General features: G+C 71.0%; 54 protein-coding genes (1 of these 54 running past the window's edge). 37 read left to right on the top strand and 17 right to left on the bottom strand.

Going from position 1 to position 56720, the window contains the following annotated elements; genetic code table 11:
• On the top strand, positions 1–2103 hold the 3' portion of the coding sequence (locus tag AC1DV7_RS02630) for a hypothetical protein (RefSeq protein WP_477594304.1). The gene continues 843 nt to the left of window position 1, outside the view; 2103 of the gene's 2946 nt are visible here — the last part of the coding sequence; its start codon lies beyond the left edge, outside the window; it ends in the stop codon at positions 2101–2103.
• Positions 2104–2146: 43 nt separating this feature from the next.
• On the opposite strand, the gene corA is transcribed toward AC1DV7_RS02630, so the two are convergent.
• Positions 2147–3127 (bottom strand): magnesium/cobalt transporter CorA, encoded by a 981-nt coding sequence (corA, locus tag AC1DV7_RS02625; RefSeq protein ID WP_477594303.1) that lies wholly within the window; start codon positions 3125–3127, stop codon positions 2147–2149.
• Positions 3128–3185: 58 nt separating this feature from the next.
• Between corA and AC1DV7_RS02620 the strand changes: the two genes are divergently transcribed.
• The 4 genes from AC1DV7_RS02620 to mshC are packed head-to-tail and all read left to right on the top strand — an operon-like array spanning position 3186 to position 6618.
• Positions 3186–3950 (top strand): MSMEG_4193 family putative phosphomutase, encoded by a 765-nt coding sequence (locus AC1DV7_RS02620; RefSeq protein ID WP_477594301.1) that lies wholly within the window; start codon positions 3186–3188, stop codon positions 3948–3950.
• A gap of 10 nt (positions 3951–3960) precedes the next feature.
• Positions 3961–4503 carry a DUF3090 domain-containing protein gene (locus AC1DV7_RS02615; protein WP_477594299.1) on the top strand — a complete coding sequence of 181 codons (543 nt, stop codon included), beginning with the start codon at positions 3961–3963 and terminating at the stop codon, positions 4501–4503.
• A gap of 53 nt (positions 4504–4556) precedes the next feature.
• Positions 4557–5345: an SCO1664 family protein gene (locus AC1DV7_RS02610; protein ID WP_477594297.1), complete on the top strand. Its 789-nt coding sequence runs from the start codon at positions 4557–4559 to the stop codon at positions 5343–5345.
• 22 nt (positions 5346–5367) lie between these two features.
• Positions 5368–6618 carry a cysteine--1-D-myo-inosityl 2-amino-2-deoxy-alpha-D-glucopyranoside ligase gene (gene mshC, locus AC1DV7_RS02605; RefSeq protein WP_477594295.1) on the top strand — a complete coding sequence of 417 codons (1251 nt, stop codon included), beginning with the start codon at positions 5368–5370 and terminating at the stop codon, positions 6616–6618.
• Positions 6619–6826: 208 nt separating this feature from the next.
• On the opposite strand, the gene AC1DV7_RS02600 is transcribed toward mshC, so the two are convergent.
• A complete protein-coding gene (locus tag AC1DV7_RS02600; protein WP_477594293.1) occupies positions 6827–7678 on the bottom strand; it encodes a PAC2 family protein in 852 nt (283 codons plus the stop codon).
• Between the two features lie 150 nt (positions 7679–7828).
• Here AC1DV7_RS02600 and AC1DV7_RS02595 point away from each other — a divergent pair, with 150 nt between their 5' ends.
• The gene (locus AC1DV7_RS02595) at positions 7829–8539 is read left to right on the top strand and encodes an HAD family hydrolase (RefSeq protein ID WP_477594291.1); all 711 of its coding nucleotides are present in this window, start codon (positions 7829–7831) and stop codon (positions 8537–8539) included.
• Here the strand turns inward: AC1DV7_RS02595 and AC1DV7_RS02590 are convergent.
• On the bottom strand, positions 8515–9360 hold the full coding sequence (locus tag AC1DV7_RS02590; protein ID WP_477594289.1) for a RecB family exonuclease: 846 nt from the start codon (positions 9358–9360) through the stop codon (positions 8515–8517). The genes AC1DV7_RS02595 and AC1DV7_RS02590 overlap by 25 nt on opposite strands.
• A gap of 74 nt (positions 9361–9434) precedes the next feature.
• The gene (gene metH / locus AC1DV7_RS02585; protein ID WP_477594287.1) at positions 9435–13232 is read right to left on the bottom strand and encodes a methionine synthase; all 3798 of its coding nucleotides are present in this window, start codon (positions 13230–13232) and stop codon (positions 9435–9437) included.
• Positions 13233–13292: 60 nt separating this feature from the next.
• Between metH and AC1DV7_RS02580 the strand changes: the two genes are divergently transcribed.
• The 4 genes from AC1DV7_RS02580 (at position 13293) to AC1DV7_RS02565 (ending at position 18178) form a co-directional block, all read left to right on the top strand.
• Positions 13293–14399 (top strand): site-2 protease family protein, encoded by a 1107-nt coding sequence (locus tag AC1DV7_RS02580; RefSeq protein WP_477594285.1) that lies wholly within the window; start codon positions 13293–13295, stop codon positions 14397–14399.
• 11 nt (positions 14400–14410) lie between these two features.
• Positions 14411–15451, top strand: a complete 1041-nt coding sequence (locus tag AC1DV7_RS02575) for a tRNA (adenine-N1)-methyltransferase (protein ID WP_477594283.1) — start codon at positions 14411–14413, stop codon at positions 15449–15451.
• A gap of 78 nt (positions 15452–15529) precedes the next feature.
• A complete protein-coding gene (arc, locus tag AC1DV7_RS02570) occupies positions 15530–17278 on the top strand; it encodes a proteasome ATPase (protein ID WP_477594281.1) in 1749 nt (582 codons plus the stop codon).
• A gap of 54 nt (positions 17279–17332) precedes the next feature.
• Positions 17333–18178 carry a sterol desaturase family protein gene (locus AC1DV7_RS02565; RefSeq protein ID WP_477594279.1) on the top strand — a complete coding sequence of 282 codons (846 nt, stop codon included), beginning with the start codon at positions 17333–17335 and terminating at the stop codon, positions 18176–18178.
• Here AC1DV7_RS02565 and AC1DV7_RS02560 read toward each other — a convergent pair.
• The 3 genes from AC1DV7_RS02560 to AC1DV7_RS02550 all read right to left on the bottom strand — a co-directional run bounded on the left by AC1DV7_RS02560 (position 18105) and on the right by AC1DV7_RS02550 (position 22201).
• Positions 18105–20729: an AMP-binding protein gene (locus tag AC1DV7_RS02560; RefSeq protein ID WP_477594277.1), complete on the bottom strand. Its 2625-nt coding sequence runs from the start codon at positions 20727–20729 to the stop codon at positions 18105–18107. The genes AC1DV7_RS02565 and AC1DV7_RS02560 overlap by 74 nt on opposite strands.
• Positions 20730–20801: 72 nt before the next feature.
• Positions 20802–21215 carry a DUF3054 domain-containing protein gene (locus AC1DV7_RS02555; protein ID WP_477594275.1) on the bottom strand — a complete coding sequence of 138 codons (414 nt, stop codon included), beginning with the start codon at positions 21213–21215 and terminating at the stop codon, positions 20802–20804.
• Positions 21215–22201, bottom strand: a complete 987-nt coding sequence (locus tag AC1DV7_RS02550; protein WP_477594273.1) for a ribose-phosphate diphosphokinase — start codon at positions 22199–22201, stop codon at positions 21215–21217. Before AC1DV7_RS02550 ends, AC1DV7_RS02555 begins: the two co-directional genes overlap by 1 nt.
• Positions 22202–22297: 96 nt before the next feature.
• On the opposite strand from AC1DV7_RS02550, the gene dop reads away from it, so the two are divergent.
• From dop to prcA, 4 genes are read left to right on the top strand one after another with little or no spacing between them, the layout of a single operon-like run.
• Positions 22298–23815, top strand: a complete 1518-nt coding sequence (gene dop / locus AC1DV7_RS02545) for a depupylase/deamidase Dop (RefSeq protein WP_477594271.1) — start codon at positions 22298–22300, stop codon at positions 23813–23815.
• Positions 23816–23874: 59 nt separating this feature from the next.
• Positions 23875–24081 (top strand): ubiquitin-like protein Pup, encoded by a 207-nt coding sequence (locus AC1DV7_RS02540; protein ID WP_477594269.1) that lies wholly within the window; start codon positions 23875–23877, stop codon positions 24079–24081.
• On the top strand, positions 24078–24905 hold the full coding sequence (prcB, locus tag AC1DV7_RS02535; RefSeq protein ID WP_477594267.1) for a proteasome subunit beta: 828 nt from the start codon (positions 24078–24080) through the stop codon (positions 24903–24905). The genes AC1DV7_RS02540 and prcB overlap by 4 nt, the downstream gene beginning before the upstream one ends.
• Entirely contained in the window at positions 24902–25747 is an 846-nt protein-coding gene (gene prcA, locus AC1DV7_RS02530) for a proteasome subunit alpha (protein ID WP_477594265.1), read from the top strand. The genes prcB and prcA overlap by 4 nt, the downstream gene beginning before the upstream one ends.
• On the opposite strand, the gene AC1DV7_RS02525 is transcribed toward prcA, so the two are convergent.
• Complete coding sequence (locus AC1DV7_RS02525; RefSeq protein ID WP_477594263.1) at positions 25729–26268, bottom strand: DUF6328 family protein; 540 nt, start codon at positions 26266–26268, stop codon at positions 25729–25731. The genes prcA and AC1DV7_RS02525 overlap by 19 nt on opposite strands.
• A 290-nt stretch (positions 26269–26558) precedes the next feature.
• Here AC1DV7_RS02525 and AC1DV7_RS02520 point away from each other — a divergent pair, with 290 nt between their 5' ends.
• The gene (locus AC1DV7_RS02520) at positions 26559–27422 is read left to right on the top strand and encodes a sigma-70 family RNA polymerase sigma factor (protein WP_477594261.1); all 864 of its coding nucleotides are present in this window, start codon (positions 26559–26561) and stop codon (positions 27420–27422) included.
• Positions 27419–28372, top strand: coding sequence for a TIGR03557 family F420-dependent LLM class oxidoreductase (locus AC1DV7_RS02515; RefSeq protein WP_477594259.1), 954 nt, complete (start codon positions 27419–27421; stop codon positions 28370–28372). Before AC1DV7_RS02520 ends, AC1DV7_RS02515 begins: the two co-directional genes overlap by 4 nt.
• On the opposite strand, the gene AC1DV7_RS02510 is transcribed toward AC1DV7_RS02515, so the two are convergent.
• Positions 28339–29079: an HAD family hydrolase gene (locus AC1DV7_RS02510; protein WP_477594257.1), complete on the bottom strand. Its 741-nt coding sequence runs from the start codon at positions 29077–29079 to the stop codon at positions 28339–28341. The two genes, AC1DV7_RS02515 and AC1DV7_RS02510, sit on opposite strands and share 34 nt — an antisense overlap.
• A 142-nt stretch (positions 29080–29221) precedes the next feature.
• Here AC1DV7_RS02510 and AC1DV7_RS02505 point away from each other — a divergent pair, with 142 nt between their 5' ends.
• From AC1DV7_RS02505 to AC1DV7_RS02475, 7 genes are all read left to right on the top strand, one after another.
• On the top strand, positions 29222–29491 hold the full coding sequence (locus AC1DV7_RS02505; protein WP_477594255.1) for a DUF7218 family protein: 270 nt from the start codon (positions 29222–29224) through the stop codon (positions 29489–29491).
• An 81-nt stretch (positions 29492–29572) separates the two neighbouring features.
• Complete coding sequence (locus AC1DV7_RS02500; protein ID WP_477594253.1) at positions 29573–29731, top strand: hypothetical protein; 159 nt, start codon at positions 29573–29575, stop codon at positions 29729–29731.
• Between the two features lie 144 nt (positions 29732–29875).
• Positions 29876–30331, top strand: coding sequence for a hypothetical protein (locus AC1DV7_RS02495; RefSeq protein ID WP_477594251.1), 456 nt, complete (start codon positions 29876–29878; stop codon positions 30329–30331).
• Complete coding sequence (locus AC1DV7_RS02490) at positions 30328–31557, top strand: NRAMP family divalent metal transporter (protein WP_477594249.1); 1230 nt, start codon at positions 30328–30330, stop codon at positions 31555–31557. Before AC1DV7_RS02495 ends, AC1DV7_RS02490 begins: the two co-directional genes overlap by 4 nt.
• Before the next feature lies 1 nt (position 31558).
• Positions 31559–32371 carry a PRC-barrel domain-containing protein gene (locus tag AC1DV7_RS02485; RefSeq protein WP_477594247.1) on the top strand — a complete coding sequence of 271 codons (813 nt, stop codon included), beginning with the start codon at positions 31559–31561 and terminating at the stop codon, positions 32369–32371.
• A 119-nt stretch (positions 32372–32490) separates the two neighbouring features.
• On the top strand, positions 32491–32688 hold the full coding sequence (locus AC1DV7_RS02480) for a hypothetical protein (RefSeq protein ID WP_477594245.1): 198 nt from the start codon (positions 32491–32493) through the stop codon (positions 32686–32688).
• A gap of 44 nt (positions 32689–32732) precedes the next feature.
• On the top strand, positions 32733–34913 hold the full coding sequence (locus tag AC1DV7_RS02475; protein WP_477594243.1) for a catalase: 2181 nt from the start codon (positions 32733–32735) through the stop codon (positions 34911–34913).
• Positions 34914–34954: 41 nt separating this feature from the next.
• On the opposite strand, the gene AC1DV7_RS02470 is transcribed toward AC1DV7_RS02475, so the two are convergent.
• The gene (locus AC1DV7_RS02470) at positions 34955–35395 is read right to left on the bottom strand and encodes a hypothetical protein (protein WP_477594241.1); all 441 of its coding nucleotides are present in this window, start codon (positions 35393–35395) and stop codon (positions 34955–34957) included.
• Between the two features lie 176 nt (positions 35396–35571).
• On the opposite strand from AC1DV7_RS02470, the gene AC1DV7_RS02465 reads away from it, so the two are divergent.
• From AC1DV7_RS02465 to AC1DV7_RS02455, 3 genes are read left to right on the top strand one after another with little or no spacing between them, the layout of a single operon-like run.
• Positions 35572–36126 (top strand): hypothetical protein, encoded by a 555-nt coding sequence (locus AC1DV7_RS02465; RefSeq protein WP_477594240.1) that lies wholly within the window; start codon positions 35572–35574, stop codon positions 36124–36126.
• On the top strand, positions 36123–37187 hold the full coding sequence (locus AC1DV7_RS02460) for an NAD-dependent epimerase/dehydratase family protein (protein WP_477594238.1): 1065 nt from the start codon (positions 36123–36125) through the stop codon (positions 37185–37187). The genes AC1DV7_RS02465 and AC1DV7_RS02460 overlap by 4 nt, the downstream gene beginning before the upstream one ends.
• A gap of 36 nt (positions 37188–37223) precedes the next feature.
• Positions 37224–38408 (top strand): zinc-dependent alcohol dehydrogenase, encoded by a 1185-nt coding sequence (locus AC1DV7_RS02455; protein WP_477594236.1) that lies wholly within the window; start codon positions 37224–37226, stop codon positions 38406–38408.
• Positions 38409–38430: 22 nt separating this feature from the next.
• Here AC1DV7_RS02455 and AC1DV7_RS02450 read toward each other — a convergent pair whose 3' ends face one another.
• From AC1DV7_RS02450 to AC1DV7_RS02425, 6 genes are all read right to left on the bottom strand, one after another.
• Positions 38431–39153: a dienelactone hydrolase family protein gene (locus AC1DV7_RS02450; RefSeq protein WP_477594235.1), complete on the bottom strand. Its 723-nt coding sequence runs from the start codon at positions 39151–39153 to the stop codon at positions 38431–38433.
• 63 nt (positions 39154–39216) lie between these two features.
• Entirely contained in the window at positions 39217–39861 is a 645-nt protein-coding gene (locus tag AC1DV7_RS02445; RefSeq protein ID WP_477594233.1) for a peroxiredoxin, read from the bottom strand.
• 51 nt (positions 39862–39912) lie between these two features.
• Positions 39913–40848, bottom strand: a complete 936-nt coding sequence (locus AC1DV7_RS02440) for an alpha/beta hydrolase (RefSeq protein WP_477594231.1) — start codon at positions 40846–40848, stop codon at positions 39913–39915.
• Positions 40849–40980: 132 nt separating this feature from the next.
• On the bottom strand, positions 40981–41988 hold the full coding sequence (locus AC1DV7_RS02435) for a Rossmann-fold NAD(P)-binding domain-containing protein (RefSeq protein WP_477594229.1): 1008 nt from the start codon (positions 41986–41988) through the stop codon (positions 40981–40983).
• A gap of 60 nt (positions 41989–42048) precedes the next feature.
• Positions 42049–43248, bottom strand: coding sequence for a hypothetical protein (locus AC1DV7_RS02430; RefSeq protein ID WP_477594227.1), 1200 nt, complete (start codon positions 43246–43248; stop codon positions 42049–42051).
• Positions 43241–44740 carry a coiled-coil domain-containing protein gene (locus AC1DV7_RS02425; protein WP_477594225.1) on the bottom strand — a complete coding sequence of 500 codons (1500 nt, stop codon included), beginning with the start codon at positions 44738–44740 and terminating at the stop codon, positions 43241–43243. The genes AC1DV7_RS02430 and AC1DV7_RS02425 overlap by 8 nt, the downstream gene beginning before the upstream one ends.
• Positions 44741–44804: 64 nt before the next feature.
• On the opposite strand from AC1DV7_RS02425, the gene pafA reads away from it, so the two are divergent.
• From pafA to AC1DV7_RS02410, 3 genes are all read left to right on the top strand, one after another.
• The gene (gene pafA / locus AC1DV7_RS02420; RefSeq protein WP_477594223.1) at positions 44805–46172 is read left to right on the top strand and encodes a Pup--protein ligase; all 1368 of its coding nucleotides are present in this window, start codon (positions 44805–44807) and stop codon (positions 46170–46172) included.
• Between the two features lie 75 nt (positions 46173–46247).
• Entirely contained in the window at positions 46248–47195 is a 948-nt protein-coding gene (locus AC1DV7_RS02415) for an FKBP-type peptidyl-prolyl cis-trans isomerase (RefSeq protein WP_477594221.1), read from the top strand.
• Positions 47196–47264: 69 nt separating this feature from the next.
• Complete coding sequence (locus AC1DV7_RS02410; protein WP_477594219.1) at positions 47265–47651, top strand: FKBP-type peptidyl-prolyl cis-trans isomerase; 387 nt, start codon at positions 47265–47267, stop codon at positions 47649–47651.
• Between the two features lie 2 nt (positions 47652–47653).
• Here the strand turns inward: AC1DV7_RS02410 and AC1DV7_RS02405 are convergent, their stop codons facing one another.
• Positions 47654–48775 carry a DUF3866 family protein gene (locus AC1DV7_RS02405; RefSeq protein WP_477594217.1) on the bottom strand — a complete coding sequence of 374 codons (1122 nt, stop codon included), beginning with the start codon at positions 48773–48775 and terminating at the stop codon, positions 47654–47656.
• A 52-nt stretch (positions 48776–48827) separates the two neighbouring features.
• Between AC1DV7_RS02405 and AC1DV7_RS02400 the strand changes: the two genes are divergently transcribed.
• The 8 genes from AC1DV7_RS02400 to AC1DV7_RS02365 all read left to right on the top strand — a co-directional run.
• On the top strand, positions 48828–49811 hold the full coding sequence (locus tag AC1DV7_RS02400) for a helix-turn-helix transcriptional regulator (protein WP_477594215.1): 984 nt from the start codon (positions 48828–48830) through the stop codon (positions 49809–49811).
• Complete coding sequence (locus AC1DV7_RS02395; RefSeq protein WP_477594213.1) at positions 49808–50824, top strand: helix-turn-helix transcriptional regulator; 1017 nt, start codon at positions 49808–49810, stop codon at positions 50822–50824. The genes AC1DV7_RS02400 and AC1DV7_RS02395 overlap by 4 nt, the downstream gene beginning before the upstream one ends.
• 10 nt (positions 50825–50834) lie before the next feature.
• Positions 50835–51149 (top strand): hypothetical protein, encoded by a 315-nt coding sequence (locus AC1DV7_RS02390; protein WP_477594211.1) that lies wholly within the window; start codon positions 50835–50837, stop codon positions 51147–51149.
• A 63-nt stretch (positions 51150–51212) separates the two neighbouring features.
• On the top strand, positions 51213–51500 hold the full coding sequence (tatA, locus tag AC1DV7_RS02385) for a Sec-independent protein translocase subunit TatA (RefSeq protein ID WP_477594209.1): 288 nt from the start codon (positions 51213–51215) through the stop codon (positions 51498–51500).
• Between the two features lie 30 nt (positions 51501–51530).
• Positions 51531–52346: a twin-arginine translocase subunit TatC gene (tatC, locus tag AC1DV7_RS02380; RefSeq protein WP_477594208.1), complete on the top strand. Its 816-nt coding sequence runs from the start codon at positions 51531–51533 to the stop codon at positions 52344–52346.
• Positions 52347–52355: 9 nt separating this feature from the next.
• Positions 52356–53273, top strand: a complete 918-nt coding sequence (locus tag AC1DV7_RS02375) for a diacylglycerol/lipid kinase family protein (protein WP_477594206.1) — start codon at positions 52356–52358, stop codon at positions 53271–53273.
• A gap of 10 nt (positions 53274–53283) precedes the next feature.
• Positions 53284–56097, top strand: a complete 2814-nt coding sequence (locus AC1DV7_RS02370; protein ID WP_477594204.1) for a DEAD/DEAH box helicase — start codon at positions 53284–53286, stop codon at positions 56095–56097.
• A gap of 35 nt (positions 56098–56132) precedes the next feature.
• Positions 56133–56720 (top strand): 13E12 repeat family protein (locus tag AC1DV7_RS02365; protein WP_477594202.1); only part of this gene is annotated, 588 nt, incomplete at its 3' end.

Here is a 56720-nt window from a genome sequence, read left to right as displayed (position 1 = left end):
CTGGGGGGCAGGTCGTGCCTGATTGCCTACCGTGCGACTCCCAGGGTTCGCGCCGTGAGCGTTTCCAGCCTCGTCAGGGCGGCAGGCGCAGCAGTCGTCGTCGGGGTGATCTCGTTCAGCTTCCTTCGGTGGAGTGAGGCCGTGACGTGGTCGCTCATCATTCCCGCGGGCGCCGTGGGTTTGTGGGCGCTGCTGTCAGGGCCCAGGGCGGTTCGGGACTGCGTGCGACGGGCCTCGGATGAAGTCGGGGTCGGGGTCGGCGCGCTGCGCATGCTGGCGGTCCTGACGACCCTTCCCGCAGTCGCCCTCTACATCGCAGTGGTTCGCGCCGCGACGTCTCAGGGGACGAGTGGGTCGATCCAGCTGATCATGATCGGGTGGTCCGTCGCGGCCTTGGTCTTCGCGTGGCGTCTTGCGTTGTGGACGATGAAGTGGGCCGGGACCAGCTCGCGTGCGCTGCAGGGACCCAAACCGACGGTAGCGCTGGCAGCCTTCGTCCTCGTTGTGAGCTTCCTCCTGACCGTCATCGCCGGGCTGCAGTCGTCAGAGGAGATGTGGCTGTGGGCTGGGACGCCAGCCGTGGTGTTCCTCTGTGCAACCCTGCTCGCACTGGGTGTCGCAGCGCTCGTCGTCCTTTCTGACAGCGTCGCTCCGCGGGGCGCCCTCGCACTCGTGGGCTTCCGACGCACCCCATTCCTCACACTGGTCGCCATCTGGGGTCTGCTCGCGAGCGTTGTCGACACTCAGGGGTTGTACTACGACGCCCGCACCACGCACGAGACAGCCGCGATGGAGTCACCGCAGGTCGCGTTTGAACGATGGGCAACCCGGATGGCAAGCAGGGATGCGACGAAACCTGAACCTGCCGACGGACCCCCACAGGTGCCGTTGGTCTTCGTGGCGTCGGCCGGCGGTGGCATCCGTTCCGCCTACTGGACCGCACGCACGTGGGAGTGCGCGGTCGGCGTCGCGTGCGGGAGCACTGAGGACCACACGTCGCGCGTGTTCTTCGCCTCCGGTGTGTCAGGTGGTGCGGTGGGGCTGGCCCAGGTTCGCGCGCGTCAGATGGACCCAGGTGCGAGCTCCGGTAGTGAGTGGGTCGACACCGCGATGAGCGCTGACTTCTTGGCGCCCTCGGTCGCAGCCTTCCTCTTCCGCGACCTTCCGAACTCGGTGGCCCGCCTACCCCTTCCCAGCGGGGATCGGGCGGCATCGCTCGAGCGCGCGTTCGAGGCCAGCCAGTCCGGCCTCGAGGCTGACTTCTTCGGCCAGGGGTCGACGTTCCCGATCCTGTCGTTCAGCGCCACCAGCGTCGAGGATGGGTGTCGGCTGGCGGTCTCCACCGTGCAGCAGGCAGCTGACACCGGCGAGACCAACTGCTCTGGCCCCGCGACGGCCCTTCCTGACGCGAACGGACCAGGAAGCTTCCCGGTGCGCGATGCGGGCGACTACCTGTGTGACGGCAATGGCCGGAGCTCCTCCATCCGGCTCTCGACCGCCGCCTTCCTCTCGGCGCGTTTCCCCTACGTCGCACCGAGCGGTGGGCTGCGGCAGTGCGGCGACGACGGAGCCGTCACCTCGGCGTTGGACGGTGGCGTCTTCGACAACTCGGCTGGAGCAGCTGTGACCCGCTCCTGGCAAGCCGTCGCGCAGCACGTTCGCAAGCACAACAGGAGCAGAGGCAAGGCGCCTTGCATCGTTCCTCGTCTGCTTGTCATCGACAGCCACTACACCTCTGGGGTCGCGCACAAGAGCAGCAAACGCACCCTGCAGGGCCTTGGTCCCGCGGTGGCCCTGGGCAACGTCTACGAAGAGCGGAGCAGCCGCGCGCTCGCCCAAGCCACCCGGGTCATCCGCGATGCAGCTATCAAGGAGGGCAAGGTGTGTCGCCTAGCCATCGACGGCTCCAGCGCGGTTGCCCAGGTCTATCCCGACACGACGTCCGGGCCGCAAGGCCCCCTGGGATGGACCCTGTCGCAGTCATCGAGAACAGACCTCACGGCCCAGGTGCTCGATGCCTGCGATGTCCACGACCGGCACAACTGTGTAGCGGTCCGTAGGGTGCAAGCCTGGTTCGCCGCCTTCGAACCCCCGAAGGGGTAAGCCGGTCTCGCGTCGTTGAGTCGGTGCCGCGACGATCGTGCCCTCAGAGCCAGCCGGACTTGCGGAAAGCGCGGTACAGCCCCATGCAGGCGAGCGCCATGATGCCGACCACGATGAAGTAGCCGTAGTGCCAGCGCAGCTCTGGCATGTTGTCGAAGTTCATCCCGTAGATGCCGGCGATCATCGTCGGCACCGCGGCGATCGCGACCCACGCCGAGATCTTGCGCATGTCGCTGTTCTGCTGGACCGAGATCTGCGCCAGGTGGGCGTTGAGGATGTCGGTGAGCAGCCGGTCATAGGACTCCACGTGGTCGATGACGCGCAGCAGGTGGTCGGCCACGTCGCGGAAGAGCAGGCGAACCTCCTTCTGCGGCAACGGAGACCGCGACCCGTCGTGCAGCATCCGAAGGGGCGCGGCGAGCGGCGCGGCCGCTCGGCGGAACTCCAGCACCTCGCGCTTGAGCTTGTAGATGGTCGCCGAGCTGACGGTGTTCGCGCCGCGGAACACCGACTGCTCGATGTCCTCGAGGTCGTTCTGCAGCTCGGCGTCGATGCTCACGTAGTTGTCGACGATCGAGTCCATCACGGCGTGCAGGACCGCGATCTCGCCGTGCCGCAGCAGCGCAGGGTCGCCCTCGAGGCGGGACCGCACGCCGGCCAGGGGGCTCGCCTCGCCGTAGCGAACGGTCACGACGAACCGGTCACCGACGAACATCATGACCTCGCCGGTCTCGACGTCGGACGTCTCCTCGATGTACCGCAACGTCTTCAGTACGACGAAGATCGTGTTGTCGAACAGCTCGACCTTCGGTCGTTGGTGCCCCTTGACCGCGTCCTCGACCGCGAGCGGGTGGAGCTGCAGCTCGTCGTTGACGAGGTCGAACTCGGCCTCGGTCGGGTCCTTGAGGCCGATCCACAGGAAGTCGTTGGAGTCGCCCCCTGCCCGCAGCTCGTCGAGGGCGTCACTGAGGTCGCCGCAGGGCTTGCGCACGCCGTCGCGGTAGATGGCCTGGTCCACGATCACGGGGCTACTCCACCACGTCGACCGCCCCGGTGCGACCGCCGCGCCGTAGAGTTCCGACGTGCCCACCTGCCTGCTCGTCCGCCATGGCCACTCGAGCGCCAACGGCGACGGTGTCCTCGCCGGCCGGCTGCCCGGCATACGGCTCACGGAGCGAGGGGTCGAGCAGGCGAACGCCCTCGCGGCCCGGTTCGTCGGGGCGCCCGTGGTGCGGGTCGTGAGCAGCCCACTGGAACGCTGCACGGACACCGCGGCGCCGATCGCCGCCGCAGTGGGCCAGCCCGTCGAGGAGGACGCCGCCCTCGTCGAGTGCGGGTATGGCGCGTGGACCGGCCGCTCGCTGCGCGACCTCGTCAAGGACCCCCWGTGGGCCACGGTGCAGGACGACCCCGAGGCGGCGCGGTTCCCGGACCACCCTGACCATGTCGCCGAGAGTCTGCGGGAGATGGCTGACCGCGTGGTCAAGGCCATCCGCGCGATCGACGCCGAGGTCGCGGCCCAGCACGGTGAGCGCGCCCTGTGGGTCGCGGTGACCCACGGGGACCTCGTCAAGGCGGTGCTCGCCGACGCCACGGGCAGCGGGCTGGCACGGTTCCAGAGCTACACGGCCGACCCCGGCTCGGTGTCCGTCGTCCGGTATGGCGGCCGCCACACCTTTCTGTTGGCCGCCAACGACCTTGCCCTCGACCTCGCGCGGTTCACGCCGCCGCCTGGCGACGGCTCGGCCGACGGTGACGATCATGGTCCGCACGACGACGCGGTGGTCGGTGGGGGCGCCGGTGAACCCACCAGCGCGGCGCCCGGCGCGGCCCGCGCAGCGGGTTAGGCTTTCGACCATGTCGGTGAACGAGTTCGACCCACCCGACCGGTTCGTCGCGGGCACCGTCGGGCCCCCCGGGCAGCGCACCTTCTTCCTGCAGGCCAGCGCCGGTCGCCGGTTGCTCAGTGTCTCCTTGGAGAAGCAGCAGGTGGCCGTCCTGGCCGACCGGATCAACGACCTGCTCGACAGCTATGCGGGCGGGGATGGCGGCGACCTCGCGGCCGTCGAGGCTGTCGACAACGCGCCCCTCGACACCCCGATCGAGGACGAGTTCCGGGTCAACACGCTCAGCCTGGCGTGGGACGAGTCGCGCGACGTCATCGTCATCGAGTGCCTCGACCGCGACCCCGACGCGGAGCCCGGCAGTGAGGGCGTCGACGTCGCACTGGCCCCCGAACCACGCAGCGTCCGGGTGGTGCTGCCCCCAGCGCGGGCCCGGGCCTTCGCCCGTCGCGCCCAGACGATCGTCTCCGCGGGCCGGCCCCCGTGCCCGTTCTGCGGTGGGCCGCTCGAACCCGAGGGCCACATCTGCCCGCGTGCGAACGGCTACAAGCGCTGAGCAGCCCACCCGGGGGTGACCTCGAGGCCCTGGCGACCGGTGAGATCGCCCTGGTGGGCCGGATTGCGGACGCGTCCAATGCGGCCTTCCTCGCCACCGTCGCGGACACCGGTGCCGGCGACGACGACGATGCCGCCGGGGGCGACGGCGCCCGGCGGCGCCTGGCGATCTGGAAACCCGTGGCGGGCGAGCGACCGCTGTGGGACTTCCCCGACGGCACGCTGGCACAGCGTGAGGTGGCTGCGCACCTCATCTCGGCGACCGGCGGCTGGGACATCGTGCCGCCGACGGTGCTGCGGGAGGGCCCGCTCGGCCTGGGCTCGCTGCAGCTGTGGGTGGGGGACCCCGAGGTGGCGCCCGAGTACGTCGTCGACGTGGTCGCCCCCGACCGGGTGCCGGACGGGTGGCTCCCCGTGCTGCAGGGTGAGGGCGACGACGGCCGGCCCGTCGTCGTGGTCCACGAGGACTCGCCCGCGGTGCGCTCCGTGGCCGTCTTCGACGCGGTCCTCAACAACTCCGACCGCAAGGGCTCGCACCTGGTCCGTGACGGTGACCGGCTGCGCGGCTTCGACCACGGCGTCAGCCTCCACACCGACGACAAGCTGCGCACCGTCTTCTGGGGATTCGCCGGTCAGTCGCTGGAGCCCGCCGACACCGCGCGGCTCGACCGTCTCGCACTGGTCCTGGCCGACCAGGAGTCGGCTTTCGCGGTCGAGCTGGCGACCCTGATCACTCGCGCCGAGGTGGCCGCGCTCACGGCGCGGGTGCGCGCCCTGCGTGCCCACCCGGCATACCCGCGGCCCTCCGGGCAGTGGCCCGCCATCCCGTGGCCGCCCCTGTGAGGCTGCCCCGTAGGCTGCGCACGTGATCTCCTGGCCCACGCCTTTCATCCCCGAAGTGCCCGGCACGGGCCACCCGCCACAGGTCTTCGACACGAGCACCGGCTCGGTTCGCGCGCTGACGCCGGGTCCGACCGCGCGGATGTACGTCTGCGGCATCACCCCGTACGACGCCACCCACATGGGTCACGCGGCCACGTACGTCACCTTCGACGTGCTCGGGCGGGCCCTGCGCGACGCCGGGCACGAGGTCAGCTACGTGCAGAACATCACCGACGTCGACGACCCGCTGCTCGAGCGGGCGCAGCGTGACGGCGTGGCCTGGCAGGACCTGGCGGCGCGCGAGATCGCCCTGTTCCGCGAGGACATGACCGCGCTGGCGGTCATCCCGCCCGACCACTACGTCGGTGTCGTCGAGAGCATCGACCCCGTGGGTGCCGCCGTGCGCGCCCTGGTCGAGYGGGGCGCAGCCTACGAGGTGGAGACCCCCGAGTCCGCCGCCGGCAACGACCTCTACCTCGACCTGTCGGTCGAGCCCGGCTTCGGGTCCGTGTCCAACTGGACCCGTGACCAGATGATGGCCGTGTATGCCGACCGCGGCGGCGACCCGGACCGCGCCGGCAAGCGCGACGCCCTGGACCCGCTCCTGTGGCGGGCAGCCCGCGACGGTGAACCCCACTGGTCGGTCGACGGCCTGCCCGACGGCCGGCCCGGCTGGCACGTCGAGTGCACGGCCATCGCGCTGGACCACCTCGGGATGGCCTTCGACGTCCAGGGCGGCGGGACCGACCTCGTCTTCCCGCACCACGAGATGAGCGGCACGCAGGCCGTGGCCCTCACGGGGGAGCGCCCGTTCGCCCGGCTGTACGCGCACCAGGCGATGGTGGGCCTGCACGGCGAGAAGATGAGCAAGTCCAAGGGCAACCTCGTCCTCGTCTCGAAGCTGCGGGCCGACGGCGTCGACCCGATGGCCATCCGGCTCGTCCTGCTCGACCACCACTACCGGACCGAGTGGTCGTGGACCGACGACGTCCTGGTCGTCGCCCAGCGCCGCCTGGAGACGTGGCGTTCAGCCCTCTCCGTCAACGAGGGCCCCGACGCCGACGAGACCCTGGCGGCGATCCGGTCAGCCGTCGCCGACGACCTCGACACCCCGGCGGCCCTGGCGGCCGTCGACGCCTGGGCCACCACCTGCCTCCACCGCGGCGGCTCCGACAACACCGCGCCGGGAGTCCTGGCCCGCGCCCTGGACGCCATCCTCGGCATCAGGATCTAGCCAAGCGTCCGTCCGGGCAGGTCACGTCCGGGCAGGGGCACCGAAGTGGGCGGGGAGACCACGTGAGGGCAGGGGCACCGAAGGGGGCGCGCAGGACCGTAAAACGAGCCTGCGAGAGGTCCAAGCGCCCCCTTCGGGGTCTCTGACCGCCCCATGCGGGCGGAGGCCCGTGGCGGAGGCCCGTGGCGGAGGCCTGGGGCGGAGGACCTTAGCCCGGACCTTCCTGGCCACGGCGCCGCAGGTAGCGCTCGAACTCGCGGGCGATGGCGTCGCCGCTGGCCTCGGGGAGGTCGGCGGTGTCCTGCGCCTCCTCGAGTGACTGGACGTACTCGGCCACCTCGTCGTCGGTGTCGGCCAGCTCGTTGATGCCGCGCTCCCACGCCTTGGCGCCGTCGGTGAGGTCGCCGTGGGGGATGGGGGAGTCGAGCAGCTCCTCGAGGCGCGAGATGAGCGCCAGGGTCGCCTTGGGCGAGGGGGAGTGACCGGCGTAGTGCGGCACGGCGGCCCAGCACGAGATCGACTCCAGCCCGGACTGCGACGCGGCGTCGGCGAGGACCCCGACGATGCCGGTCGGTCCCTCGTAGCGGCTCGGCTCGAGGTCGTAGCGGTGCAGGACGTCCTCGTCGTCCGACGTCGCCGTCACCGGGATGGGCCGGGTGTGGGCCACGTCGGCCATGAGCGCCCCGAGGGTGAAGACCGTCGTCGCCCCGACCTGCTGGGCGAACTCCATCAGCTCGATCGTGAACGCGCGCCAACGGAAGCTCGGCTCGATGCCCTGGATGAGGATGACGTCCCGGTCGAGCCCGGAACTGGTCGCGACGAGGATCCGCGTCGTGCGCCAGTGGATCCGCCGACGACCGTCGTCGAGGACCACGCGGGGGCGGTTGACCTGGAAGTCGTAGTACTCCTCGGGGTCCAGGGCGGCGATGGCATCGGCGTCCCACACGTCGATGAGGTGGTCGACCGCCGCGGTGGCGGCCTCGCCGGCGTCGTTCCAGCCCTCGAACGCGGCGATGACGACCGGGTTGTTCAGCTCTGGGACGTCCTCGAGCTCGATCACGCAGGACTCCTCGCTGGCCGGTGGTGCGTCGGTGGGGCAGGACGGTGTGGTGCTGGGTCTTGCTGGTGTCGGCGCCTCGGGAGACGCCGTCCAGCCCTACCCTACGCAGCCGACGCGGGCGACCGTCGGAGGCTGCGTAGGCTGGTCCCCGTGACTGCCGCACCTGACCTGCCCGCTGCCGTTCTGTGGGACATGGACGGCACCCTCGTCGACACCGAGCCGTACTGGATCAGCGCCGAGCACGCGATCGTCGAGGAGGCCGGGGGCGTCTGGAGCGACGAGTACGCCCACCAGCTCGTGGGGAACGACCTCATGGTGTCCGCGCAGTTCATCAAGGACCACTCGCCCGTCGAGCTCGAGCCGGTCGAGATCATCGAGGAGCTCCTCGTCCGCGTCATCGCGCAGGTCCGCGAGCACGTGCCGTGGCGTCCCGGTGCCGTCGAGCTGCTCACCGCCCTGGGCGAGGCCGGTGTGCCGAGCGCCCTGGTGACCATGTCGTGGCGGTCACTGGCCGAAGCGGTCGTGGCCGCCCTGCCCGAGGGCACCTTCACCGCTGTCGTCACCGGCGACGAGGTCGAGCACGGCAAGCCGCACCCCGAGCCCTACCTGGCTGCAGCCCGGACGCTCGGCGTCGAGGTGGGCGACTGCGTCGCCATCGAGGACTCGCCCACCGGGGTGCGGTCGGCAGTCGCCGCGGGGGTGCGGACCCTGGCGGTGCCCCACGTCGTGCCCGTCCCGCTCACCACGGGCGCCGTACAGGTGCCCAGCCTCCAGGGGCTGCGACCGCAGGACCTCGTGACGATCTTCGACGGCGCGCGTCAGGCCACGCCGGTCGGTCAGTCGTCGGCCGGCACGACCTGACCAGAGCTGCCGGGGTCGAGGGCCAGCAGGGCTGCGTTCTCGGGCAGCGGCGGGGGGGTGCCGCCCCATGCCGGGCAGAACTGGCGGTAGTCGCACCAGTCGCACAGCTTGGAGGTCTTGGGGCGCCAGTCGCCGGTCTCGGCGGCTCGCTCGATGGCTGACCACACGGCCTTGAGGTTGCGCTCGAGGCTGAGCAGGTCGTGCTCGTCGGGGGAGTAGCGCACCACCTCGCCGTTGCCGAGGTAGACGAGCTGGAGCAGCCGCGGGATCTCACCACGCAGCCGCCAAAGCACCAGCGCGTAGAACTTCATCTGGAACAGCGCCTTGCCCTCGAACAGCTCGGAGGGCGAGCGCCCCGTCTTGTAGTCGACGACTCGCATGGCCCCGTCGGGAGCGACGTCGAGGCGGTCGACGTACCCGCGCAGCACCAGCCCGTCGACGTCGGTCTCGACGTAGAGCTCGCGCTCCGACGGCTCGAGCCGGGTGGGGTCCTCGAGGGTGAACCACGTCTCGATCAGGGCCTGGGCGTCGGAGAACCACGTGGCCTCGGTCAGCCGCTCGTCGCCGGCGATCATCTCGGCGAGCTCAGGCTCCTCGTCGACCAGCGCCTGCCACTGAGGCGCGAGCAGCGACTCGGCGGCGGCGGGGGTGCGCTCGGAGGCCGGCAGGTCGAACAACCGCTCGAGCACCGCGTGGACGAGCGTGCCCCGGGCCGCGGCGGGGCTCGGTGGCGAGGGCAGCTTGTCGACCGCGCGGAACCGGTAGAGCAGTGGGCACTGCTTGAAGTCCGATGCGCGGCTCGGCGACAGGGCGGGAACCATGGAGCCACGGTATGCCGGGCGGCTGACAGCCCCGTCGAGGCGCACCGGGGTGCGCACCCGGCATACCCGCAGGATCAGTCCTCGGGAAGGTAGCCGAGGTTGGGGGCCAGCCAGCGCTCCGCCTCGGCCAGGGTCCACCCCTTGCGCTCGGCGTAGTCCTCGACCTGGTCGCGCCCGAGCCGGCCGACCACGAAGTACTGCGACTGGGGGTGGGAGAAGTACCAGCCGGAGACCGACGCGCCGGGCCACATCGCCATCGACTCGGTGAGCTCCATCCCGGTGTTCTCCTCGACCTGCAGGAGGTCCCAGAGCAGGGACTTCTCGGTGTGGTCCGGGCAGGCCGGGTAGCCGGGCGCCGGGCGGATGCCGACGTACTTCTCCGCGATCAGGTCCGGGTTCTTCAGGTGCTCGTCGGGGGCGTAGCCCCAGAAGTCGTGCCGGACGCGTTCGTGCATCCGCTCGGCGAACGCCTCGGCCAGCCGGTCGGCCAGGGCCTCGAGCAGGATGGCGCTGTAGTCGTCCATCGCGGCCTTGAACTCGTTGACCTTGTCGTGCGAGCCGAGCCCGGCCGTGACGGCGAAGGCGCCGACGTGGTCGGAGCGACCGCTGTCCTTGGGAGCCACGAAGTCCGACATCGCGCGGTTGGGGATGCCCTCGCGGTGCTGGCCCTGCTGGCGCAACGTGTGCAGGGTCGTGGCCACGGTCTCGCGGGACTCGTCGGTGTAGACCTCGATGTCGTCGCCGACCGCGTTGGCCGGGAACAGGCCGATGACGCCGTTGGCGCGGATCCACCTCTCGTCGATGATCTGGTCGAGCATCCGGTTGGCGTCCTCGTAGAGCTTGGTCGCCGCCTCGCTGGTCGTCGGGTTGTTGAGGATGTCGGGGAAGCGCCCCTTCATCTCCCAGGCGAGGAAGAACGGACCCCAGTCGATGTAGTCGCGCAGCTCCGCGATCGGGTAGTCCTTGAAGGTGCGGACGAACTGCGTGACGGTGCGGTTGCGGCTGCCGGACTGACGGCGCAAGAGCTCCTTCTCCTGGGCTGCCACGAGGTGCGGCACCGGCGGCCGGTAGCTGCTCCAGTCGATCGGCGTGGCCTGCTCGCGGGCCTTCTCGATCGACACGAGCGGCCGCTCGGTCGTCTTGGCCGCGTGGCGGGCGCGCAGCGAGTCGAAGTCGGCCTTGACCTCGGCCATCAGCTTGGGGCGCAGGTCGTCGGACAGCAGCTGGGCGACGACGGGCACGGACCGCGAGGCGTCCTTCACCCACACCACGGGCCCGTGGTACTTCTGGTCGACCTTGACGGCCGTGTGGGCCCGCGAGGTGGTGGCGCCGCCGATGAGCAGTGGCAGGTCGAAGCCCTGGCGCTCCATCTCGCTGGCGAAGTTGACCATCTCGTCGAGGCTCGGGGTGATGAGCCCGGACAGCCCGATGACGTCGGCCTTCTCGGCCCGGGCGGCGTCGAGGATCTTCTGGGCCGGCACCATGACGCCGAGGTCGACGACGTCGTAGTTGTTGCACTGCAGCACGACGCCGACGATGTTCTTGCCGATGTCGTGCACGTCGCCCTTGACCGTGGCCATCACGACCTTGCCCTTGGCCTTGTTCTCGGCCACCTCGGCCTCGGTCTTCTCGGCCTCGATGAACGGGATGAGGTAGGCCACGGCCTTCTTCATGACCCGCGCCGACTTCACGACCTGCGGCAGGAACATCTTGCCGCTGCCGAACAGGTCGCCGACGACGTTCATGCCGTCCATGAGCGGTCCCTCGATCACCTCGATGGGACGTCCACCGCGTTCCGAGATCTCGGTGCGCAACTCCTCGGTGTCGGACTCGACGTGCTCGTCGATGCCCTTGACGAGGGCATAGGTGATGCGTTCGCCGATGGGCAGCGAGCGCCACTCCTCGGCGATGGCGTCCTGCTTGGTGTCACCGGTGTTGAACGAGTCGGCGACCTCGAGCAGCCGTTCCGTCGAGTCGGGCCGGCGGTTGAGGATGACGTCCTCGATCCGCTCGCGCAGGTCGGCGTCGACCTGGTCGTAGACCACGAGCGCCCCTGCGTTGACGATGCCCATGTCCATGCCGGCCCGGATCGCGTGGAACAGGAACACGGCGTGGATCGCCTCACGCACGGGGTTGTTGCCCCGGAACGAGAAGGACACGTTGGAGACACCACCGGAGACGAGCGCCCCGGGGAGGTTCTGCTTGATCCAGGCGGTGGCCTCTATGAAGTCGGTGCCGTAGGCCGCGTGCTCCTCGATGCCGGTCGCCACCGCGAAGATGTTCGGGTCGAAGATGATGTCCTCGGCGGGGTATCCGACCTCCTGCGTGAGGATGTCGTAGGCCCGCTGGCAGATCTCCTGGCGGCGTTGCAGGCTGTCGGCCTGGCCGTCCTCGTCGAAGGCCATGACGACGATGGCGGCGCCGTACTTGCGGCACAGCCGGGCGTGCTCGACGAACGGCTCGACGCCCTCCTTCATCGAGATCGAGTTGACGATCGGCTTGCCCTGGACGCACTTGAGACCGGCCTCGATCACCTCCCACTTCGAGGAGTCGATCATCAGCGGCACGCGGGAGATGTCCGGCTCGGACGCGACCAGCTTGACGAAGCGGTCCATGGCCGCGACGCCGTCGATCATGCCCTCGTCCATGTTGATGTCGATCACCTGGGCGCCGGCCTCGACCTGCTGCCGCGCGACGTTGAGCGCGGTCGGGTAGTCCTCGGCCTGGATGAGCTTGCGGAACCGGGCCGACCCGGTGATGTTGGTGCGCTCCCCGACGTTGACGAACAGCGACTCCTCGGTGACGGTGAGCGGCTCGAGGCCGGACAGCCGCAGGGCCGGGCCCACCTCGGCCGGGACCCGCGGGCTCTGGCGGTCGGCAGCCTTGGCGATGGCCGCGATGTGCTCGGGGGTGGTGCCGCAGCAGCCACCCAGGAGGTTGACCAGACCGGCCTGGGCGAACTCGCCCACGACCTGCGCCATCTCGTCGGGCTCCTCGTCGTACTCGCCGAAGGCGTTGGGCAGCCCGGCGTTGGGGTAGCACGACACGAAGGTGTCGGCCACGCGCGCGAGCTCGGCGACATACGGCCTCATCTCGGCTGCACCGAGCGCACAGTTGAGGCCCACGGCCACCGGCCTCGCGTGGCGCACCGAGTTCCAGAACGCCTCGGTGACCTGGCCCGACAGGGTGCGTCCGGAGGCGTCCGTGATCGTGCCCGAGATGATGACCGGCCAGCGGCGGTCGTAGTCCTCGAAGAGGGTCTCGAGCGCGAAGATTGCGGCCTTCGCGTTGAGGGTGTCGAAGATGGTCTCGACGATGAGCACGTCCGCGCCGCCGTCGACGAGCCCGCGGGCCTGCTCGAGGTAGGCCTGCACCAGGTCGTCGTAGGTGACGTTGCGGGCGCCCGGGTCGTTGACGTCGGGCGAGATCGACGCGGTGCGGTTGGTGGGGCCTAGGGCGCCCATCACCCACCGCGGACGCTCGGGGGTCCTGGCGTTCATCTCGTCGCACGCCTCGCGCGCCAGCTGTGCGGCGGCGAGGTTCATCTCGTAGGCCAGGTCCTCCATGCCGTAGTCGGCGAGGGAGATCCGCTGGGCGTTGAAGGTGTTCGTCTCGATGAGGTCGGCCCCGGCCTCGAGGTATGCCGTGTGGATGCCGGAGATCACGTCCGGCTGGGTGAGGCTCAGGAGGTCGTTGTTGCCCTTGAGGTCGCTGGCCCAGTCGGCGAAGCGCTCCCCGCGGTAGTCGGCCTCGTCCAGCCCCTCGCGCTGGATCATCGTCCCCATGGCGCCGTCCATCACGAGGATGCGCTCGGTCAGCGCGGCCCGCAGGGGCTCGGTGGCGTCAGGTCGGAGCGAAGAAGAGTCAGGCACCGCTCAAGTATGCCGTTGCCGGTCGGAAGCCGTATCGGCACGTTCACGTAGGGTCGGCGCATGAGCAGCCAGACCCGGGGCCGGGAGGACGCACCGGACCAGTCGGGTCACGGTGTCCGGATCGGCCGGATCGCGGGGGTCCCGGTCTTCCTGTCGCCCAGCTGGTTCGTCATCGCGGTGGTCATCGTCGCCATCGTGGCCTCCCCGTACCTCCCGGACCGGGCCGGGCTCGGCATCGCTCTCGGTGTCACCCAGGCACTGCTGCTCCTGGTGAGCGTCCTGGTCCACGAGGCGGCGCACGCCCTGACCGCGCGGGCCTTCCACATGCCCGTGATCCGCATCGTCGCCAACCTGTGGGGCGGTCACACGTCCTTCGAAGCGGGTCGCAGCACGCCCGGACGCATGGCCGCGATCGCCGCCGCCGGGCCCGGCGCCAACGCCGTGCTCGCGGTGCTCGCCTGGCTGGCCCTGCTCGGGGCCTCGGGGGAGCGCACCAGCGTCGTGCTCAGCGGGCTGGTCATCATCAACGGCTCGCTCGCGGTCCTCAACATCCTGCCGGGCATGCCGCTGGACGGTGGCCAGGTCGTGGAGAGCCTGGTCTGGAAGGCCACCGGCGACCGCAACAGGGGTGCCGTGGTGGCCGGGTGGTTCGGTCGCGTCCTGACGGTCCTGCTGGTGCTGTGGTACTTCGTCCGGCCGCTGGCGGAGGGCAAGCCCATCGGCATCTCCAGCATCTGGGTCCTCGTCATCGGGTCGGTCCTGTGGACCGGAGCCAGCGAGTCCATCCGACGTGGCCGCGCGATGACGATGCTCCACCGGATCCGTCTGGGCACCGTGTCCAAGCCGGTGACCGTGCTCCCGGGCTCCACCCCCGTGCAGGCCGCCATCGACCTCGACACCGCCGTCGTCACCCCCGACGACCGCGGGGTGCCCTGCCTCATGCTCCTCGACAGCGGGCACGAGCCGGTCGCCTGGGCTCCGATCAGCGCGGCGGTCACGCGGCTGCCGGACCAGAACGTCGTCGAGGCCACCCCGGATGACGACATCGCGGCGGTCGTGCTGGCGATGAACACCACCGGCGTCGGCACCGTGATCCTCACGCAGGCCGGGCAGGCGTACGCCTATGTCGACGGTGCGGCCATCAGCACCGCCCTCGGCCGCAACTAGACTCGCCCGTCATGAGCGACACCCCCGACCAGAGCCCTGTCACCGCCATCGGGGCGGACCTTCGTCGGGGCCGGTTCGCCGTCGGCGAGCGCGTCCAGCTCACCGACCCCAAGGGGCGGTTGCACACCATCACCCTCGAGGCGGGTCGCGAGTTCCACACCCACCGAGGGCGCCTGGCGCACGACGACCTCATCGGTCTCCCGGACGGCTCGACCGTGCGCAACACCGCGGGGGTCGAGTACCTCGCGCTGCGGCCGCTGCTGTCCGACTACGTCATGTCGATGCCGCGGGGCGCCGCGGTGGTCTACCCCAAGGACGCCGGCCAGATCATCACCATGGCCGACGTGTTCCCGGGTGCCAGGGTCGTCGAGGCCGGAGTCGGCTCGGGGGCGCTGTCGATGTCGCTGCTGAGAGCAGTCGGCGAGCACGGCAGGGTGCACTCCTTCGAGCGTCGCGAGGACTTCGCCGACATCGCCAAGGGCAACGCCCGGGCCTTCTTCGGCCAGGACCACCCGGCCTGGGAGGTGACCGTCGGCGACCTCGTCGAGTCGCTCCCGACCGCCGAGGAGCCCGGCTCGGTCGACCGGGTGGTCCTCGACATGCTGGCCCCGTGGGAGTGCCTCGACGTCGTGGCCGAGGCGCTGGCACCCGGGGGAGTCCTCATCTGCTACGTCGCCACCGCGACCCAGCTGTCCCGGGTCGCCGAGGCGATGAAGGACCACGGGGGCTACACCGAGCCCGAGGCCTGGGAGTCGCTGGTCCGCGGCTGGCACCTCGAGGGGCTCGCGGTGCGCCCGCAGCACCGCATGCACGGCCACACGGGCTTCCTCATCACGACGCGCCGGCTGGCCCCGGGCGTCACGCCGCCCCTGCGCAAGCGGCGACCCGCGAAGGGCGCCCTCTCCGAGGACGGCATCTCCGTGGAGGATGCCACGGCTTTCGGCCAGGAGAGCGACTTCTCAGCCGAAGAGGTGGGGGAGCGCATCCCATCAGACAAGAAGATCCGGCGCCTTCGCCGTTCTGTGACGCAAACGTCCATGACCACGGAGTAGTTCGGGGTTAGGTTGGGTCATCGGCCGCTGCACGCGGCCGGTGACCGTCGTTCGCCACCCGTCACCGAGGGAGCCGACATGACCGACCAGAACCGCCGGGACCAGGGCCCGGACCGCTCCGAGGACCTCCGCCAGGCTGAGCTGCTGGCCGAGGAGGTCGCAGCGCTGCGCCAGCGCCTCGCCGACGCGCCGGTCCGGTCCCGTGAGCTCGAGACCAAGGTGCTGCAGCTCCAGTCCAACCTCGCGACGGTCTCGTCGCAGAACGAGCGCCTCGTGCGGACCCTCAAGGAGGCCCGCGAGCAGATCATCACCCTGAAGTCCGAGGTGGACCGGCTCGCACAGCCGCCCGCGGCATACGGCATCGTCCTGGAGTCCTACGACGACGCCACGGTCGACATCCTCACGGGTGGGCGCAAGATGCACGTCGCGGTCAGCCCGGCCGTCGACCCCGCCGAGCTGTCCAGCGGGCGCGAGGTGCGCCTCAACGAGGCGATGAACGTCGTCGCGACCTGCGGCTACGAGCGCACCGGCGAGGTCGTCATGATCAAGGAGATGCTCGGCGACGACCGGGTGCTCGTCGTGGCGCACGCCGACGAGGAGCGGGTGTGCCGGATGGCCGACTCGCTCGAGGGTGAGCCGCTGCGGGTGGGCGACGCCCTGATGCTCGAGTCCCGCTCCGGCTTCGTCTACGAGCGCATCCCCAAGGCCGAGGTCGCCGAGCTCGTCCTCGAAGAGGTCCCCGACATCGACTACGAGGACATCGGCGGGCTGGCCGGCCAGATCGAGGCGATCCGCGACGCCGTCGAGCTGCCCTACCTGCATCCCGACCTCTTCAAGGAGCACCAGCTCAAGCCGCCCAAGGGCGTGCTGCTCTATGGTCCGCCCGGCTGTGGCAAGACGCTGATCGCCAAGGCGGTTGCGTCGTCGCTGGCCAAGAAGGTCGCCGAGAAGGAGGGCAAGCCGGTCGGCAAGTCGTTCTTCCTCAACATCAAGGGACCCGAGCTGCTCAACAAGTACGTCGGCGAGACCGAGCGCCACATCCGGCTGATCTTCCAGCGGGCCAGGGAGAAGGCCTCGCACGGCACCCCGGTCGTGGTGTTCTTCGACGAGATGGACAGCCTGTTCCGCACCCGTGGCTCGGGTGTCTCCAGCGACGTCGAGACGACGATCGTGCCGCAGCTGCTGTCCGAGATCGACGGCGTCGAGCGGCTCGAGAACGTCATCGTCATCGGCGCGTCCAACCGCGAGGACATGATCGACCCCGCGATCCTGCGGCCCGGCCGGCTCGACGTCAAGATCAAGATCGAGCGCCCCGACGCCGAGAGCGCCCGCGACATCTTCACCAAGTACCTCACCGCCGAGCTGCCGCTGCACGAGCACGACCTGTCGGAGCACGGCGGCTCGCCGCAGGCCACCGTCGACGCGATGATCACAGCGGCCGTGGAGCGGATGTACTCCGAGATCGAGGAGAACCGCTTCCTGGAGGTCACCTACGCCAACGGCGACAAGGAGGTCCTGTACTTCAAGGACTTCAACTCCGGGGCGATGATCCAGAACATCGTCGACCGCGCCAAGAAGATGGCGATCAAGGACTTCCTCACCCAGGGCCAGCGCGGCATCCGCGTCGACCACCTGCTCGCCAGCTGCGTCGACGAGTTCAAGGAGAACGAGGACCTGCCCAACACCACCAACCCGGACGACTGGGCGCGCATCTCGGGCAAGAAGGGCGAGCGCATCGTCTACATCCGCACCCTCGTCACCGGCAAGAGCGGCACGGAGCCGGGCCGCGCGATCGACAACGTCGCCAACACCGGTCAGTACCTGTGAGGCGTCGCACACGGAGCTCCACGCGCTAACTTACCCTGAGTAACATCGTGGTCCATGGACCACCTGCTCGAGGACCCGGCGCTGCTCGCGGTGCCGTTCTTCATCCTGTTCATCGGCCTCGAGCTGCTCGCCCTCAAGGTGCTCGACGGCCATGACGACGACCTCATGGGCTACGCGACCAAGGACTCGTCGGCGAGCCTGGCGATGGGGGCCGGCTCGGTCTTGGTCAACGTCGTGGTGCGCGCGGCGGCGCTGCTGGGCTACACCGCCCTGTATGCCGTGACGCCCCTGCGCCTCGACCCGCACCGGTGGTGGACGTGGGTCGTCGCGATCCTTCTGGTCGACCTGCTCTGGTACTCCTACCACCGCAGCAGCCACCGGGTGCGGGTCCTGTGGGCGATGCACCAGGCCCATCACAGCAGCGTGCACTTCAACTACACGACGGCGCTGCGCCAGAAGTGGAACCCCTGGGGCGAGCTGCTGTTCTGGGTGCCCCTGCCCCTGCTCGGGATTCCGCCGTGGATGATCTTCGTCGTCTTCTCGCTCAACCTCGTCTACCAGTTCTGGGTGCACACCGAGACGATCCCCAAGCTGTGGCGGCCCGTCGAGCTGGTGTTCAACACGCCTTCGCACCACCGCGTCCACCACGCCAGCGACGAGGAGTACCTCGACCGCAACTACGGCGGCATCCTCATCGTGTGGGACCGGCTGTTCGGGACCTTCCGCGAGGAGCAGGCGCGGCCGACCTACGGGCTGACCCACCCCGTGGACACCTACAACCCGTTCCGGCTGCAGTACGGCGAGTTCGCGCAGCTGTACCGCGAGCTCAGGCTCGCGCGTCGCTGGCGTGACCGGCTGGGCTACCTGTTCGCTCCACCCGGCTGGTCACCGCGTGCCTGACGCGCCGCGCCCCGGCTCGGACCCGCTCCTCGACGAGATTCCACAGCCGGCAGTACGCGATCCCCACCACGATGGACGCCGCCATGGCGAGCACCGAGCTGTAGTGCATGAGGTGCGGATAGACGACGAAGTGCGTGAGGTAGACGAACAGCGACGCGGTCGCGACCTGTGACGCAGCGGTGGCAGCCCAGCGGGGGAGTCGCGTCGTGGGGCACCAGATGAGGGCGAGCAGGCCCACGATGATGGTCACCTCGCGGCCGGGCATGCTGGGCCAGAACCCCGGGATCGTGAGCACGGGAAGGGCCGAGACCAGCAGGCGCTGGCGCGTGGTGCTCGCCCGGGCCGCGGCCCAGCCGATCGCGAACAGCCAGATCAGCACGTACGCGTTGGCGCCCCGGTAGGGCCCGGCGTCGGGGACCACGAGGTGGTAGCGCGTGAGCAGCCCGAGGCCGACGAGCGCGACCGGGAAGGCGAACGGCCAGCGTCGCTCCCACCGGTCGACCGCGGGGATGCTCATCAGGGCGGCGGTGCCGAGCAGCAGGGCCGCGACCGCCTCGACGAACCAGTAGTGCCAGCGGTCCGACCACGCCGACCAGTCGCCGAACACCTGGTGGACCATGAGCACGTTGGTCCAGTCGTAGGTGCCCACGACGAGGGCGATCGCCCCGATCCACGCTGCGCTCGGCAGCACCACGCGGGTGACGCTGCGCAGGATGCCCCGGGTGCGCTCACGACGCGGGCGAGAGGTCAGCTGGAACCGTGCGAGGTTGAAGCCGGCGAGGGCCAGGAGGGTGTGCGCGCCGCCGGGCACGAACGAGAGGTGGGTGTGGTTGGCGAGGATCAGCAGCACGGCGACTGCGCGCACGACCACACTGGTCTCGACGCTGTGCCAGCGGAACCGTGTGGTACCAACGGGATCCGAGGACTCTCTCGCCGCCCCGACGAGGTCACGAGGGGCCAGTAGGTGCCAGCCTGCGGGCAGGGACCCCAGCACGCGCTCGAGTCGCAGCGACACCTCGACGTAGGACAGCGAGTCGCCGCCGAGGTCCGTGAAGCTCGTCGAGTCCGTGGCGCCGGGCGCATCCAGGAGGGTCCGGTAGAGGTCGACCACCCGGTCCACGTCGGTGGCACCCTCGCCTGCCGGGACGGGCTCCGCCGCCGCCCGGTGGGCACCGAGCAGCTCGGCCATGCCCGGGTAGTCGGGCTTGCCCGTGGTCAGGCGCGGCGCCTCGAGGCCGTCCAGGACCACGACCGCCGACGCCGGTATGCCGTGCCGTGAGGTCACGAGGTCGCTCACGTCCGCGCCGCTGCCGGGGGCTTCGACGAGGATGCCGACGGCGTCGCCGAGGTCGGTGCAGTGGCCGACGAGACCGGCGTCGGCGAGGTCACGCTCGACCTGGTCGAGGTCGATCCGGAGCCCGACGACCTTGGCGAACCTGCTGCGTCGGCCGACGATCTCGACGAGCCCGTCGTCGGCGAGGTGGGCCAGGTCGCCGGTGCGCAGCTCGTCGACGGTGCGACCGAGGGCAAGGTCCTGAGGCCCCTCGGCGTAGCCGAGCATCACGTTCGGGCCGGAGTAGACGAGCTCGCCGAGACCGCAGTCGAGCTCGCTGAGCGGGTCGATCCGGAACGACCCGCCGGGGACGGGCAGTCCCACGGCGCCGGGGCGGCTCTCGAGCAGGTCCGGCGGCAGGACCGCCATCCGCGCGGTGGCCTCGGTCTGGCCGTACATGACGAACAGGTCGAACCCGCGTTCACGACCGAGGGCGGCGTAGCGCGTGGCTGTCTGGGGTGCGAGGCGTCCGCCCGCCTGGGTGATGGTGCGCAGGCTGGGGTGGGACCGCTGCGCGAAGCCGCTGCGGTCGAGCAGCTCGAAGCTGTGCGGCACTCCGGCGAGGGTCGTCACCGCGGCCTCGTCGACGAGCTGCCAGAAGCACGGGTCGACCACGGACAGGCCGGTGAGGACGAGGCAGGCGCCGGTTGCCAGGTGGCTGTGGACGACGGACAGCCCGTAGCAGTAGTGCAACGGAAGGCTGGTGACGGCCCGGTCGGTGGGGCGGATCCCGAGTGCCTGGGCGATGGCGGTGGCGTTGCTGTCGAGGTTGACCTGGGACAGCCGCACGAGCTTGGGCGACCCCGACGACCCCGAGGTGGGCATCAGTGCGGCGAGCTCGGGGTGCAGGTCGTGGGCCGCCTCGGGGCGGCGCGCGACGGTGTGCCAGCCGTCCGGGCCGGCGCCGGCCACGACGTCGGGGTCGTAGCGGTCGACCAGCCCGTCGAGGTGCTGGAGCCGGTCGCCGGGCGCCATCAGGGGGACGTGGCCCGCGTGCAGCGCGCCGAGGTAGGTGACGAGGGACTCGAGGGTGTTGTCCGCCGCGATGAGCACGAGCCTGCGCCCCCGGCCGAGCGCGGTGCCGGCCTCGGCGACGAGGTGTCCGAGCTCGGCATACGACACCACACGGTCTTGTGTCCGCACGGCGGGCGCGGCACCGAAGCGCTCGAGGGCGTCGACGAACTGCACGCGGGGGGAGAGCAGGGGGCCAGCGGTCACCGGCGCAGGATATTAGGTAAGGCTTACCTACTTCAAACCGCGCCCACAGGTGGACCCCAGCGGACCCACAGGTCAGCGGTGGACGTTGCGGCGCGCGGCGTCCTCGGTGAGCCGCTGAAGCCCTGCGACGCCGAAGGCGGTGACGGCCACGACACAGCGCCATCCGATGAGGAAGAGCCCGAGCGACAGGGTGGCCACGAGGGCGAACGACCACGGAGCGCCACCCGACCCCGAGGCGACCCGCAGCGCGAGACCCAGGACGACGGTCACGACCCAGACGGGGAGGGCGTCCCCGACCCCCCACGGCCACCGACGCCGCAGGGCGCGGGCGATGGCCCACCCGGCGACGAGACCGACGAGGAAGGGCCAGGCCGTCCCGGCAACGCCGCCCAGGGTCACTCCCTCGACGTGGCTGATCCGCCCGATCAGCGCGAACAGCAGGACGAAGGCCGCGTCCACGACGAACGCCGCCACCACCCTGCGCATCAGTGCACCGGGTCGAAGAGCGAGGCCTGGGGCGGGGCGTGCGTGGGGTCGACGCCGTCGAAGAGGATGCTCACCGACTCGCCTGCATGGATGCGCTTGATCGCCTCGGCGAACAGCTGCGCGACCGAGCGCACCTGCAGCTCGGGCCAGTGTCCCGGCGCGGGCACGGTGTCGGTCGTCACGACCTGGCGGATCATGTCGTGACCGCGCAGCCGCTCGACGGCCTTGCCGGCGAACAGCCCGTGGGTGCACGCCACGTCGGCACCGGTGCAACCCAGGTCTGCCAGCCGGTCGAGCAGCTCGATGATCGAGCCTCCCGTGGCGATCTCGTCGTCGAGGACGATGGCCCGCTTGCCCGAGACGTCACCCACGATGGAGTCGATGACGACCCGGTCGTCAGCCAGCCGTTGCTTGGATCCTGCCGCAACGGGCAAGCCCAGCAGCCGGGCGAACTGGGTCGCCGTCTTGGCGTTGCCGAGGTCGGGGGAGACCACGACCGAGTCGGTGAGGTCGCCGCCGCGGAAGTGGTCGGCCAGCACCCCGATCGCCGTGAGGTGGTCCACCGGCACGGAGAAGAAGCCGTGCACCTGCGGCGCGTGCAGCGTCATGGTCAGCACCCGGTCGACCCCGGCGGCCACCAGCATGTCGGCCACCAGCCGGCCCCCGAGGGAGATGCGGGACGCGTCCTTCTTGTCCGAGCGGGCGTACGCGTAGTGGGGGATGACCGCCGTGATCTGGGCCGCCGAGGCGCCTCGGGCCGCATCCACCATCAGCAGCAGCTCCATCAGGTGCTCCTGGGTCGGTGGCACGAGGGGCTGGATGATGTAGACGTCGCGTTGGCGGCAGTTGGCCAGCAGCTGGGCCTGGAGGCAATCGTTGCTGAAGCGCTTGATCTCGACGGGGGAGAGGTCGACGTCGAGGGCGTCACAGACGCGCCGGGCGAGGGCGCGGTGCGCGCTTCCGGAGAACACGACGATGTCGCGCATGCAGCTCCTCGATGGGTCGTGCGAGGGAAGGGCCTGTCCGGTTCCGAGCCTAACCGCAGCCCGGGGCAGGCGCAGACTCTCACCTAGGGTGGACGCATGACGGTGCGCAGGGTGATGGGGATCGAGACCGAGTACGGCATCTCGGTGCCGGGGGACCCGACCGCCAACCCGATGATCCTGTCCGGCCAGGTGGTCAACGCCTACGCCTCGGCCCAGGGCATCCGCGCCGCCCACGCCTCGTGGGACTACGCCGACGAGGCACCGTTGCGGGACGCCCGCGGGTTCGAGATGGGCCGTGGCGTCGCCGACCCGAGCCAGCTCACCGACGAGGAGGACCCCACCCTCGCCAACGTCGTCCTCACCAACGGCGCCCGCCTGTACGTCGACCACGCGCACCCCGAGTACTCCTCGCCGGAGGTCACGTCACCGCGGGCCGCCCTGGCGTGGGACCGGGCCGGCGAGATGATCATGGCCGAATCGGTGCGGCGGCTCTCGCAGGGTCCGCCGGGGGTGAACCTCTACAAGAACAACACCGACGGCAAGGGCCAGTCCTACGGCACCCACGAGAACTACCTCATGCGTCGCGAGACTCCGTTCACCGACATCGTGCGCCACCTCGTGCCCTTCTTCGTCGCGCGCCAGGCGATGTGCGGGTCCGGCCGGGTCGGCATCGGCCCCGACTCGCGCACGGCCGGCTACCAGCTCAGCCAGCGCAGCGACTTCTTCGAGGTCGAGGTCGGGCTCGAGACCACCCTCAAGCGGCCCATCATCAACACCCGCGACGAGCCGCACGCCGTGGCCGACCTCTATCGCCGGCTGCACGTCATCATCGGCGACGCCAACCACTGCGACGTCGCCAACCTGCTCAAGCTGGGCACCACCTCGCTCGTCCTGGCGATGATCGAGGACCGGGCCGTCGGCCACGACCTCACGGTCATGCGACCGGTGGCCACCCTCCAGGCGGTGAGCCATGACCCGACCCTCAAGACCCTCGTCGAGCTGCGCGACGGGACCAAGCTCACCGCGGTGCAGCTCCTGTGGCGCTACCACGACATGGCGCAGCACTTCCTGCAGGAGCGGTATGCCGGTGAGCTCGATCCCGACACCGCGGAGGTCATGCGCTGGTGGGCCATCGTGCTCGACCGGCTGGAGCGCGACCCCCGCGAGGCCGCGCGCGAGGTCGACTGGGTCGCCAAGCAGCAGGTGCTCCAGGGCTACATCGACCGGGACGGGATGCCCTGGGACGACGCCCGGCTGCGGGCGGTCGACATCCAGTGGTCCGACGTGCGCCCGGACAAGGGCATCTTCCACAAGCTGCGGGCGGCCGGACGGTTCGAGGAGCTGGTCACCGAGGCCGAGGTGCACGAGGCGGTGCACGAGCCCCCGACCGACACCCGCGCCTACTTCCGGGGCAAGTGCCTCGAGAAGTATCCCGACCAGATCGCCGCGGCGTCGTGGGACTCGGTGATCTTCGACATCCCGGGCCAGCCCTCACTGCAGCGGGTGCCCATGCTGGAGCCGTTGCGGGGGACCAAGGCCACCGTCGGCCCGCTGCTCGACCGCAGTCCGGACGCCGCCACCCTGTTGCGTGAGTTGGCCTCCGCAGCGCGTTAGGGTCGCACTAGGGTCGACCACAGGTCACCAGTGCAGCCACTGAAGCGAGAGGTCACACCATGCCGAGCCAGGAGCAGAGCCGACCACAGCGCCGCGAGGACGCACCCGAGGACGCCCCCGAGCCTGCCGCCGCATCGCCGGAGGCCAGCGCCCGCAAGGAGAACCTCGACTCCGACATCGACTCGGTGCTCGACGAGATCGACGGCGTGCTGGAGTCCAACGCGGAGGAGTTCGTCCGCGGCTTCGTCCAGAAGGGCGGCCAGTGACCACGGGAGCAGACGCTGGCAGGCTCCCGTCGGCATACCTCTCCACCGGGTCCTCATCCTTCAGTGAGTTCGTCGGCGCGCACGCGCCACACCTGCTGCCCTCGGGACGCTCGCTGCCGGTCGGCAGCAGCCTCGAGGCCCCGCACGGCACCACCATCGTCACGGTGACCTTCGACGGTGGCGTCGTCATGGCCGGCGACCGGCGCGCCACGATGGGCAACATCATCGCCAACCGCGACATGGAGAAGGTCTTCGCCGCCGACGAGTACTCCGCCGTGGGGATCGCCGGCACCGCCGGCATCGCGATCGAGCTGGTCAAGCTGTTCCAGGTCGAGCTCGAGCACTACGAGAAGATCGAGGGCACGCTGCTCTCGCTCGAGGGCAAGGCCAACCGGCTCGCCTCGATGATCCGAGCGAACCTCGCCATGGCCATGCAGGGCCTGGCCGTGGTGCCGCTCTTCGCCGGCTACGACCTCGACCGGGGCAGCGGCCGGATCTTCTCCTACGACGTCACGGGCGGGTGCTACGAGGAGCACGACCACCACAGCGTCGGCTCCGGGTCGCTGTTCGCCCGCGGGGCCCTGAAGAAGGTCTGGCGCCCCGGGCTCGGTGCCGACGAGGCCGTGTCCGTCGCGGTCGAAGCCCTCTACGACGCCGCCGACGACGACTCGGCGACGGGTGGCCCGGACGTCGGGCGCCGCATCTGGCCGACGGTGGCCGTGGTCGGGGCCGAGGGTGTCCAGTTCGTGGCCGACGACGCGCTGCGCGGGGTGGTCGAGACGGTCATCGCCGCCCGGCAGGGCAACCCGGGAGGTGCCCGATGAGCAGCATGCCGTTCTACGTCTCGCCCGAGCAGCTGATGAAGGACCGGGCCGACTACGCCCGCAAGGGAATTGCGCGTGGCCGGTCGGTCGTGGTGCTCGGCTACGACCGGGGCATCGTGTTCGTCGCCGAGAACCCGTCGCGGGCCCTGCACAAGGTCTCCGAGATCTACGACCGGATCGCCTTCGCGGCCGTGGGCAAGTACAACGAGTTCGAGAACCTCCGCGTTGCCGGGGTGCGGTACGCCGACCTGCGCGGTTACTCCTACGACCGCAGCGACGTGACGGCGAGAGGGCTCGCGAACGCCTATGCGCAGACACTGGGCACCGTCTTCACCCAGGAGTCCAAGCCGTACGAGGTCGAGATCGTCGTCGCCGAGGTGGGGCCGGCCGCCGACGAGGACCAGATCTACCGGCTGACCTATGACGGCTCGGTCGCCGACGAGTACGGCTTCGTCGCCATGGGCGGCGCGGGCGAGTCGATCGAGACGGCCCTGAAGGACCGCTGGAGCCCGGGCCTGAGCCTCGGCGACGCCCTGAGCCTCGCGGTCGAGCTGCTCGGGCAGGACCCGGCCGGCGGTGCCGCGCGTCAGCTCACGGCAGCCCAGCTCGAGGTGGCCGTGCTCGACCGCGACCGGCCACGTCGCACCTTCCGCCGGATCGGCGGCTCACTGCTGACGGCGCTGCTGAGCAAGGACGACCCGACCCGCGACGCCCCCGCCACCGACGACCCGACGCCGGGTCTGCACGACACGCTCACCGGTGACGGCTCGGTGCGCGACGAGTCCACCAACCCGCAGACCCAGCGCCCCGAGGAGCAGGGTCCTCAGGAGCCGCTGCCCTGACGGGCTCCCTGACGCGCTCCCTGACGCGCTCGGTCGCGGGCGAGCAGGCCGAGCGGCAACACGAGCCAGTTCACGAGGAAGAGCACGAGTGCCGCCAGCGCCGCCACGACCGCGGTGCCGGTGTCCGTCACCACGTCAAAGATCACGAAGGCCACGGCTGACACGGCAAGGGCCAGCGTCACCAGGCCCACCCGGGCGCAGAGGTTGGCGAGGTCGACGAGCGTGGCCTTCTCGCGCTTGCGGAACAACAGCCGGTGGGCGCTGACGGGCGCGACCAGGAACGCCGTGGCCACCACGGCGAGGCCGAAGGCCACGAGGAAGACGACCCGGTTGACGTCCTCGATCTGGGTGAACCGCTGCTGGAACGGCAAGGTGAGCAGGAAGCCGGCGAGGATCTGGACCCCGGTCTGGACGACCCGCAGCTCCTGGAGCAGCTCGTCCCAGTTGCGGTCCAGCCGCTCCAGAGGGGTCTCGTCGCGGCCGTCGCCTGCTGTGGGCGACGTGGTGTCGTGGTCCGTCATGCCTCATCCTTACCCGAGGTGTTGGCCAGCCAGACATCGGCGATGTCATGCAGGACATGATGCGTCCGCATGGGCCGTGGGTTGGTGGGTAGGAGTCCAGTGGCGGCAGGGCCATCGGTTCGGCCGCCTGGGTCGGGGCGGTCAAACAGCGTGCCGCCCCGGCTCGCCCACATCAGGACAAATCCCACGGTCAGGAGCCTTGCGACGCCGCACGCCGCGTGGTTGTCTGAAACCAGACAACTGGTCCAGCAGCGGTGCCCGTGTCCCATTCCTCACGAAAAGGGACTCCTGTGGCACCTGCAACTGCGCTGGCACCCATCACCCATCCCGGCAGCACCGTGGCCGACCACGGGCCGCCGACCCCGGACCACCAGCGCGCAGAGGCGTTGCTGGCCGAGGTCGAGGTCTGCTCGGACCGACGCCGTCGAAGCGAGCTGCGGCAGCAGGCGGTCGTGCTGACACTCGACCTCGCCGACGGCGTGGCTCGACGGTACCGAGGTCGTGGGATGGAGGGCGACGACCTGGTCCAGGTGGGGCGCATGGCCCTCGTCAAGGCGGCCCACGGGTACCGCTGCGGCCACGGCAGCAGCTTCGCGGCATACGCGGTCCCGACCATCTCGGGCGAGATCAAGCGCTACTTTCGCGACCACGGCTGGCTCGTGCGGCCGCCCCGGTGCCTGCAGGAGCTGCGCGCCGAGGTGGTCACTGGCCAGGAGCTGTTGCGCCACCGCCTCCAGCGCGAACCGACCGACGCCGAGGTGGCCAGGAGCCTGGCCGTGCAGGAGGAACAGGTCAGTGACGTCCGACGCTCGTCGATGGCCTATCACGGGGTCCCCCTCGAGGCCCTCGAGGCAGCCGGTGGCCACGGGGTGCTGGGGGAGTGGTCCGCGGGGGTCGGCCTCGACGAGGAGATCGCCAACCGGGACGCGCTGCGCCGAGCTCTGGCCACCCTCGACGAGCGGGAGCAGCGCATCGTGCAGCTGCGCTTCGTCGAGGAGCTCACGCAGTCCGAGATCGGCGTGGTGCTGGGTGTGAGCCAGATGCAGGTGTCGCGCCTGCTGAGGGGAATCGTCGACCGGTTGCGATCGGCCATCGACGCGCCGGTCGAACCGCGACGGACCGCGGACGTCGCGAGCGCAGGAGGGACCCAGTGAAGGTCGGCTACTTCCTGTCGTGTGAGGAGTACGGCCCGCAGGAGCTGGTGGAGCAGGCGGTGCTGGCGGAGCGGGCCGGGTTCACCGGCCTGTGGATCAGTGACCACTACCACCCGTGGAACGATGCGCAGGGCCAGAGCCCGTTCGTCTGGTCCGTGATCGGTGCCATCTCGAAGGCCTGCAGCCTGCCGGTCACGACCGCGGTGACCTGTCCCACGGTGCGCCTGCACCCCGCCCTGGTCGCACAGGCCGCGGCGACGTCGGCCGCCATGCTCGAGGGGCGTTTCATCCTCGGAGTGGGCTCGGGTGAGGCCCTCAACGAGCACATCCTCGGTGACCCCTGGCCGCATGCCGCGCGTCGTCTGGAGATGCTGGAGGAGGCCGTCGAGGTGATCCGGGCCCTGTGGACCGGTGAGGTGGTGTCGCACGAGGGTGAGCACTACAGCGTGGACACCGCGCGCCTGTACACGCTCCCTGACCAGGCGCCCGCGATCTACGTGTCGGCCTTCGGCCCCAAGGCGCTGGAGGTGGCGGCGCGGATCGGTGACGGCTTCATCACCACCAAGCCGGACGGCGAGGCGCTCACCGAGTTCAGGCGCCTCAAGGGGGACCGCTCGGCTCCGGCCATGGCCGGCTTCAAGGTCGCGTATGCCGAGACCGCCGACGAGGCGCTCGGGCACGCCCACCGGCTGTGGGCCAACTCGGGCCTGCCGGGTGAGCTGGCCCAGGTCCTGCCCTCACCGCAACACTTCGAGCAGGCCTCGACCCTGGTGACCAAGGAGTCCACGGGCGAGTCGGTGGTCTGCGGCAACGACGTGCAGGAACACCGTGCGGCCTTCGAACCCTTCGCCGACGCGGGCTTCGATGAGGTCTATGTGGCCAACATGGGACCGCACTGGCGGGAGATGATCGAGTTCTACGGCGCGGAGGTGCTGCCGGCGCTGTCCTGATCCGCGTGCCAGCTCTGGCCCCAGTCGCCGAACTCCGGGGCCGGTCGACCCCGTTGCAGGGCCTCGAGCAGGGCTGTCAGGTGCGGGAAGGTCAGCTCTGCGCCAGCCTCCAGGAGCTCGGGGGCGCTCGTACCCCCGGTGGCCACGCCGATGCCGTGGGCCCCCACCCGAACTGCGGCCTGCATGTCCCAGACGGAGTCCCCGACCACCAGGGTGTCGTCGGGCTCGAGCCCTGCCCGGGCCAGGACGGACTCGAGCAGGTCGGCGCTGGGCTTGGTGCGTTCGACGTCGTCCCCCGTGACCACGACGTCGAAGTCGGGATAGTCCAGGACGTCCATCATCGCCCCGAGGTCGCGGTCTCCGCCGGACGAGGCGAGCGCCACGGTCAGTCCGTCGTCGCGGCACCAGTTGAGCAGGGTCCTCGCAGCGGGGAGGGGGTGCAGGCGTTCGTGCCACGTGGCGAACAGCGCGTCGTGCGCAGCCGTGATGGCGGCGTCCTGGTCCCGGTCGCGAGCGGAACCGAGGACGTGTTCGAGCAGGTGGTCGGCGCCCATGCCCACGGCGTGGTGCAGCACCGCCATGGGTCGGCTGTGCCCGAACTGCTGCACCGCCTCCCACCAGCAGATCGCGTGGACGTAGGTCGAGTCGACGAGCGTGCCGTCGAGGTCGAACACGACCCCTCCGGCGCGGGTCAGGCTCTGGTCCATGGGTCCTCCTGTCCGGCCGTGGGTCCCGCACGACCACCCTCCTACTCATGGTTCCCCGGAGCAACCGTCGTCAAACGCACGGTTTGGCGACCAGGTGGCACGGGTACGGGGCACGCGACGCTTTCGACCCGAGGAGGATGTCGTGCCCACACGCAAGCCAGGCCCGTCGGTGAAGGACCCGGAGATGTACGAGGCGCTGCGCGACGACGGCGCCAGCAAGGAGAAGGCTGCACGCATCTCCAACGCTGCAGCAAACACCTCACGAAAGTCGGTGGGCACCAAGGGTGGCCGCAGCGGGGACTACGAGGACTGGACCACGAAGGACCTGCAGCGGCGGGCACGTGAGATCGGGATCCGTGGACGGTCCTCCATGTCCAAGTCCGAGCTCATCGAGGCCCTGCGCACCCACTGAGGTCAACGGACGGATTGCGTGACGACGGGGGAGGTTTGCGCGACGCCTGCGCGGGCATGCTCTGGACGGAGGTGGTCGACGATGACCAGCAGCGCTTCACACGTGCGCCCTGACGGCACGGTGTTCCCCCCGGTGACCCCGGACCCGCCCTACCCACCCGGCTACGAGCCACCCGACGTCCTCGACCCGACGGCCCCGGAGCCGGCACGCCCCGAGAGCGACACACCGGACGAGCGGTGACGTCCCTCTCGCAGCGAAGTCGCCGGGACGGGCGGGGCCGGTCGAGGACGTCCCCGTGACCGAGGGCTTCGCCCTGGCCGGCGGGTGGCTGCTCTTCCTGGTGATGCTCACCGGCCTCGCCTACGTCCTGCTCAGGCGGCCCCGATGAAGCTCCAGGGCCGGTCCGCGGTGGCTACCGGTTGCCTCCTCCTGGTCATCCTCATGGCGGGCTGCGTCGCACCGTCGACGGACAGCGGCGCCTTCCGGGCCAACGCCGTGGCGGCGTTGTCCTCGGCGGTCGGCGAGGCTCGTACGGCTGCGCTGGCGCTGGATGCGCGGGTGGACGACCAGGTCACCAACCCCTACGCCGACACGGTCGTCACCGACAGCGAGTCGGCGCTGGGCCCCATCCAGGACAGCTTCGGGAACGTCGACCCGCCCGAGCCCGAGGACGACGCGCTCCGCGACAGGGTCACGGAGGTCCTCGGGGACACCGCGGATGCCTGCGCCAAGGCACGGATCGCCGTGCGCAGGGACGACCCGGGCTCGATGCGTTCGGCGGCGGGCGACCTGCGCGACCTCGCGGACCGCATGGAGGCACTCGGGGAGAGCCTGCGGTGAAGAAGCTCTTCGCGGTCGCCCTGGGGATCCTCACCGCCATCGGTGGTTTCGTCGACATCGGCGACCTCGTGACGAACGGGCACGTCGGTTCGCGCTTCGGCCTCTCGCTGGGATGGGTGGTGATCGTCGGCATCGTCGGCATCTGTGCCTTCGCCGAGATGAGTGGGCGCGTCGCCGCCGTCTCTGGGCGCGCCACCTTCGACCTCGTGCGGGAGCGGCTCGGGCCGCGCGTCGGTCTGGCCAACCTCGTCGCCTCCATGGCCGTCACGCTGCTGACCTTCATCGCTGAGATCGGTGGCGTTGCGCTTGCTCTGCAGCTGGCGACCAGCGTGAACCGGTACCTGTGGATCCCCGTCGTGGGTGCCGCCGTCTGGCTCGTCCTGTGGCGGGTGAAGTTCTCGCTGCTGGAGAACGTCTTCGGGCTGGCCGGCCTGTCCCTGGTGGTCTTCGGGGTGGCCCTCTGGAAGCTGGGCCCCGACTGGCAGGCACTGTGGCAGCAGGGCACGGCACCATACGTGCCGGCCGAGGAGAGCCACTGGACGTACTTCTACTACGCCATCGCCCTCTTCGGTGCTGCGATGACTCCCTACGAGGTCTTCTTCTTCTCCTCCGGCGGCGTCGAGGAGAACTGGACGTCCTCCGACCTCGGCACGATGCGGGCCAACGTCTTCATCGGGTTCCCGCTGGGCGGGCTGCTGTCACTGGCCATCGCGGCCACGGCGAGTGTGGTCCTGCGCCCCGGGGCGATCCAGGCCGACAGCCTGGGCCAGATCGCCCTTCCCGTGGCGATCGCCATGGGCAAGGTGGGACTGGCCCTCGCGCTGCTCGGCTTCTTCGCCGCCACGTTCGGGGCGGCGTGCGAGACCGGCCTGTCCGTCGGCTACAGCATCGCCCAGTACTACGGGTGGCAGTGGGGCAAGTTCGTCGAGCCGCTCCAGGCTGCCCGGTTCCACACGGTCCTGCTGCTGTCCTCGATCACGGCCATCGGCGTGCTCCTCACCACGGTGGACCCCATCATGCTCACCGAGTACTCCGTGGTCTTCAGTGCGGTGGCCCTGCCGCTGACCTACTTCCCGATCCTCGTGGTTGCCAACGACCGCACGTACATGGGGTCCCACGTCAACGGCCGGCTCGCCAACCTGGTGGGCACGGTCTACCTCGTCCTCGTGCTCGTGGCAGCCGTTGCCGCCATCCCCCTGATGGTCATCACCAGGGCGGGACAGTGAGATGACAACCCTCCGCGCGGCACCCGCGACGCCCCTCCGGCTCGTGCTTCGGGTGCTCGACCACCAGCTCGTGGGACCCCAGGGCGAGCTCCTGGGCAACGTGGACGACCTGGAGCTCGACGTCGGACCTCACGGGTGGGTGGTCACCCATCTGTGCGTGGGTCCGGCAGCCCTGGGGCGCCGCCTCCCGGGGGACCTCGGGCGCTGGACCACAGCCGTATGGCGCCGCCTCCAGACCCGTCCCGATCCCGGACCAGCCATGGTGCCGATGCGCTCGGTCACCGACGTGGGCTCCGCACTGACCGTGGACCGGGCCGCTGCCGACTCCCTGGCCCGGTCATTCGGGCTGGAGTGGTGGCTGCGCCGTCACGTGATCTCCCGGATCCCCGGCGCCAAGGGGGGCGGTGACGACAGAGCCGACCAGGAGCCACCGACCGAGGCATCGGGGGCGACGGCAGTGACGCGGCCCTACCTCGGGGTGTCGGTCAGCGACCTGCTCGGCTGCCGGGTCCTCGACGCCGACGGCATTGAGCTCGGCGTGGTGACGGAGCTGCTCTGCGACCCCCGTCCGACGCACCGACCGGCGCCGGGACTGCGGGTCACCCACCTGGAGTATGGAGTGCACGCCGCGACCTCGGAGCTCGGGTACAACGCCGACTCCCGACAGGGCCCGCTGGTCGTAAGCGCAGTCCTCCGGTGGTGGCAGCGGGACAACCGGGTGGCCGCCCTCGAGGACGTCCGGTCGCTGGACCTCGAGGCCGGCACGGTGACCGTGCTGCGGCACGGCGACCACGTCCACCCCCACCAGCTCTGAGGTGAGGTTTGCCCAGCGGGGTGTCGGGTAGTGACTGGGTGCCGGCGCCGCCTCGCCCGAGGCGGCTGTCTTCGCGCCCATCGGACCAGACCACCGGCGCCACAGAGAGGCAGACCTCCATGTCAGGAACCACCAGCCGGGACGACGAGTCGCAGGAGCAGGTCCAGGGAGCCGCGTCGACCCCCCGCGAGGACGGCGCCCCGAGCCAGGCAGACCAGGAGGACGGTGGCCCGGGTTCGCACACCCAGGACGGGTCCGGCGGCACCGAGAACGACCCGGCGAGCGGCGGCGTACCCGAAGCAGCCGAGGACAACTGACCGTCCACCGACGGGGCGAGGTCCAGGTCCATCGAGAGGGAGTCATGCCCACCAAGAAGCGCAGCACGAAGGCCTCGAGCACGGCCTCGTCCAACCGTCCGACCACGTCCCGGGCCTCGAAGGGGGCGGGTTCGACGGCGCCCCTGTCGTCAGCCCAGCCTGCCGAGCCGCCCGCGCCCCGGGTGGGCGAGGGCGGTGAGCTGCACCAGCCCGTGCAGGACGGCCAGGTCCTCACCACCGCCCAGGGGACACCGCTCGCGGATGACCAGAACAGCCTGCGCGCGGGTCAGCGGGGACCGACCCTGCTCGAGGACTTCGCCATGCGGGAGAAGATCTTCCACTTCGACCACGAACGGATTCCCGAGCGAGTGGTGCACGCCCGCGGGTACGGAGCGCACGGCACGTTCGAGACGACGGCAGATCTGTCCGATCTCACCCGCGCGGCGATCTTCTCCGAGGTGGGCCGCAAGACCGAGGCGTTCGTGCGCTTCTCGACCGTGGCGGGCGCGAAGGGTTCCTTCGACCTGGCCCGCGACGTGCGCGGCTTTGCCGTGAAGCTCTACACGACGGAGGGCAACTGGGACATCGTCGGCAACAACATCCCGGTCTTCTTCATCCAGGACGCGGTGAAGTTCCCCGACCTGGTCCACTCCGTCAAGGAGGCGCCGGACCGCGCCTTCCCCCAGGCACAGTCCGCGCACGACAACTTCTGGGACTTCGTGTCCTTCACCCCCGAGTCCATCCACATGACGTTGTGGACGATGTCGGATCGAGCCATCCCGCGGTCCTTCAGGTTCATGGAGGGCTTCGGGGTGCACACGTTCCGCTTCGTGAACGCCGACGGGGTCTCCCGCTTCGTCAAGATCCACTGGCGACCCCTGCAGGGTCTGCAGTCGGTGGTCTGGAACGAGGCCGTCAAGATCAACGGGGCCGACCCCGACTTCCACCGGCGCGACCTGTGGGATGCCATCAACAGCGGCGACCTGCCGCAGTGGGACCTTGCCGTCCAGGTCTTCGACGAGGCGTTTGCAGACGCGTTCGACTTCGACGTCCTGGACGCCACGAAGCTGATCCCAGAGGAGCTCGTCCCGCTGCAGGTGGTCGGCCGGCTCACCCTGGACCGCACCGTGGCCAACGACTTCGCCGAGACGGAGCAGGTGGCCTTCCACACGGGCAACGTCCCTCCGGGGGTCGACTTCTCCGAGGACCCGCTGCTCCAGGGCCGCAACTTCTCCTACCTCGACACCCAGCTGTCCCGCCTGGGCACCCCCAACTTCACCCAGCTGCCGGTCAACGCCCCACGCTGTCCGGTGGCCCACTTCCAGCGGGACGGCGCGATGCAGACCGCCGTGCCGCAGGGCCGGGTGAACTACGAACCCAACGGGTGGCCGACGCCCGACCGCGGTCCGAGGGCCGATGCCGCGCTCGGGTTCCAGAGCGCCCCGACCGCGCTCGAGGGAGTCAAGGAACGGGTACGCTCCGCGAGCTTCGCCGACCACTACAGCCAGGCCCGGCAGTTCTACATCAGCCAGACTGCGGTCGAGCAGGACCACATCATCAAGGCGTACACGTTCGAGCTCAGCAAGTGCGAGGTCCCGCAGGTGCGCTCGCGCATCCTGGCGCACCTGCTCAACGTGCACGAGGACCTCGCCTCGGCCGTGGCCGAAGGCCTGGGCATGCCCTTGCCTGAGCCTGCGACCCCCGCGGTGGAACCGCGCACCGACCTGCCACCCTCCGACGCCCTCAGCATCCTCAAGAAGGGACCGGGGAGCTTCGCGGGACGCAAGATGGGAGTCCTCGTGAGCGATGGGACGGACGCCGCCGTGCTCACCTCGTTGCAGGAGGCGCTCGACGACGTGGGAGCCGTCCTGGAGACCATCGCACCGGTCATCGGCAGGGTCCAGCTGAGCGACGGCTCGACACTCGTGCCGGACCAGATGATCGACGGCGGGCCTTCGGTGTTGTACGACGCCGTGGTCCTGCTGCCTGCGGCCAGCGCCGTCGCGGAGCTCGCGGGGCGCAGCACCGCCCGGGACTTCGTCTCCGACGCCTTCGCTCACCACAAGTTCATCGGCTTCAACACGGCTTCGAACCCCTTGCTCGAGGCGGCCGGCGTGGCTGGCCGGCTCGACGACGGCTGCGTCAAGGTCACCAGGGCCGCCGCGGCCAAGTTCGTCCGCCGGTGCGGTGCACTGAGGTACTGGGACCGGGACGTCCAACCCTGACCCGGGCGGCTGCCCCGGGCGACGAGTGTCGTCGTCCGGGGTCAGCCGACGTCGTCCGGGGTGGCCTCGTGGCCGGAGCGGCCGGGCGTCCTTCGGTCTGACTTCATCTCCGCCTCGAACACGTGGCGACGACCGCCCATCAGCTCATCCCGGACCTGCTGCTCGAGTCGTCGGAAGTCCGCGTAGTAGCCGTCGTCGAACTCCTCGACGACCTGATAGGTCCACCGCCCTGCGAGGACGTTGCGACCGACGAGCTCGTCCTCGAGCTGGCTGGCGAGCTCAGGGTGTCCGGCTTGGCGCAGCAGCTCGCAGGCCTCGCCGAGGGCGAGGTCGGCCGAGCCGGTCAGCCGGTGCAGCCCATAGAGCCGGCCGCGAACCTCCTCGATCGTCTCGAAGGCCTCGCTCAGCTTGCCCACGGCCTCGACGGTCGCATCGCTCACACCGTCCGGCCGACGGTCCAGTCCCTGCTCTCCTGTCCCCATACGGGCCAGTCTGCGCCGTCGCCGTCGCGTCGGCACGTCGGCTGCCTGAGGCAGCGAGAACCTCGGTCACCTGAGGGGGAGAACGTCGACGGTGACCGAGGGTTTCAACCCGTCCGCGGTGGGCATGCACCGGTGAGGCACGACGAGGCGGTCGTCCACCACTGAAGGAGGTACCCGTGCTGAGCCCGCAGTCCGGTGACCACCGCGACCAGGGTGGAGGGCACACGCCGTCCGATGCCCTGGGTCGATACCTGCGTGAGCACTACTCCGCGGCCGCAGCCGGCATCGAGCTGTTCCAGCGCTCGGCCCGTTCGCAGTCGGACCCCCAGGTCCGGCGGGAGCTGGAGGCACTGGCGGCCGAGGTGGCTGAGGACCGGGCTGCACTCCTGTCCATCATGGTCGACCTGGGCGTCGACCGGAGCCCTGCCAAGGAGCGCCTGACGATGCTGGCCGAGCGACTGGGCCGCCTCAAGACCAACGGCACGGTGCTCCGCCGGTCCCGGCTCTCCGACCTGCTCGAGCTGGAGGCGATGGCGGCGGCCCTGCACGCCAAGCGGCTGGGGTGGATGTGCCTGCGCCACCTGTGCGACGCGGACCCCAGGCTCAACCCGTACCACCTCGACCTCCTGGTCACCCGCGCGGCAGCGCAGCACGACCGGGTCGAGGAGATGCGTCTGCAGACGGCTGCCGAGGTGCTCCGGGACTCGTCCGGGTCGGGGCAGTCCTCGTGATCGTGGCGGTGACCGGCGCGACGGGAAACATCGGATCCGCCGTGACGCGACAGCTGCTCGACCGCGGACACGAGGTGAGGGCAGTGGCGCGGCGGCCCGACCGCGGATGGAGCGTCCCGGGTCTGTCCTGGACCGCGCTCGACCTGACCGCACCCGACCGGGACGCCCGCCTCCGTGAGGCGTTCACCGGTGCCGACGTCGTGGTGCACACCGCGTGGGGCTTCCAACCCACCCGCGACGTCGCGTACTTGATGGCGCTGGACGTGGGCGGCACGTCCGCGGTGCTGCGGGCGGCCGTGGACAGCGGAGCCGCCCACCTGGTGCACGTGTCCTCGGTCGGGGTCTACTCACCCGCTCTCGACAGCGACCCGGTGGGGGAGGACTGGCCCACCGGGGGCACGCCACACCTGCCCTACAGCCGGCACAAGTCGGCGGCCGAGAGACTCCTCGATGCCCACGAGGCCCGGCCGGGGCACGCTCCCCGCGTGGCGCGGGTGCGCCCCTCGCTGGTGGCACGGGAGGAGGTGGGCAGCGCCCTGGACCGCTACGTCCTGCCCAGCCTGCTGCCGGCCGTGCTGCTGCGCGCCGTCCGGGTGCTTCCGCTCGACCGGCGCTTCCGCGTCCAGCTCACCCACACCGAGGACATCGCTGCCGGGATCGTCACGATCGTGGAGCGTGGTGCGGTCGGACCGTTCAACCTCGCCGCCGACCCGTTGCTGCGCCGGGAGGACGTGGCCCGGTCGCTCGGCGCGCGGTCCGTGCACCTGCCCTGGCCCGCGCTGCGGGCCCTGGCCAACCTCGCCTGGGTGCTGAGGCTGCAGCCCGTCGACCCGGGCTGGCTGGACATGGCCCATGACGTCCCCGTCATGTCCAGCGAGCGTGCGGAGCGCGAGCTGGGCTGGAAGCCGCGTCACGACGCCAGGGCGGTCCTCGACGAGGCGGTGCGAGGCATGGCCTCCCAGTCCAGCGGCAGGACGGCCGCCCTGCGACCGCGCAGGTGGCGAGAGCAGCTGGTCAACCTCGTGAGGCACGGGCCGGTCTCACAGCGTCCGCGAGCGTGAGACCAGGCAGAGGGCGGTCCGACGAGAGGAGACGGCATGAAGGCACTGACCTGGCAGGGAAGGCGTGACGTCCGGGTGGAGGAGGTGGCCGACCCGGTCCTCCAGGAGCCGACCGATGCGATCGTCCGGATCACCTCCACGGCGATCTGCGGTTCCGACCTGCACCTCTACGAGGTCCTGGGCCCCTACCTGACGCCCGGCGACGTGCTGGGCCATGAGCCGATGGGGATCGTCGAGGAGGTCGGTCCCGAGGTCACCCACATCCGGCCCGGGGACCGCGTCGTCATCCCGTTCAACATCTCCTGTGGACGGTGCTGGATGTGCCGTCACGGCTACTACGCACAGTGCGAGACCACCCAGGTTCGTGAGCACGGCAAGGGTGCGACGCTGTTCGGCTACACCAGTCTCTACGGTGCAGTTCCGGGCGGGCAGGCAGAGTACCTGCGCGTGCCTCAGGCACAGTTCGGGCCCGTCCCCGTCCCGCACGACCACCCGGACCAGAGGTTCCTCTACCTGTCGGACATCCTGCCCACGGCATGGCAGGGCGTGAAGTACGCCGACGTTCCCGAGGGCGGCACGCTCGCCGTGATCGGGCTCGGCCCGGTCGGACAGCTCGCCGTCCGGATCGCGCGCCAGCTGGGGGCCGGTCGGGTGATCGGCGTCGACCTCGTTCCCGAGCGGCTGGCGTTGGCCGAGGCGTACGGCGCCGAGACGCTGGACATGACCACCGTCGACGACGTGGCGGACACGCTGGTCGAGATGACCGGTGGACGCGGTGCCGACGGCATCGTCGAAGCGGTCGGGATGGAGGCTCATGGGTCCCCGGTGGCCAAGGCGGGGCAGGCGGCGGTGGCGCTGCTCCCCGACCGGTTGGCTCGGCCCCTGGTGGACCGCGTGGCCGTCGACCGGCTCGAGGCGCTCCACACGGCCCTCAAGGCCGTCCGCCGTTGCGGGACGGTGTCCGTCTGCGGCGTCTACGGGGGCGAGGTCGACCCGATGCCGATGATGGAGATGTTCGACCGCGGCGTGACGATCCGCATGGGGCAGTGCCACGTGAAGCGGTGGGTCGACGAGATCCTGCCGCTGGTGCTGGATCCCGCGGACCCGCTCGGGACCGAGGACCTGGCGACCCACGTCCTCCCACTGGCGCAGGCCGCCCACGGTTACGAGATCTTCCAGAAGAAGCAGGACGACTGCGTCAAGGTGGTGCTGCAGCCCTGAGGCTGGAGCCCGAGCCCGCCGCTCAGACGGGCAGGTGCTCCGCGAGCCAGGACTCGGTCGTCACCCAGGCGTCGCGCGAGGCGCCCTCGTGGTGGAAGACCGGCGACGGGTTGTCGAACGCGTGCCCCGCGCCCGGGTGGGTGACGAAGGTGACGTCGCCGTCGCCCTTGGTGACGGCCGCCTCGATCTCGCGCACCGTGTCCATCGGGATGTAGTCGTCGGCCTCGCCGAAGTGGTGCAGGCTCGGCGAGCTCACCTGCGGTGCCAGCCCGAGCAGCTGCGGCAGGGCGGACCCGTAGTAGCTGACGAGTGCGTCGGGCCCGTCGACCTGCGGGGCCGCAGCCGCCACGGCGAACGCGAGCCCGCCGCCGAAGCAGAACCCGAGCACGCCCACGGGTCCGTCGACCTCCGGCGCCGCTCGCAGTGCCGTCAGGGCAGCACCACCGTCCGACACCGCAGCGTCCCAGTCCAGCCTGCGGACCAGCTCCATGGCACGGGGGAGGCCGTCGGCGGCCTCCGAGACGACCTCGTCGCCGATCCGCCAGTAGAGGTGCGGGACGAGGACCACGTAGCCGAGGGACGCGAGGTCGGCAGCCCGGCTGCGGATGTAGGCGGTGACGCCGAAGATCTCCTGGAACAGCACGATCCCCGGGCCGCTTCCGGCAGCGGGGAGGAAGAGGTCGGCCGGCAGGGTGCCGTCAGCGAGGGTGACGGGCCGGCTGAGGGTCTCGGGGGTCGACGCCATGGGACCAAACGTATGCCGCGCCCGCCCCCACGGGGGCGAACGCGGCATACGGCGTGGCGTGGCTCAGGCAGGCTGGGCGGCCGGGGCCTCGGCGTAGCGCAGGTAGGGCTTGACGACCTCGACACCCTTGAACCGCGCCTGGGCGTCCTCGGTGGTGACGGTCGGGGCGACGATGATGCGCTCGCCGACCTTCCAGTCGGCCGGCGTCGAGAACGGTCCGGAGTCGTTGACCTGCAGGGCGTCGAGCGCACGCAGGATCTCGTCGAAGTTGCGGCCGGCGCTCTTCGGGTAGGTCAGCGACAGCCGCACCTTGCCGGCCGGGTCGATGAGGAACACCGAGCGGACGGCCGAGGTGTCGCCGGCGCCGGGGTGGATCATGTCGTAGAGCTCGGCCACCTGGCGGTCCTTGTCGGCGACGATGGGGTAGTCGACGGCGGCACCCGAGACGTCCTCGATGTCGGCCTTCCAGGCCTGGTGGTCCTCGACGGCGTCCACGGAGACGGCCAGCACCTTGGTGTTGCGCCGGGCCCACTCGTCCTTGAGCTGGGCAACCCGGCCGAGCTCGGTGGTGCAGACCGGCGTGAAGTCCGCGGGGTGGCTGAACAGCACGGCCCAGCCGTCGCCCTTCCAGTCGTGGAAGCTCAGCTGGCCCTCGGTGGTCTCGGCAGTGAAGTCAGGGGCGTCGTCGCCCAGTCGCAGCGTGGCCATGACGGCTTCCTCTCAGGAGTAACAAAATGTTTGTCGCGGTCAAACATGCCGTTACTTGACCGAGGTGTGGATGGGCCGTCCGGATGGTGGGACCGGTGACGTGGTCAGCCCGAGCAGCTCACGCACCACCGTGGCGACGGTGGCGACGCTGCCCGCCTCGAGGAGTGCGCCGTAGTGGTCACTGTCGAGCCGCGTCGTCCGGACGTCGTCCGGCAGGTGGGCGCCGGCGATGCGCGCCGCGTCGTACAGCCCCGTCGGCTGCCCGAGCGGGCCGCGTGCCGCCCACAGCAGGTGCCCCGGGCACTGCAACGTGTGGACGGCTGAGAGCGTCGCCGGGTCACTCATCAGGTCCGCCCAGTCCGCCCGCACGCACTCGAGGGACGAGGTCGAGCGCATCCGCCCCGGCTTCCCGGCCAGGTCGTGCAGCAGGTATGCGGTGAGGTCGCCGCCCGCCGGCGAGTCCAGCAGCGGTCCCATGGTCGGGTGGGCGCGCCAGTGCGCGAGGTAGGCGGCCGCGTCGTCGAAGGTCATGGAGAGCCGGTCCATCGCGGGGCCGATGACGCTGTGCAGCACGTCGTCGACCTCGAAGCTGCCGGTGTCCGTCAGGCCCAGCCCACCGTCGACCAGCGCCACCGCCCGCACCCGGTCGGGGTGGGTGGCCGCGCAGAGCGCCGCGGCGAAGGCCCCCATGCTGTGCCCGACGAGGACGACCCGGTCGAGGCCGAAGTGGTCGAGCAGGCGGACGGTGTCCGCGACGTGGTCGGACAGACCCGTCGAGCGCAGGCCGGAGCTCTCAGCCCTCCCACGCATGTCGGGCGCCAGCACGCGGACCCGGGGTCCGAGGGCTCGAGCGACCGGGACCCACGCCAGCGCGTTCGACGAGATGCTGTGCAGGGCGACGACGACCGGGACGCTCGAGGACGCGGCCCCCAGCTCGTGGACCGTGAGGTCACCCCCGTGGACCGGCACCTGCACGACACGTGGCACGCCCCTGCTCCCTCACTCGACCGACCAGCGACGCTACGGCGCGCGGTGGCGTCGCGACATGGAGCAGCGGGCCACATCTTCGGCCCGCGCGTGTGCGGTCCGCCCATGTCGCGGTGGTGGGCGGCGGGGGAGTCAGGCCCCGAGGCCGTCCTCGCGCGCCAGTGCGAGCAGCGCCGACTCGTCGGCCGGGGTCAGCCCTGCCCGGCGGGGGCGACCCGGGCCGGAGCGCAGCTCCCACTCCAGGGTGTCGCGCAGGGTGTCGGCCAGTGGCCGGCAGGCCAGCCCGAGGGCCTGTGCCGCGGCCGTCGAGCGTGCCATGAACCCGGCATAGTCCGGCAGCGGGAGCCACAGCGGCAGGCTGCGGTCACCCGACCAGGGCGCCACGCCGTGGGCCTCCAGCCAGCCCTGGTCGGCTGCCACGACGGCGCCGGTGTGGCCGGCGACCTGCCGAGCCGTGGCCAGGTGCTCGGCGAGTGGCACGCTGGGCCCCGACGCGTTCGCCACCCCGGCGACTCCTCGCAGCCCCGCGTCGACGAGCCAGGCGGCCAGGTCGCGGACGTCCACCACCTGGGTCCCGAGCTCCGAGTCGGGCACGAGCACCGCACCGCTCGGGTCGGCCGGGTGCGCGAACCGCAGGGGCCAGTAGCCGGTGCGGTCGGTGTGGTCGCCCGGGCCGGCGATGAGGCCGCTGCGGGCGATGAGTGCCCTGTCGCCCACGGCCTCGAGGACGTGCCGTTCGCAGGCGACCTTGCGCCCGCCGTAGGTCTCGCCGTCGTCGTCGTCCTCGAGGTGCGCGGGCAGGAGCTCGGCCGACTCGTCGTCGCCGGGGGAGTCGGCCGCGGCGTACACCGAGGCGGACGAGACGAACACCCACGCTGCCGCCCCTCCGCCCAGCGCGCTGACCGCCCCCAGTGCGTGGCTGGGCTGGCGGGTGACGTCGACGACCAGGTCCCAGTCGGTCCCGGCCACCTGGTCGTAGGCCTTCGGCTGGTCGCGGTCCGCGCGGACGACCTCGACACCCACCGGGAAGGACCCCGACTCCCCGCGGGCCAGCACCGTCACCTGCTCACCACGGCCGAGCGCGGCCGCCACGACCTCCTGCCCGAGCCACTGCGTGCCACCGAGAACCAGAACCGACATGCCCCCCACGCAACCAGTGGCGTGGAGGGCATGTCGAGCGATTGTGCTCAGGGCTGAGGGTCAGCGACGGCTGGCGACCTTCTGGTCGGTCGCAGCCTCGGCTTCGGCGTCGTCCACGGTGTCGGCGTCGCCAGCGGCGTCGTCGGCGTCGTCCTCGGCGTCGGTGGCCGACTCCGCGGACTCCTGGGCGTCCTGGTCCGTGTCCGTCTCGCCGTCGAGGTCGGTCACCGCGTCCTCGGCGTCAACGGCATCGGGGCCGGCCTCGCCCTGCGTCGTGGCCTGAGCGTCCTCGGACGAGGACTCCTGGGCGAGCCGGGCCGCGTGGGCCGCGTCCTGCTCGTCGAGGGTGCCCACCATCGAGGCACCGCCCAGGGTCGCCAGCATCTGACGGACGTTGCTCAGCTGCGAGGTGATGCTGTCGCGGCGGGCCGTGGCGGCCGAGAGCTCGCGCTCGGAGTCGCGGCGGATCCGCTCGGCCTTCTCACGGGCCGCGGACACGAGGGCCTCTGCCTCGGCGTGGGCCGACTCGAGGACGCGCTTGCTCTCGGCGGTGGCGTCGGCGTGGGCCTTCTCGCTCTCGGCCGACAGGGACTGGGCGCGGGCCTGTGCCTGTCCGAGGGTGTCCTCGTGCGCCTTCATCTGCGCGGCGAACTCGGCGGCCGCCTTGTCGCGACGCTGACCCAGGGTGGCCTCGAAGTCCGCGGCGGCCGACGCCGCGCGGGCGCGCTGCTGCTCGTAGACGGCCTCGGCCTCCTCACGGCGGGCGGAGGCCTCGCGGTCGGCGTCGTCGAGGATCGCGTCGGCCTGCTGCTTGGCCTTCTCGACGACGCGGGCGGCATCGGCGTCGGCCTTGGTGCGGACGTCCTCGGCGTAGCGGTCGGCCTGCGCGCGGGTCTGGTCGGCCTCGAGGTTGGCGGTGCCGACGAGCTCCTTGGCGTGGGCCTCGGCGTTCGCCCGCAGCTCTCCGGCCTGCTCGTCCGCGAGGGTCAGCATGGCGCCGATGCGCTCGCCGAGGCTCGTGAAGGTCGGCGACGCCGCCGAGGCGTGCTCCTGGCGCAGGGTGTCGAGGGAACGGCTGGTGCCCTCGTGCTCCTCCTGGGCCTTGGCCAGGGCAGAGCGCAGCTGCGAGACCTCGACAGTGCGCTCGGCGGCCTCCTTGCGCGCCTGCTCCAGCGCTCCCGCGTGGTCGGCCTGCCACTTGTCGACCTGGGCGGGGTCGTAGCCGCGCAGCACGCTGCGGAATGCGGGGGTTTCACTCATGGTGGTGTTCTTCCTCGTTCGGGGCGGGGGCCTSGGGGTGGTGGKGGGCGACCTCGGGGGCGAGGGCGTCGGGCTCGGATCGTTCGGACACGGACAGCGCGTCGATGACACCGGACAGGCTGCCGAGCTGCTTGGTGATGTCCTCGCGCCGCGATGCGAGGGAAGCGACCTCGGCGCGGGCGCGCTCGAGCATGGCACGGGCCTCCTCGCGGATCCGGTCGGCGTCGGCGCGGGCCTCGGCGGTCGTGCGGACGAGCTCCTCGCGGGCCTGCTTGTGCGACGCATGGGTCTCACGCTGGAGCCGTTCGAGCTCGCTCGTGGTGTGCTCGCGGATCAGCTTGGCAGCCTTGTCGGCCTCGTCGATGCGACGCGCGGCCCGCTCCTGGGCGGCGGCCTCGACGGCGGCTGCCGACGAGCGCTTGCGCTCGGCCTCGGCGTGGCTGGACGAGCGGGTGCGCTCGGCCTCGGCCTCGGCAGCGGTGAGGATCGCCTCGGCCTGGGCACGCATGTGCTCGGCGGCTGCGGCGGCCTCGTCACGGTCGGCACGCGCCCGGTGGGCCGTCTGCGCCAGCGCCGTCTGGATGCGCTGTCGGCGTTCGCGGACGTGAGCCTGCAGCTCGTCGTGGGCGTCCTTGCGCTGGCGGGCCACCTCGAGCTCGGCCTCGTCGAGGATCCGCCGCACGGTGTCCTGACCCCACTTGAGGTGGTCCTCGGCCTGCTCCATGAGTGCAGCAGCCTCGGCGGCGGCCCGGTCGGTCTGGGCCTGGGCGTCGGCCGCCGTCTGCTCCCGCAGCTCGGCGACCTCACGAGCGGCCTCGTCCCGCAGCCTGGCCGCCTCGGCCACCAGGGCGTCGACCTCGGCCTGCGCCTGCCGCCGCATCTCCTGTGCCTCGGCACCGATCTGGCTGCGCTCGGCTGCCAGGGACTCCTTGGCCTGGACGTCGAGCTCGGCGTAGTGGGCGTCCATCTTCGCGACGCTCTCGGCGAAGGCCGCGTCGCGGGCCCGCTCGTGGTCGGCATACCGCTGCATGGCGGCGTCGTAGTCCAGCCGGGCCGCGCCCTGCAGGCGCTCGGACTCGGCCCGTGCGGCGTCGAGCAGGGCGGCAGCCTCGGCGCGCGCCTCGCTGACGGCCTCCTCGCTGGTGCGGCTGGCCGACTGGGTGAGCGCCGACGCGTGCTGGGCGGCCTCCGAGACGAGCGCCTCCGCCTCCCGGGCGGCATCCTCGAGGGCCCGCCCCGCCTGCTCGCGCTCAGCGGCCGCGACGTGGTGCAGCTGCTCGGCCTCGGAGTGCAGTGCCGTCGCCTCGTCGCGCAGCCGGGTCGAGTCTGCCTGTGCCTGGGCGAGGGTGCGCTCGGTCTCGGCCCGCATCGCGTCGGCGTGGGCCTGTGCCCGCTCCAGGATCGACTGGGTGTGACGGGTCRGGTCCCCGACCTGCTGGGTGCGGGCACCGGCAGTCCGTGGCTCCGCTGCCGCGGAGGGGGCTTCGGGCATGAAGCCATCTTCCCACGTGTCGCGTCGCCCGCAGCCCGGGACCCCGGAAGCCTAGAGTGTGGTCATGGAGCGGCGGATCTTCGGGATCGAGAACGAGTACGGCATCACGTGCACGTTCGAGGGCCAGCGCCGGCTCACGCCCGACGAGGTCGCCCGCTACCTGTTCCGGAAGGTCGTGTCGTGGGGGCGCTCGTCCAACGTGTTCCTCTCGAACGGGTCCCGCCTCTACCTCGACGTCGGCAGCCACCCCGAGTACGCGACGCCCGAGTGCGACCACGTGCGCCAGCTCGTCGTCCACGACAAGGCGGGGGAGCGGATCATCGAGGGGCTGGTGGCGGACGCCCAGGAGAGGCTGGCCGAGGAGGGCATCGAGGGCGAGATCTACGTCTTCAAGAACAACACCGACTCGGCGGGCAACTCCTACGGCTGCCACGAGAACTTCCTCGTGGGCCGGGCGGGGGAGTTCCAGCAGCTGTCCGACGTGCTCATCCCCTTCCTCGTCAGCCGCCAGATCACCTGCGGTGCGGGCAAGGTCGTCACCACCTCCAAGGGTGCGACCTTCTGCGTCAGCCAGCGGGCCGACCACATCTGGGAGGGCGTCTCGAGCGCCACGACCCGCAGCCGGCCGATCATCAACACCCGTGACGAGCCGCACGCCGACGCCGAGAAGTACCGCCGCCTGCACGTCATCGTCGGCGACTCGAACATGAGCGAGACGACGACGATGCTCAAGGTCGGCTCTGCCGACCTGGTCCTGCGGATGATCGAGGCGGGCATGGTCGTCAGGGACCTCACGCTCGAGAACCCCATCCGGGCGATCCGCGAGATGAGCCACGACATGACGGGTCGCAAGACGGTCCGCCTCAGCAACGGTCGTGAGCTGTCCGCCCTCCAGATCCAGTCCGAGTACCTCGAGCGGGCCCAGGCCTTCGCCGACCGTGAGGGGCTGGAGGACCCGATCCACAAGCAGGTCCTCGACCTGTGGGAGCGGACGCTGCGCGCGGTCGACACCGGTGACCTGTCACTGGTCGACACCGAGATCGACTGGGTCATCAAGCACAAGCTCATCACCGGCTACATGGCCAAGCACGACCTGCCCATGGAGCACCCGAGGATCGCCCAGCTCGACCTGGCGTACCACGACGTCAACCGGCAACGGGGCGTGTTCTACCTGCTGCAGAAGCACGGCCGGGCCGCCCGGATCACCACCGACCCCGAGGTCTTCGAGGCCAAGACCGTCCCGCCCCAGACGACGCGCGCCAAGCTGCGAGGCGACTTCATCAAGGCGGCCCAGGAGCACCGGCGCGACTTCACCGTCGACTGGGTGCACCTCAAGCTCAACGACCAGGCCCAGCGGACGGTCCTGTGCAAGGACCCGTTCGCCGCGGTGGACGCGAGGGTGGACCGGCTCATCGAGGGCATGCAGGGCTGAGGGGAATCGGCTTTCCCAGACTGCGCGGTTATGGTGGTCGCTGGTCCACCGCCCCCAGCGAAAGTTTCCCTCACCGTGCGCTCACGACGTTTCCCTGCCCTCGCCGCTGCCACCCTGGCAGCCCTCCTGGTGCTCACCGGCTGTGGTGACGCCAAGGAGTCGACGGGCACAGTGCTCGACAAGATCACGGTCACGGGCGGTGACGACAAGACCGCGCCGACGGTGGCCGTCACCCCCAAGCCGTTGTCCGTGACCGAGACGACGACCCGCGTCGTCAAGGAGGGCACGGGCGCCACGCTCAAGGACGACGAGATCGTCAGCCTCCGGTACGTCCTGCTCAACGGCAAGGACTCCTCGGTGCTCGACACCAACTTCGGCAAGACCAACCTCCCGCTGAGCCTCGGTGCTGCCGACCTGCTCCCCGGCCTCAAGAAGGGCCTGACCAACCAGAAGGTCGGGTCGCGCATCCTCATCGCCATGCCGCCCAAGGACGCCTTCGGCGAGCAGGGCAACGCCGACATCAAGGTGGGCGCCAAGGACACCGTCGTGTTCCTCATGGACGTCGTGTCCACCCAGAAGCCGCTCAAGACCGCCGAGGGCAAGGCCGTCAAGCCCGCTGCCGGTCTCCCGAGCGTGGCCGTGGCCGACGGCAAGGCCGCCACCATCACGATCCCCAAGGGCGCCAAGCCGCCGGCCAAGACCCAGGCCGGCCTCCTCATCGAGGGCACGGGCCCCAAGGTCGCCTCGGGGCAGATGATCCGAGTGACCTACACCGGCGCCCTGTGGAAGGACGGCAAGAACTTCGACTCGTCGGCCAACAGCAAGGACGGCTGGTTCGAGACCGTCATCGGCCAGAAGCGCGTCATCAAGGCGTGGGACGACCAGCTGGTCGGCAAGAACGTCGGCAGCCGCGTCGTCATGGTCGTGCCGCCGGCCGACGGCTACGGCGCCGCAGGCAGCCCGCCCAAGATCAGCGGGACCGACACCCTCGTCTTCGTCGTCGACATCCTCGCGGCCTACTGACCCGCACGGGTGGCCGCACCACACCGCATACCCGATCCACCGACCGACCCCGGACCAAGGAGAGACACCATGGGTTTCGACCCCAACACGACCAAGCCCGAGATCGACTTCCCGGGTGACGCCGCCCCCAGCGAGCTCGTCATCGAGGACCTCAAGGAGGGCGACGGCCAGGAGGCCGGAGCCGGCGACACCATCTCGGCGCACTACGTCGGCGTCGCGCACTCCAGCGGCGAGGAGTTCGACGCCTCGTGGAACCGCGGCGCACCGCTCGACTTCCGCCTCGGGGTCGGCCAGGTCATCCGTGGCTGGGACGAGGGCATCGTCGGCATGAAGGTCGGCGGCCGTCGCAAGCTGACCATCCCCGCCCACCTCGCCTACGGCGACCGTGGCGCCGGCGGCGCGATCAAGCCGGGCGAGACGCTGATCTTCGTCGTCGACCTGGTCGACGTGCGCTGACCTCAGCCAGCACTCCCTGACAGCAGCCGGGCGGCATACCGCCCGGCTGCTGCGCTGTAGAGGAAGGCCGCGTGGTCCTCGTCGAGCCCGCGGCCCATGGTCGAGAGCCGCACCGGGACCTCGCGCAGGGCGGCCTCGAGGCCGTCGACGGGTACCTCGCGCACGCGCAGGTCGCCCTGGGCCTGACCGGCGAGCCGGTGCGCCTGCGCGGCGACGAGGGTGCCGAACTCGTCGCCGGGCTCGTGGCGGGGCAGCGGCACGTCCGCCGCCACGAGGCACACCCGCCCGTATGCCGTGGTGCTGTGGTGCGAGATGCCCCGGTGCCGGGGGCGCGGGTCGGCGTCCGAGACGCGCAGGGCGGCGACACCGCGGCCGCCGAGGGTGCCGACGGCGTTGAGCGCCTCACCGGCGGCGACCCCCGTGTAACCCCACGGTGTCCCGGTGCCGACGTTGCCCGGCCCCTGGATGACGACGGCAACCTCCGCGTCGAGGACGTGTCGCGCCGCCAGCAGCCCCGAGTGCAGGGTCACCGCCTCGTGGTCGCCGCCGTAGGCCTGTCCGACGGTGACGGTCCCCGCGAGCCAGCCCGACTCGGTCAGGGTGGCGACGTTGCGGGAGAACGCGATCGGGAGCGCCCCGCCGTCGGTCATGAGGTAGACGACCCGGGCCTGCGGGCGGTCGGCGCGGATGCCGGCCAGGACCGCGGGCAGGGCCGAGTGCAGGTCGGCCACCACGACGGGCAGGCCCACCAGGTCCCCGGCGGCGGCCGGTCCGCGGGTCATGGCGCCGTGGTGCGGGCTGTCCTGCTCGTCCACGGCCATGAACATCTGCTGCTGCGGCGTGTAGCGCGCCTTGACGATGTGGCCCTCCGGGGCAGGTGGGTCGGTCGGCAGCCGGTCCGGCGCCGCCACGACGAACGCGAGCCCGCCGGTGCCGAGTCCGCGCAGCAGCGCCGAGGCGTTGAGCAGGACCCGGTCGCCGACCTCCGGCTCACCGACCAGGGCCGTGTAGGCGAGGGCACGCACCTCGGAACGGTCCCCGGTGGCCAGCTCCACGGCATACTCCACGGCGCCCGGCCACCGGCCGCGCACCGCCTTGACCGTCCCCTCACGCCACTGCATCACGACACGCAGACTAGCCACGGGAGCCGCCCACCACTCGGGTAGCGTCGGGGCCGTGAGTTCCCCCACCGGCCCGGCCGCCAAGACCGAGCGCCTCCTCAACCTCGTGCTGGTGCTGCTCTACACGCGCCGACCGTTGCCCAAGGCCAAGATCCGTGAGGTGGTGCCCCAGTACGGCACGGCCGCCAGCGACGAGGCCTTCGACCGGATGTTCGAGCGGGACAAGGACGAGCTGCGCGAGCTGGGCATCCCCCTGGTGACGGCCGACATCGGGGGAGCGTTCGACGACGAGCTCGGCTACCGCATCGACCAGCGCGACTACGCCCTGCCCGACCTGGAGTTCGAGCCCGACGAGCTGGCCGTGCTCGGGCTGGCCAGCCGCACCTGGGCGCAGGCGTCGCTGGCCGGGCCGGCCGCGCAGGCGCTGCGCAAGCTCAAGGCCGCCGGCATCGAACGCGACGATGACAGCCTCGTCGGGATCGAGCCGCGGCTGGGCACGCGGGAGCCTGCGTTCGACGCGGTCAAGAACGCCGTCGTGTCGCAGCACACCATCACGTTCGGCTACCGCAAGTCGGGCGAGGGCGAGCCCACCCCGCGCACCGTCCAGCCGTGGGGCCTCGCGTCCTGGCACGGCCGCTGGTACCTCACCGGCTTCGACCTGGGTCGGGACGCACCACGCGTGTTCCGCCTCTCGCGCATCGAGGGCGAGGTCCAGCCGGTCCGCAAAGCCGCCCCGTATGCCGTGCCCGCCGACCACCGTGCCCAGGAGATGATCCGCAGCCAGGTGGGCGACGCGACGGTGCAGACCGCCTCGGTCCGCGTGCGCGACGGGCGGGGACAGTCGCTGCGCCGCCGTGCGACGGGGCAGTCCGGCGACGGGGGGTGGTCGCTGCTCGAGGTGCCGTTCACCGACGCGGACGCCTTCGCCGACGAGGTCACCGGTTACGGCCCCGACGTCGTGGTGGTCGGTCCCCTCGAGGTGCGCGACCTCGTCGTGGCACGGCTGCAGGGCGCCGCCCGGGCAGCGGGCGCCGCATGAGCGCTCCCGAGACCGCGACCGCCCGGCTGTCCCGGCTGCTGACCATGGTGCCGTGGCTGGTCAACCGCCAGGGCATCGACCTGGAGCAGGCCGCCACCGAGCTGGGGATCTCCGTGGCCCAGCTCGAGACCGACCTGCGGCTGCTCTACCTCTGCGGCTACGGGCAGATGCCCGACGAGCTCATCGACGCCCAGTGGGAGGGCGGTCGGGTCTTCGTCACCAACGCCGACACGATCGCGCGCCCCCTGCGGCTCGGTCGCGACGAGGCGCTGACCCTCATGGTCGGCCTGCGGGCCCTCGCCACGGTCCCCGGCCTCGGCGAGCGGGACGCCATCGAGCGGGCGATGGCCAAGCTCGAGGAGGCCACCGGCGCCAGCGCCGAGGCCGCCGCCCGGGTCGAGGTCGCCATCTCCGAGGGTGTCGAGGCCGACCTGCTGGCCGACGCACGGCGCGCTGTCGAGAGCCACCGGCGCGTCCACCTCACCTACCTCGTCCCGAGCCGCGACGAGTCCACCGAGCGTGACGTCGACCCGATGCGCGTCGTCAACCTCGACTCGCGCTGGTACCTCGAGGGGTGGTGCCACCGCGCCCAGGACACCCGGCTGTTCCGCATGGACCGCATCACGAGCCTGCAGGTGCTCGACACCGACGGCACGCCGCCGGCCGACGCGACCCTGCGGGACCTCGACGCGGGCACCTTCACCCCTCGTCCCGACGACCAGCTGGTCACCCTGCACCTGGCGCCGGGCGCGTCCTGGGTCAGCGACTACTACCCGGTGGAGTCGGTCGAGACGGACGCGAGCGGCGCCCAGACGGTGACCCTGCGAACCGCTGACACGCTGTGGCTGCGTCGCCTCGTCTGGCGGCTCGGGGGGCTGGGCACCGTGGTCGACCCGGTCGACCTCGCCGAGGCGGTGCGCGCCGGGGCGCAGGAGGCGCTGGCCGCCTACGACCTCGGGCCCGCCCACGGGGGGGACGACGGGGCGCGGGACCAGCCGACGGTGGGCGGGTAGGGTTCACGACGTGTGGTGGTGGGTCCTCATCTGGGTGCTGCTCGTGGTCATCGCGGCGGCCTACCTGGCGACCCGTGCGTGGGCCGTCTGGGGTCAGGCCAAGGAGCTGGGCGCCGAGGTCGGACGGGCTTCCGAGACGCTCGCCGCGCTGCAGTCCCAGACCGACCGGCTCGGTGACCGGACCCCCGCACCCGAGCTCGCCGTGTTCGGCGACCCCCGTCGGCTCCGGCGGGAACGCCTCGCCACCCGCGGGGCGTTGAGGGAGCAGCGACGCGCCCGGCGTGCTGCCAACCTCCCGACCTGGGCCAGACGCCTAGACTCCTGATACGACGACTCTGGACACGACCCGCCCCCCTGGTACGACCTCGCGTTTCGAAAGGCGCTTCTCATGCTTCGCAACATCGGTGCACCCGAGATCATCATCATCGCGGTGCTGCTCATCCTCATCCTGGGCTGGAAGCGCCTGCCCGACGCCGCTCGCAGCCTCGGCCGCTCCATGCGCGTGTTCAAGTCCGAGGTCAACGAGATGAAGAACGACGGCAAGAGCGCCGCCAGCAGCGAGACGGTCAAGGGTGAGACGGTCCGCGAGGCCGACGTGCCCGAGGGCACCACGGGCACCACCGCGATGCGCGAGGACAACAGCCCGCGCACCGACAACACCACCGGCGCCAACTAGGCCGTCGGCGAGCACCGACGACCCTCGACCATGGCGTTCCGGCGTGCCCGCAACCCCGACGGCCGGATGGCGCTGGCTGACCACCTTCGCGAGCTGCGTCGGCGCATCCTCATCGCTGCCATCGCCCTGCTGGCAGCGGCCATCGGGGGCTGGTTCCTCTACGACACGGTCTACGACCACCTGACGGAGCCGTTGCTGGCGATCGCCCGCCAACGCGGTGACGAGCAGTCGATCGCGCTCAACTTCGCCGGACTCACGGCGGCCTTCTCCCAGCGGGTGAGCATCTCCATCTGGCTGGGCTTCATCCTCTCGAGCCCGGTCTGGCTGTACGAGCTGTGGGCGTTCATCGTGCCGGGGCTCACCAAGCGCGAGCGCCGCATCTCGCTGGCCTTCATCGCGGCGACAGTGCCGCTCTTCCTCGGCGGTTGCTACTTCGCCTACACGACCCTCCCGAAGGCCGTGCAGCTGCTCATCAGCTTCACCCCCGAGGGTGCGGTCAACTACCCCGAGGCCGCGCTCTACTTCAGCTTCGTCACCCGCTTCATCGTGGTGTTCGGGCTGGCCTTCCTCATGCCGGTGTTCCTCGTGGCGCTCAACGTCGCCCACGTGCTGCCGGCGTCGGTGATGCGCCGGACGTGGCGTCCGGCCTTCCTGATCATCTTCGTCTTCGCCGCCGTCGCCACGCCGACCCCGGACCCGTTCACGATGTTCCTGCTCGCGATCCCGTTGTGCGTCCTCTACCTGGCCGCGCTGGGTGTGGCCACGATCATCGACCGGCGGCGGAGCAAGGACCGTCCGTCGTGGGCCGACGAGGAACTGGCCGACGACCAGGCCTCCAGCCTGTAGCCTCCGCCCGTGGCCCCGACCTCCTCAGCTGCCAAGCGCATCGGCCTCGTGGTCAACCCGACCTCGGGCAAGAACCGGGGCATGTCGACCGGACTCGAGGTCGCCCACCGGCTGAGGGCCGCCGGGCACGAGGTCGTGGACCTCTCCGACGAGTCGTATGCCGCGGCGCGGGACCGCGCGCTCGGCGCCATCGCTCAGGGTCTGGATGTGCTCGCAGTGGTGGGCGGCGACGGGATGGCCCACCTCGGGATCAACCTCGCCGCCGAGACGAAGGTGACGCTGGCGGTCATCGCCGCCGGGACGGGCAACGACATCGCCCGCGGCCTGGGATTGCCGGCGCACGACCCGGTGCACGGGGCCGACATCGTCACCACCGGGCGCGAACGCAGCATCGACGCCATCAGGTACGTCGACCCCCACGGCGAGACCCGGTGGTACGGCGGGGTGCTCGGCGCCGGGTTCGACTCGCTGGTCAACGAACGTGCCAACACCTGGCCATGGCCCAAGGGCCAGATGCGCTACAACCTCGCGATCCTGCGCGAGCTGCCGCTGTTCAAGGCGATTCCCTACGTCATCACGGTCGACGGTGTCCGGCACCAGACGAACGCCATGCTGGTCGTCGTGGCCAACGGGCCGTCCTACGGCGGCGGCATGAAGGTCGTGCCCGACGCGCAGTTCGACGACGGGCTGGCCGACGTCCTGATCCTGCACGAGATCAGCACCGTGGAGTTCCTCAGGGTGTTCCCCAAGGTGTTCAAGGGCGCCCACGTCGGCCACCCGGCCGTCGAGATCATCCGTGGGCGGCAGGTCACTCTCGAGGCCGACGGCATCGTCGCCTATGCCGACGGCGAGCGGTTCGCCCCACTGCCGCTGTCCGTCGAGGTGGTCCCCGGCGCGGTGACGATCCTCGTGCCGCCCGGCACGTAGGCTCAGGCGCATGCCGACCCCCGCCGAGCGCTACGCGGCCAGCGCCAGCCGTGCGGCAGCCGCCACGTCCCAGCTGGCGGCCTTCGAGGCCACGGTGGACTTCCCGCTCGACCCCTTCCAGCAGCAGGCCTGCGAGGCCGTCGAGGCGGGTCGCGGCGTGCTGGTCGCGGCGCCCACGGGCGCGGGCAAGACCATCGTGGGTGAGTTCGCCGTGCACCTCGCCCTCGCCACGGGGCGCAAGGCCTTCTACACCACCCCGATCAAGGCGCTGTCCAACCAGAAGTACAACGACCTCGTGCGACGACACGGCTCCGCCAACGTCGGCCTGCTGACCGGCGACTCCTCGATCAACGGCGAGGCGCCCGTGGTCGTCATGACCACCGAGGTGCTGCGCAACATGATGTATGCCGGGTCCCGCACCCTGCACGGCCTCGGCTTCGTGGTGATGGACGAGGTGCACTACCTCGCGGACCGCTTCCGCGGCGCCGTCTGGGAGGAGGTCATCATCCACCTACCGCAGGACGTGCAGGTGGTGTCGCTGTCGGCGACCGTGAGCAACGCCGAGGAGTTCGGCGACTGGCTGTCGGAGGTGCGCGGGGGAGTCGACGTCATCGTGTCGGAGCACCGCCCCGTGCCGCTGTGGCAGCACATGATGGTGGGGCAGGCGATGTACGACCTGTTCGTCGACGAGACGTCGGCGCCGGTGACCGGCATCGACGCGACGCGGGTCAACCCCGAGCTGCTCCAGGCGATCCGCACCAGCGACCAACGAGGCCGCTGGGACGAGGGCGCCCGCCGAGGCAGCCGCTACGGCCGCCGCCAGGGAGATCGCGACCACCGCGCCCGGCCGTCTGCGCCGGCGCCCCGCCAGGGCGGACGCCCCGGCGGGGGAGCGACGAGGTCCGAGGTGGTGCTGCGGCTCGAGCGCGAGGGGCTGCTGCCGGCCATCACGTTCATCTTCAGCCGGGTCGGCTGCGAGGCCGCCGTCGGGCAGCTCCTGCGCGACGGCATCCGGCTGATCCCCGAGGCCGAGGGCGAGCGGATCCGCCGGACCGTCGAGGAGCGGGTGTCCTCGCTCGCCGACGAGGACCTCGGGGTGCTCGGCTACTGGGACTTCGTCGACGGCCTCACCCGCGGGTTCGCCGCGCACCACGCCGGCATGCTCCCGACCTTCCGCGAGATCGTCGAGGAGCTCTTCACTGCGGGCCGCATCCGGGCGGTCTTCGCGACCGAGACCCTGGCCCTCGGCATCAACATGCCGGCACGCACGGTGGTCCTCGAGAAGCTCGTGAAGTTCAACGGCGAGACGCACGCCGACATCACCCCCGCCGAGTTCACGCAGCTCACCGGTCGGGCCGGACGTCGCGGCATCGACGTCGAGGGCCACGCGCTGGTCCAGTGGAACCGCGGCATGGACCCCTTGGCGGTGGCCGGGCTCGCGTCGACCCGCACCTACCCGCTGCGGTCGTCGTTCCGCCCCACCTACAACATGGCCGTCAACCTGGTGGCCCAGGTCGGTCGCGAGACGGCGCGCGAGATCCTCGAGACCTCGTTCGCACAGTTCCAGGCCGACCGTGGGGTCGTGGGCATGGCGCGGGCCGTGCGCAAGAACGAGGAGGGCCTCAAGGGCTACGCCGAGGGCATGGCCTGCCACCTCGGCAACTTCGAGGAGTATGCCGCGCTGCGCCACGAGGTCGCGGGCCTCGAGAAGGAGGGTGCCAAGGCGCGGTCCGCGAGCAAGCGGGCCGAGGCCGCGGTGTCGCTCGAGGCGCTGCGGATCGGGGACGTCATCAAGATCCCGACGGGTCGCCGCGCAGGCTATGCGGTGGTCGTCTCGCCGTCCCGCTCGTTCCGCGGTGAGGCCCCTGCGCCGATGGTGGTCACGGAGGACAAGCAGCTGCGCCGGCTCACGCTGGTCGACGTGCCGACGCCGGTCGAGGCGATCGCGCAGGTCAAGGTGCCTGCGCACTTCAACGCCAAGAGCCCGAAGGCGCGCAGGGACCTCGCGACGTCGCTGCGGATCGCGGTGCCGCACGACCCGCCGCCCTCGCGCGGCGGTGGCCGCACGGCATACGCGGGGTCTGCGGAGGACGAGCGGATCGCTCAGCTGCGCGCGCAGCTCAAGGCGCACCCCTGCCACCAGTGCCCCGACCGCGAGGACCACGCGCGGTGGGCCGAGCGGTGGTGGCGGCTGAAGCGCGAGACCGTGGGTCTGCAGCGCAAGGTCGAGGGGCGCACGAACTCCGTCGCCAAGACGTTCGACCGCATCTGCACGCTGCTGTCGGAGATGGACTACCTGTCGGCGACCGGCGACGAGGTCACCGCGCAGGGGTCCACGCTGCGTCGGCTCTACACCGAGAAGGACCTGCTCGCTGCCGAGTGCCTGCGGCTAGGCGTGTGGAAGCGTCTCGACGGCCCGGGGCTCGCCTCGGTCGTGTCGGCCCTGATCCACGAGCCGCGCCGCGACGAGACCGACCCGGCGCCCAGGATGCCCACCGACGACGTGGCCGACGCCGTCCGCTCCATGCAGGGGCTGTGGTCGCGGCTCGAGGACCGTGAGCGCGAGCTGGGGCTGCCACTGACCGGCGACCCCGACGCGGGGATGGCCTGGATGATGCACCGCTGGGCCAGTGGCCGCCAGCTCGAGGAGGTGCTGCGCGGGTCCGACATGGCCGCCGGCGACTTCGTGCGTCGGTGCAAGCAGGTCGTCGACCTGCTCGGGCAGATCGCCGACGCGGCACCCGAGCCGACCCTCCGGACGACGGCCCACAAGGCGATCGACCTGGTCATGCGCGGAGTGGTGGCCGCCGATCGACTCGACTGAGGCCGTCTGTCAGACCCTGCTCCTAGTATGGACACATGTTCGAACGCGGGTGTCGGGATGCGGCTGAGCGCTCGCTGGGCTCCGCCGCCGGCGTGCGCGACGTCATTGCCGCGTTGGCCTGCGTCGAGGGTGACGACGACTCCGACCGCCTCGACCTGATCCGCGAGCTCGAGTCGCTCAAGGCCGCCGCAGCCGCGGCGCAGGCTCGCCTGGCCGTCGCGTTCGCCGACTCCCAAGAGGCCGCCCAAGCCGCAGGGGGAGTCCCCGCGCGGGACCGGGGCAGGGGAGTGGCGGCCCAGATCGCGCTGGCCCGGCGCGAGTCGCCACACCGGGGGTCGAGGCACCTCGGCTTCGCCCGGGCGATGGTGCGCGAGATGCCGCGAACGATGGCCCACCTCAGCGCTGGCAGGGTCAGTGAGTGGCGGGCGACGATCCTGTGCCGGGAGACCGCCGTCCTGTCGGTCGACGACCGACGCGAGGTCGACCGGCGCCTGGCCACCGACCTCCCCGCCATGGGTGACGCGGGGGTCGGCAGGGCCGCGCGGGGCCTGGCGGCGCAGCTCGACCCCGAGTCGGTGGCCCGGCGGGCCAGCAGGGCCGCCGCCGGGCGGTGCGTCTCGTTG

The organism is Pedococcus sp. P2_E4 (assembly GCF_056403935.1).
Note: the sequence above shows the minus strand (reverse complement) of the source record. Positions and strands in the feature narration are given on the sequence as shown.

What these genes read in the sequence shown, in the direction of transcription:
- AC1DV7_RS02480 (WP_477594245.1), top strand. Translation starts at nt 32,491, where the DNA reads ATGTCAGGAACCACCAGCCGGGACGACGAGTCGCAGGAGCAGGTCCAG.
- AC1DV7_RS02540 (WP_477594269.1), top strand. Translation starts at nt 23,875, where the DNA reads ATGCCGAGCCAGGAGCAGAGCCGACCACAGCGCCGCGAGGACGCACCC.
- AC1DV7_RS02550 (WP_477594273.1), bottom strand. Translation starts at nt 22,201, where the DNA reads ATGCGCGACATCGTCGTGTTCTCCGGAAGCGCGCACCGCGCCCTCGCC.
- AC1DV7_RS02445 (WP_477594233.1), bottom strand. Translation starts at nt 39,861, where the DNA reads ATGGCCACGCTGCGACTGGGCGACGACGCCCCTGACTTCACTGCCGAG.
- AC1DV7_RS02475 (WP_477594243.1), top strand. Translation starts at nt 32,733, where the DNA reads ATGCCCACCAAGAAGCGCAGCACGAAGGCCTCGAGCACGGCCTCGTCC.
- AC1DV7_RS02615 (WP_477594299.1), top strand. Translation starts at nt 3,961, where the DNA reads ATGTCGGTGAACGAGTTCGACCCACCCGACCGGTTCGTCGCGGGCACC.
- AC1DV7_RS02580 (WP_477594285.1), top strand. Translation starts at nt 13,293, where the DNA reads ATGAGCAGCCAGACCCGGGGCCGGGAGGACGCACCGGACCAGTCGGGT.
- prcA (WP_477594265.1), top strand. Translation starts at nt 24,902, where the DNA reads ATGAGCAGCATGCCGTTCTACGTCTCGCCCGAGCAGCTGATGAAGGAC.
- AC1DV7_RS02485 (WP_477594247.1), top strand. Translation starts at nt 31,559, where the DNA reads ATGACAACCCTCCGCGCGGCACCCGCGACGCCCCTCCGGCTCGTGCTT.
- dop (WP_477594271.1), top strand. Translation starts at nt 22,298, where the DNA reads ATGACGGTGCGCAGGGTGATGGGGATCGAGACCGAGTACGGCATCTCG.
- tatC (WP_477594208.1), top strand. Translation starts at nt 51,531, where the DNA reads ATGGCGTTCCGGCGTGCCCGCAACCCCGACGGCCGGATGGCGCTGGCT.
- AC1DV7_RS02555 (WP_477594275.1), bottom strand. Translation starts at nt 21,215, where the DNA reads ATGCGCAGGGTGGTGGCGGCGTTCGTCGTGGACGCGGCCTTCGTCCTG.
- AC1DV7_RS02575 (WP_477594283.1), top strand. Translation starts at nt 14,411, where the DNA reads ATGAGCGACACCCCCGACCAGAGCCCTGTCACCGCCATCGGGGCGGAC.
- AC1DV7_RS02565 (WP_477594279.1), top strand. Translation starts at nt 17,333, where the DNA reads ATGGACCACCTGCTCGAGGACCCGGCGCTGCTCGCGGTGCCGTTCTTC.
- pafA (WP_477594223.1), top strand. Translation starts at nt 44,805, where the DNA reads ATGGAGCGGCGGATCTTCGGGATCGAGAACGAGTACGGCATCACGTGC.
- AC1DV7_RS02435 (WP_477594229.1), bottom strand. Translation starts at nt 41,988, where the DNA reads ATGTCGGTTCTGGTTCTCGGTGGCACGCAGTGGCTCGGGCAGGAGGTC.
- AC1DV7_RS02590 (WP_477594289.1), bottom strand. Translation starts at nt 9,360, where the DNA reads ATGGTTCCCGCCCTGTCGCCGAGCCGCGCATCGGACTTCAAGCAGTGC.
- AC1DV7_RS02495 (WP_477594251.1), top strand. Translation starts at nt 29,876, where the DNA reads ATGAAGCTCCAGGGCCGGTCCGCGGTGGCTACCGGTTGCCTCCTCCTG.
- AC1DV7_RS02450 (WP_477594235.1), bottom strand. Translation starts at nt 39,153, where the DNA reads ATGGCGTCGACCCCCGAGACCCTCAGCCGGCCCGTCACCCTCGCTGAC.
- AC1DV7_RS02455 (WP_477594236.1), top strand. Translation starts at nt 37,224, where the DNA reads ATGAAGGCACTGACCTGGCAGGGAAGGCGTGACGTCCGGGTGGAGGAG.
- AC1DV7_RS02525 (WP_477594263.1), bottom strand. Translation starts at nt 26,268, where the DNA reads ATGACGGACCACGACACCACGTCGCCCACAGCAGGCGACGGCCGCGAC.
- AC1DV7_RS02510 (WP_477594257.1), bottom strand. Translation starts at nt 29,079, where the DNA reads ATGGACCAGAGCCTGACCCGCGCCGGAGGGGTCGTGTTCGACCTCGAC.
- tatA (WP_477594209.1), top strand. Translation starts at nt 51,213, where the DNA reads ATGCTTCGCAACATCGGTGCACCCGAGATCATCATCATCGCGGTGCTG.
- AC1DV7_RS02410 (WP_477594219.1), top strand. Translation starts at nt 47,265, where the DNA reads ATGGGTTTCGACCCCAACACGACCAAGCCCGAGATCGACTTCCCGGGT.
- AC1DV7_RS02395 (WP_477594213.1), top strand. Translation starts at nt 49,808, where the DNA reads ATGAGCGCTCCCGAGACCGCGACCGCCCGGCTGTCCCGGCTGCTGACC.
- AC1DV7_RS02430 (WP_477594227.1), bottom strand. Translation starts at nt 43,248, where the DNA reads ATGAGTGAAACCCCCGCATTCCGCAGCGTGCTGCGCGGCTACGACCCC.
- AC1DV7_RS02370 (WP_477594204.1), top strand. Translation starts at nt 53,284, where the DNA reads ATGCCGACCCCCGCCGAGCGCTACGCGGCCAGCGCCAGCCGTGCGGCA.
- AC1DV7_RS02500 (WP_477594253.1), top strand. Translation starts at nt 29,573, where the DNA reads ATGACCAGCAGCGCTTCACACGTGCGCCCTGACGGCACGGTGTTCCCC.
- arc (WP_477594281.1), top strand. Translation starts at nt 15,530, where the DNA reads ATGACCGACCAGAACCGCCGGGACCAGGGCCCGGACCGCTCCGAGGAC.
- AC1DV7_RS02470 (WP_477594241.1), bottom strand. Translation starts at nt 35,395, where the DNA reads ATGGGGACAGGAGAGCAGGGACTGGACCGTCGGCCGGACGGTGTGAGC.